The organism is Steroidobacter cummioxidans, assembly GCF_003104955.1.
In genome coordinates this window covers 1-54634 of record NZ_LSRW01000104.1, presented here as the reverse complement: position 1 = coordinate 54634, position 54634 = coordinate 1, and the positions used below count along the sequence as shown (strand labels likewise).

The 54634-nt window shown below is 62.1% G+C and carries 61 protein-coding genes and 1 pseudogene (1 of these 62 cut by a window edge); 31 read left to right on the top strand and 31 right to left on the bottom strand.

What is annotated here, in order from left to right; translation table 11 throughout:
* On the top strand, positions 1-5 hold the final stretch of the coding sequence (locus D0550_RS32860) for a dipeptidyl-peptidase 3 family protein (protein WP_116813410.1). It extends 1669 nt beyond the left edge of the window; the window shows 5 of its 1674 coding nt (coding positions 1670-1674); its start codon lies beyond the left edge, outside the window; the stop codon is at positions 3-5.
* Between the two features lie 7 nt (positions 6-12).
* On the opposite strand, the gene D0550_RS32855 is transcribed toward D0550_RS32860, so the two are convergent.
* The 4 genes from D0550_RS32855 to D0550_RS32840 form a co-directional block, all read right to left on the bottom strand.
* On the bottom strand, positions 13-363 hold the full coding sequence (locus tag D0550_RS32855; protein WP_116813409.1) for a hypothetical protein: 351 nt from the start codon (positions 361-363) through the stop codon (positions 13-15).
* A 68-nt stretch (positions 364-431) separates the two neighbouring features.
* A complete protein-coding gene (locus D0550_RS32850; RefSeq protein ID WP_116813408.1) occupies positions 432-1301 on the bottom strand; it encodes a hypothetical protein in 870 nt (289 codons plus the stop codon).
* Between the two features lie 89 nt (positions 1302-1390).
* Positions 1391-2551 (bottom strand): epoxide hydrolase family protein, encoded by a 1161-nt coding sequence (locus tag D0550_RS32845; RefSeq protein ID WP_116813407.1) that lies wholly within the window; start codon positions 2549-2551, stop codon positions 1391-1393.
* 89 nt (positions 2552-2640) lie between these two features.
* The gene (locus D0550_RS32840; RefSeq protein ID WP_116813406.1) at positions 2641-3600 is read right to left on the bottom strand and encodes a DUF808 domain-containing protein; all 960 of its coding nucleotides are present in this window, start codon (positions 3598-3600) and stop codon (positions 2641-2643) included.
* Between the two features lie 219 nt (positions 3601-3819).
* On the opposite strand from D0550_RS32840, the gene D0550_RS32835 reads away from it, so the two are divergent.
* Together D0550_RS32835 and D0550_RS32830 are read left to right on the top strand one after the other, a co-directional pair.
* On the top strand, positions 3820-5238 hold the full coding sequence (locus D0550_RS32835; protein WP_116813405.1) for a pectate lyase family protein: 1419 nt from the start codon (positions 3820-3822) through the stop codon (positions 5236-5238).
* Positions 5239-5433: 195 nt separating this feature from the next.
* Positions 5434-6231, top strand: a complete 798-nt coding sequence (locus tag D0550_RS32830) for an alpha/beta fold hydrolase (protein ID WP_116813404.1) — start codon at positions 5434-5436, stop codon at positions 6229-6231.
* Here D0550_RS32830 and D0550_RS32825 read toward each other — a convergent pair.
* A pseudogene (locus D0550_RS32825) lies at positions 6203-6526 on the bottom strand (Lrp/AsnC family transcriptional regulator); the annotation flags it as partial. The gene D0550_RS32830 and the pseudogene D0550_RS32825 overlap by 29 nt on opposite strands.
* 125 nt (positions 6527-6651) lie before the next feature.
* On the opposite strand from D0550_RS32825, the gene D0550_RS32820 reads away from it, so the two are divergent.
* The 5 genes from D0550_RS32820 (at position 6652) to D0550_RS32800 (ending at position 10543) form a co-directional block, all read left to right on the top strand.
* Positions 6652-7650 carry a DUF2157 domain-containing protein gene (locus D0550_RS32820; protein WP_116813402.1) on the top strand — a complete coding sequence of 333 codons (999 nt, stop codon included), beginning with the start codon at positions 6652-6654 and terminating at the stop codon, positions 7648-7650.
* Positions 7647-8624 (top strand): DUF4401 domain-containing protein, encoded by a 978-nt coding sequence (locus D0550_RS32815; RefSeq protein WP_116813401.1) that lies wholly within the window; start codon positions 7647-7649, stop codon positions 8622-8624. Before D0550_RS32820 ends, D0550_RS32815 begins: the two co-directional genes overlap by 4 nt.
* Positions 8621-9103 (top strand): GDYXXLXY domain-containing protein, encoded by a 483-nt coding sequence (locus tag D0550_RS32810; RefSeq protein WP_116813400.1) that lies wholly within the window; start codon positions 8621-8623, stop codon positions 9101-9103. Before D0550_RS32815 ends, D0550_RS32810 begins: the two co-directional genes overlap by 4 nt.
* A 52-nt stretch (positions 9104-9155) precedes the next feature.
* Positions 9156-9740, top strand: a complete 585-nt coding sequence (locus D0550_RS32805) for a pyridoxamine 5'-phosphate oxidase family protein (RefSeq protein WP_116813399.1) — start codon at positions 9156-9158, stop codon at positions 9738-9740.
* A gap of 146 nt (positions 9741-9886) precedes the next feature.
* Positions 9887-10543, top strand: a complete 657-nt coding sequence (locus tag D0550_RS32800) for a YfaZ family outer membrane protein (protein WP_116813398.1) — start codon at positions 9887-9889, stop codon at positions 10541-10543.
* Here the strand turns inward: D0550_RS32800 and D0550_RS32795 are convergent.
* Both D0550_RS32795 and D0550_RS32790 read right to left on the bottom strand, forming a co-directional pair.
* Complete coding sequence (locus D0550_RS32795; RefSeq protein ID WP_116813397.1) at positions 10540-11535, bottom strand: diguanylate cyclase; 996 nt, start codon at positions 11533-11535, stop codon at positions 10540-10542. The genes D0550_RS32800 and D0550_RS32795 overlap by 4 nt on opposite strands.
* Before the next feature lie 103 nt (positions 11536-11638).
* Positions 11639-11836, bottom strand: a complete 198-nt coding sequence (locus D0550_RS32790; RefSeq protein ID WP_116813396.1) for a hypothetical protein — start codon at positions 11834-11836, stop codon at positions 11639-11641.
* A 147-nt stretch (positions 11837-11983) separates the two neighbouring features.
* Between D0550_RS32790 and D0550_RS32785 the strand changes: the two genes are divergently transcribed.
* A complete protein-coding gene (locus D0550_RS32785; protein WP_116813395.1) occupies positions 11984-13228 on the top strand; it encodes a DUF763 domain-containing protein in 1245 nt (414 codons plus the stop codon).
* A 2-nt stretch (positions 13229-13230) separates the two neighbouring features.
* Here D0550_RS32785 and D0550_RS32780 read toward each other — a convergent pair whose 3' ends face one another.
* The 3 genes from D0550_RS32780 to D0550_RS32770 all read right to left on the bottom strand — a co-directional run bounded on the left by D0550_RS32780 (position 13231) and on the right by D0550_RS32770 (position 15893).
* Positions 13231-14373 carry a methyltransferase family protein gene (locus tag D0550_RS32780; protein WP_116813394.1) on the bottom strand — a complete coding sequence of 381 codons (1143 nt, stop codon included), beginning with the start codon at positions 14371-14373 and terminating at the stop codon, positions 13231-13233.
* 38 nt (positions 14374-14411) lie between these two features.
* A complete protein-coding gene (locus D0550_RS36630) occupies positions 14412-15503 on the bottom strand; it encodes a glycoside hydrolase family 11 protein (RefSeq protein ID WP_116813393.1) in 1092 nt (363 codons plus the stop codon).
* Between the two features lie 183 nt (positions 15504-15686).
* On the bottom strand, positions 15687-15893 hold the full coding sequence (locus D0550_RS32770; RefSeq protein ID WP_116813392.1) for a DUF6494 family protein: 207 nt from the start codon (positions 15891-15893) through the stop codon (positions 15687-15689).
* A 143-nt stretch (positions 15894-16036) separates the two neighbouring features.
* Here D0550_RS32770 and D0550_RS32765 point away from each other — a divergent pair, with 143 nt between their 5' ends.
* Positions 16037-17422, top strand: coding sequence for an alpha/beta hydrolase family protein (locus D0550_RS32765; RefSeq protein ID WP_116813423.1), 1386 nt, complete (start codon positions 16037-16039; stop codon positions 17420-17422).
* Positions 17423-17693: 271 nt separating this feature from the next.
* Here the strand turns inward: D0550_RS32765 and D0550_RS32755 are convergent, their stop codons facing one another.
* Positions 17694-18332, bottom strand: a complete 639-nt coding sequence (locus D0550_RS32755) for a glutathione S-transferase family protein (RefSeq protein WP_116813422.1) — start codon at positions 18330-18332, stop codon at positions 17694-17696.
* 170 nt (positions 18333-18502) lie between these two features.
* On the opposite strand from D0550_RS32755, the gene D0550_RS32750 reads away from it, so the two are divergent.
* From D0550_RS32750 to gorA, 5 genes are read left to right on the top strand one after another with little or no spacing between them, the layout of a single operon-like run.
* A complete protein-coding gene (locus D0550_RS32750; protein ID WP_116813390.1) occupies positions 18503-18841 on the top strand; it encodes a hypothetical protein in 339 nt (112 codons plus the stop codon).
* A gap of 35 nt (positions 18842-18876) precedes the next feature.
* Complete coding sequence (locus D0550_RS32745) at positions 18877-19146, top strand: GIY-YIG nuclease family protein (protein ID WP_116813389.1); 270 nt, start codon at positions 18877-18879, stop codon at positions 19144-19146.
* A complete protein-coding gene (locus tag D0550_RS32740; RefSeq protein WP_116813388.1) occupies positions 19143-20264 on the top strand; it encodes a DUF1615 domain-containing protein in 1122 nt (373 codons plus the stop codon). Before D0550_RS32745 ends, D0550_RS32740 begins: the two co-directional genes overlap by 4 nt.
* Positions 20265-20267: 3 nt before the next feature.
* The gene (locus D0550_RS32735) at positions 20268-20549 is read left to right on the top strand and encodes a YheU family protein (protein ID WP_153067457.1); all 282 of its coding nucleotides are present in this window, start codon (positions 20268-20270) and stop codon (positions 20547-20549) included.
* Between the two features lie 8 nt (positions 20550-20557).
* Entirely contained in the window at positions 20558-21901 is a 1344-nt protein-coding gene (gorA, locus tag D0550_RS32730) for a glutathione-disulfide reductase (protein ID WP_116813386.1), read from the top strand.
* Positions 21902-21913: 12 nt separating this feature from the next.
* Here gorA and D0550_RS32725 read toward each other — a convergent pair whose 3' ends face one another.
* From D0550_RS32725 to D0550_RS32695, 7 genes are all read right to left on the bottom strand, one after another.
* On the bottom strand, positions 21914-22837 hold the full coding sequence (locus D0550_RS32725; protein ID WP_153067456.1) for a DMT family transporter: 924 nt from the start codon (positions 22835-22837) through the stop codon (positions 21914-21916).
* A 97-nt stretch (positions 22838-22934) separates the two neighbouring features.
* Positions 22935-23174, bottom strand: coding sequence for a putative signal transducing protein (locus D0550_RS32720; protein ID WP_116813384.1), 240 nt, complete (start codon positions 23172-23174; stop codon positions 22935-22937).
* A 1-nt stretch (position 23175) separates the two neighbouring features.
* Positions 23176-24693: a M20/M25/M40 family metallo-hydrolase gene (locus tag D0550_RS32715; RefSeq protein WP_116813383.1), complete on the bottom strand. Its 1518-nt coding sequence runs from the start codon at positions 24691-24693 to the stop codon at positions 23176-23178.
* A gap of 133 nt (positions 24694-24826) precedes the next feature.
* Positions 24827-25237: a DUF3597 domain-containing protein gene (locus D0550_RS32710; RefSeq protein WP_116813382.1), complete on the bottom strand. Its 411-nt coding sequence runs from the start codon at positions 25235-25237 to the stop codon at positions 24827-24829.
* A gap of 73 nt (positions 25238-25310) precedes the next feature.
* Positions 25311-25676 carry a response regulator transcription factor gene (locus tag D0550_RS32705; protein WP_116813381.1) on the bottom strand — a complete coding sequence of 122 codons (366 nt, stop codon included), beginning with the start codon at positions 25674-25676 and terminating at the stop codon, positions 25311-25313.
* A 40-nt stretch (positions 25677-25716) separates the two neighbouring features.
* Positions 25717-26379 (bottom strand): response regulator transcription factor, encoded by a 663-nt coding sequence (locus tag D0550_RS32700; protein WP_116813380.1) that lies wholly within the window; start codon positions 26377-26379, stop codon positions 25717-25719.
* Position 26380: 1 nt separating this feature from the next.
* On the bottom strand, positions 26381-27256 hold the full coding sequence (locus D0550_RS32695; RefSeq protein ID WP_116813379.1) for a sensor histidine kinase: 876 nt from the start codon (positions 27254-27256) through the stop codon (positions 26381-26383).
* 270 nt (positions 27257-27526) lie between these two features.
* Here D0550_RS32695 and D0550_RS32690 point away from each other — a divergent pair, with 270 nt between their 5' ends.
* Genes D0550_RS32690 through D0550_RS32680 form a run of 3 tightly spaced genes read left to right on the top strand, consistent with a single transcriptional unit; the run spans position 27527 to position 31147 of the window.
* Positions 27527-27904 carry a hypothetical protein gene (locus D0550_RS32690; protein ID WP_116813378.1) on the top strand — a complete coding sequence of 126 codons (378 nt, stop codon included), beginning with the start codon at positions 27527-27529 and terminating at the stop codon, positions 27902-27904.
* Positions 27901-28365 (top strand): hypothetical protein, encoded by a 465-nt coding sequence (locus D0550_RS32685; protein ID WP_116813377.1) that lies wholly within the window; start codon positions 27901-27903, stop codon positions 28363-28365. Before D0550_RS32690 ends, D0550_RS32685 begins: the two co-directional genes overlap by 4 nt.
* 7 nt (positions 28366-28372) lie before the next feature.
* Complete coding sequence (locus tag D0550_RS32680; RefSeq protein ID WP_116813376.1) at positions 28373-31147, top strand: MGH1-like glycoside hydrolase domain-containing protein; 2775 nt, start codon at positions 28373-28375, stop codon at positions 31145-31147.
* Positions 31148-31167: 20 nt separating this feature from the next.
* On the opposite strand, the gene D0550_RS32675 is transcribed toward D0550_RS32680, so the two are convergent.
* Positions 31168-32604, bottom strand: coding sequence for a hypothetical protein (locus D0550_RS32675; RefSeq protein WP_116813375.1), 1437 nt, complete (start codon positions 32602-32604; stop codon positions 31168-31170).
* Between the two features lie 130 nt (positions 32605-32734).
* Here D0550_RS32675 and D0550_RS32670 point away from each other — a divergent pair, with 130 nt between their 5' ends.
* Positions 32735-33133, top strand: coding sequence for an RT0821/Lpp0805 family surface protein (locus tag D0550_RS32670; protein WP_116813374.1), 399 nt, complete (start codon positions 32735-32737; stop codon positions 33131-33133).
* Here the strand turns inward: D0550_RS32670 and D0550_RS32665 are convergent, their stop codons facing one another.
* The 7 genes from D0550_RS32665 to D0550_RS32635 form a co-directional block, all read right to left on the bottom strand.
* Complete coding sequence (locus D0550_RS32665) at positions 33134-34126, bottom strand: formylglycine-generating enzyme family protein (protein WP_206606688.1); 993 nt, start codon at positions 34124-34126, stop codon at positions 33134-33136.
* Between the two features lies 1 nt (position 34127).
* Positions 34128-35099 (bottom strand): HAD family hydrolase, encoded by a 972-nt coding sequence (locus D0550_RS32660; RefSeq protein ID WP_206606687.1) that lies wholly within the window; start codon positions 35097-35099, stop codon positions 34128-34130.
* A 42-nt stretch (positions 35100-35141) separates the two neighbouring features.
* Positions 35142-35513, bottom strand: a complete 372-nt coding sequence (locus tag D0550_RS32655; RefSeq protein WP_206606686.1) for a DUF1622 domain-containing protein — start codon at positions 35511-35513, stop codon at positions 35142-35144.
* Between the two features lie 23 nt (positions 35514-35536).
* Positions 35537-37093, bottom strand: coding sequence for an arylsulfatase (locus tag D0550_RS32650; protein ID WP_116813371.1), 1557 nt, complete (start codon positions 37091-37093; stop codon positions 35537-35539).
* Positions 37094-37113: 20 nt separating this feature from the next.
* The gene (locus D0550_RS32645) at positions 37114-37566 is read right to left on the bottom strand and encodes a YidH family protein (RefSeq protein ID WP_206606685.1); all 453 of its coding nucleotides are present in this window, start codon (positions 37564-37566) and stop codon (positions 37114-37116) included.
* 5 nt (positions 37567-37571) lie between these two features.
* Positions 37572-37901: a hypothetical protein gene (locus D0550_RS32640; protein WP_206606684.1), complete on the bottom strand. Its 330-nt coding sequence runs from the start codon at positions 37899-37901 to the stop codon at positions 37572-37574.
* A 210-nt stretch (positions 37902-38111) separates the two neighbouring features.
* On the bottom strand, positions 38112-38870 hold the full coding sequence (locus D0550_RS32635; RefSeq protein WP_153067455.1) for a YfaZ family protein: 759 nt from the start codon (positions 38868-38870) through the stop codon (positions 38112-38114).
* Between D0550_RS32635 and D0550_RS35115 the strand changes: the two genes are divergently transcribed.
* Genes D0550_RS35115 through D0550_RS32625 form a run of 3 tightly spaced genes read left to right on the top strand, consistent with a single transcriptional unit; the run spans position 38869 to position 41317 of the window.
* On the top strand, positions 38869-39024 hold the full coding sequence (locus tag D0550_RS35115; RefSeq protein ID WP_161966200.1) for a hypothetical protein: 156 nt from the start codon (positions 38869-38871) through the stop codon (positions 39022-39024). The genes D0550_RS32635 and D0550_RS35115 overlap by 2 nt on opposite strands.
* The gene (locus D0550_RS32630; RefSeq protein WP_116813368.1) at positions 39021-39926 is read left to right on the top strand and encodes an esterase/lipase family protein; all 906 of its coding nucleotides are present in this window, start codon (positions 39021-39023) and stop codon (positions 39924-39926) included. Before D0550_RS35115 ends, D0550_RS32630 begins: the two co-directional genes overlap by 4 nt.
* Positions 39923-41317 carry a metal-dependent hydrolase family protein gene (locus tag D0550_RS32625; protein WP_206606683.1) on the top strand — a complete coding sequence of 465 codons (1395 nt, stop codon included), beginning with the start codon at positions 39923-39925 and terminating at the stop codon, positions 41315-41317. The genes D0550_RS32630 and D0550_RS32625 overlap by 4 nt, the downstream gene beginning before the upstream one ends.
* Here the strand turns inward: D0550_RS32625 and D0550_RS32620 are convergent.
* Positions 41289-41750 (bottom strand): winged helix-turn-helix transcriptional regulator, encoded by a 462-nt coding sequence (locus D0550_RS32620; protein WP_116813367.1) that lies wholly within the window; start codon positions 41748-41750, stop codon positions 41289-41291. The genes D0550_RS32625 and D0550_RS32620 overlap by 29 nt on opposite strands.
* A gap of 249 nt (positions 41751-41999) precedes the next feature.
* On the opposite strand from D0550_RS32620, the gene D0550_RS32615 reads away from it, so the two are divergent.
* From D0550_RS32615 to phhA, 4 genes are all read left to right on the top strand, one after another.
* On the top strand, positions 42000-43301 hold the full coding sequence (locus D0550_RS32615) for a D-amino acid dehydrogenase (RefSeq protein WP_116813366.1): 1302 nt from the start codon (positions 42000-42002) through the stop codon (positions 43299-43301).
* A complete protein-coding gene (gene alr / locus D0550_RS32610; RefSeq protein ID WP_116813365.1) occupies positions 43298-44407 on the top strand; it encodes an alanine racemase in 1110 nt (369 codons plus the stop codon). The genes D0550_RS32615 and alr overlap by 4 nt, the downstream gene beginning before the upstream one ends.
* 104 nt (positions 44408-44511) lie before the next feature.
* Positions 44512-44826, top strand: coding sequence for a quaternary ammonium compound efflux SMR transporter SugE (sugE, locus tag D0550_RS32605; protein WP_116813364.1), 315 nt, complete (start codon positions 44512-44514; stop codon positions 44824-44826).
* Positions 44827-44870: 44 nt separating this feature from the next.
* The gene (gene phhA, locus D0550_RS32600; protein ID WP_116813418.1) at positions 44871-45734 is read left to right on the top strand and encodes a phenylalanine 4-monooxygenase; all 864 of its coding nucleotides are present in this window, start codon (positions 44871-44873) and stop codon (positions 45732-45734) included.
* On the opposite strand, the gene D0550_RS32595 is transcribed toward phhA, so the two are convergent.
* The 3 genes from D0550_RS32595 to D0550_RS32585 all read right to left on the bottom strand — a co-directional run bounded on the left by D0550_RS32595 (position 45727) and on the right by D0550_RS32585 (position 49111).
* Entirely contained in the window at positions 45727-47349 is a 1623-nt protein-coding gene (locus D0550_RS32595; RefSeq protein WP_116813363.1) for a phytoene desaturase family protein, read from the bottom strand. The two genes, phhA and D0550_RS32595, sit on opposite strands and share 8 nt — an antisense overlap.
* A complete protein-coding gene (locus D0550_RS32590; protein ID WP_116813362.1) occupies positions 47333-48490 on the bottom strand; it encodes an aromatic ring-hydroxylating oxygenase subunit alpha in 1158 nt (385 codons plus the stop codon). The genes D0550_RS32595 and D0550_RS32590 overlap by 17 nt, the downstream gene beginning before the upstream one ends.
* Before the next feature lie 84 nt (positions 48491-48574).
* A complete protein-coding gene (locus D0550_RS32585) occupies positions 48575-49111 on the bottom strand; it encodes a TFIIB-type zinc ribbon-containing protein (protein WP_116813361.1) in 537 nt (178 codons plus the stop codon).
* Between the two features lie 81 nt (positions 49112-49192).
* On the opposite strand from D0550_RS32585, the gene D0550_RS32580 reads away from it, so the two are divergent.
* The 3 genes from D0550_RS32580 to D0550_RS32570 are packed head-to-tail and all read left to right on the top strand — an operon-like array spanning position 49193 to position 52207.
* Positions 49193-50368, top strand: a complete 1176-nt coding sequence (locus D0550_RS32580; RefSeq protein WP_161966199.1) for a serine hydrolase domain-containing protein — start codon at positions 49193-49195, stop codon at positions 50366-50368.
* A 13-nt stretch (positions 50369-50381) separates the two neighbouring features.
* Positions 50382-51545: a type IV pilus twitching motility protein PilT gene (locus tag D0550_RS32575; protein WP_116813359.1), complete on the top strand. Its 1164-nt coding sequence runs from the start codon at positions 50382-50384 to the stop codon at positions 51543-51545.
* A gap of 17 nt (positions 51546-51562) precedes the next feature.
* The gene (locus D0550_RS32570; protein WP_116813358.1) at positions 51563-52207 is read left to right on the top strand and encodes a dihydrofolate reductase family protein; all 645 of its coding nucleotides are present in this window, start codon (positions 51563-51565) and stop codon (positions 52205-52207) included.
* 55 nt (positions 52208-52262) lie between these two features.
* Here D0550_RS32570 and D0550_RS32565 read toward each other — a convergent pair whose 3' ends face one another.
* Positions 52263-53156 carry an MBL fold metallo-hydrolase gene (locus D0550_RS32565; RefSeq protein WP_116813357.1) on the bottom strand — a complete coding sequence of 298 codons (894 nt, stop codon included), beginning with the start codon at positions 53154-53156 and terminating at the stop codon, positions 52263-52265.
* A 170-nt stretch (positions 53157-53326) separates the two neighbouring features.
* On the opposite strand from D0550_RS32565, the gene D0550_RS32560 reads away from it, so the two are divergent.
* Both D0550_RS32560 and D0550_RS32555 read left to right on the top strand, forming a co-directional pair.
* On the top strand, positions 53327-53917 hold the full coding sequence (locus D0550_RS32560; protein ID WP_116813356.1) for an RNA polymerase sigma factor: 591 nt from the start codon (positions 53327-53329) through the stop codon (positions 53915-53917).
* Positions 53877-54542: a FecR family protein gene (locus tag D0550_RS32555; RefSeq protein ID WP_116813355.1), complete on the top strand. Its 666-nt coding sequence runs from the start codon at positions 53877-53879 to the stop codon at positions 54540-54542. The genes D0550_RS32560 and D0550_RS32555 overlap by 41 nt, the downstream gene beginning before the upstream one ends.
* Positions 54543-54634 lie beyond the last annotated feature (92 nt).

Sequence of the window (54634 nt, the reverse complement as noted above, 5' to 3'; positions counted from 1 at the left end):
AGTAATACGGGATCACTCGAATAGCCAGGGATCGCGCCAGCTGAGCGCCGCGACCGTCGTCGCGGCGCTCACGCTGCGCTGTTCGAGTTCATTTGAATTGAGCAGTTGCAGCTGCACGTCGCGGCGGGTCAGTTCGGCAAGCTCGTTTGCCCATTGCGAGCTTTTGGCGAGCCACACGGGCAGGGCGTCGTCGCCGTCCGAAGTTGGCTCGAGCGCAATGAATACCACGATGAGCGAGTCGCGATCCTCGACAGCCCACAGGCGGCGAATCGATTCATTCGCGGCGTACCACTCGGTGAAACAGTCCGACATGCCGGCGCTCTGCCGTGGGTCGGTCGGGAATCGATTGACGATGGGTTCCATGGCACCTCCGGCTCAGGCATGCGCGGGGTAGTGTGCAACTAAATGAGCCGCAGAACACACCTGAAGTGTCAGAGTCTGCCAGCCAGCCACAACGCCATGTTGCGAACGTAATGATGGACCGAGGCCATCGCCGGTGAATTCGGCAGGTCATAGACCGGTGTTTCGCTGACGAAGTCGGGGCTGCCGCGGTGGGGATCCCAGTTGTAGTCGGCGAAGTGATGAAAGGTGGATTCTGCGATTGCGGGGCCGTCGGTTCCGCTGCGTTCGAAGGCTACAGCGATGTTGAATTGTTGGCCGCTCGACAGGCTGTGGCCTGTCGCGATCACTCTGGCATGCGCAGCGGAAGCGGGGGCGATCACTGCGCCTTCATGGGGGTGCGCGGGCAGAAACCTGATCGTGCCAGTGTCGGATTCCATGTCGTGCATGACAGGATGCACTGGCGGCACAGCAGTGATTCGCTGAGCCGCACCGTTCGCGCCCGAGTGAAAGTTGGGCCACTGGATTTGTGGTGTATCTGTGTCGTCCGGCGGTGGAATGCTCGGACCTGCATTGTGCGAATGGAACACGTGAGCCGCACCGATGTCGCCGAGGTCGCAGATCGAGCAACCCAGATCCATGTGATCGCGAGTGATCATGAGCCCGCCGCCCCGAGCGCGGAAGCGCAGAATTCCGGCGCGGTCCACATCGTCGAGGCCATTGCCCTCATCGACAGCAAACAGCCATAGCTCGTCATAGTCGGAGCGGTCGAGCGCAGACAGCACCGAATCCGGCGCGCCGAGCGGGTCTCGATCGCGCGCAGTGACATTGAACATGGGAGCACCATCGGGCGTGCTCAATGAAGCGAGATAGTCACGCAGCATCGAGAAGCGGCCGATGTGCCAGTCGTTCTCGGTGGGCTCGATGGTCGTTTGCAGCAGGATATTGATCGGCTGGTTCATAGCGCGTGCTCCTACTCCCGCGGGGACTGATTCCACACGGCACCGTAATCGTAGCAGGCGCAACTGAGAGCCGGCATCCTCCCACTGCGTCAGCGCAGCGGCCTGAAGAACTTGCGAATGTCCTCGGCGAGCAGTTGCGGCTGCTCCCAAGCGGCGAAGTGACCGCCGCGAGGCAGGTTTGACCAGTGCACGACATTGAACGCGCGCTCGGCCCAACTGCGCGGAGGCATGGGGAGTTCCTTGGGCAGGTGGACGATGCCGCAGGGCGGCGTGATTTTCTGCCCGGCCGCCAGATGAAAAGGATGTTCACGCGATTCGCTGTAGAAACGCAGGGCGGAATGGACGGTGCCGGTGAGCCAGTAGAGCATGATGTCGGTGATCATCTCGTCCTTGGTGAGCGCTTCGTCGGGCTCGGCCCGACAGTCGCTCCAACTGCGAAATTTCTCGACATGCCATGCCGCCAGGCCCGCGGGTGAGTCGGTAAGCGCGTAGCTCAGCGTCAGAGGTTTGGTGCCCTGGATCGCGATGTAAGCACCTTCGGCGTCGGCCCACTTCGCCACCCGCGCCAGATAATCCTCCTCGGCAGCACTCAGCGGTGGATCGCTGGGGCTCAACGCGGGGCGGGAGCGCGTCGAGAGATAATTGAGATGCAGGCCGAGGATTCGGTCCGGATGTCGCAGTGCCGTGGCGGCGCTGATCCACGATCCCCAATCGCCGCCTTGCACGCCAAAGCGCGAATAGTTCAAGCCGCTCATCAGCTTTGCCCACAGATCGGCAACGACGAAAACGTTTGTTCCTCGCTGCGCCGGGCGACTCGAAAAACCATAGCCGGGAATCGAAGGCGCGATCACAGTAAAGGCATCGGCAGGATCGCCGCCATGGGCGGCTGGATCGGTCAGCAGCGGAATGATCTTGAGCATCTCCACGACGCTGCCTGGCCAGCCGTGCGTCAGCACCAGCGGGAGGGGCGCTGGCCCTTGGCCAACTTGATGGATGAAGTGAATGCGATGCTCGTCGATCTGCGCGGTGAACTGAGGAAACGAATTCAAGTGTGCTTCGTGACGCCGCCAGTCATATTCATTGAGCCAGTAGTCGACGAAGCCCTGCATATACGCCAGCGGCGGGCCGTAACGCCAGGGCTCGGCATCGATCTCATCTGGCCAGAGTGAGCGGCGCAGTCGCTGCTGCAGATCGTCCAGTGCCAGCGATGATGCCTCGAAGCGAAAGCGGTCGATCTTCAGACTCGTCATGGATCCTCCTGTCGCGCGCCGAGTCTACAAGCGGTGCGACGGGGACAAATCCAATTAAAAGGGCCGCCGATCTATGAGCCGAAGTTATATCAGCCGGCAGTGACTGAGTGTTTGCGCCTGGGCAGGAAGTGCAGGATGGCAACGATCACACCGCCTACCACGAGCCCGACGACAGCCGCGCCCGCTGCGAACGTCAACCACGCGGCGACTGCGCCGAGCACCGGTGCACGATGAGCTTTCTCAGCGAGTGCTTCGATAGCAAGGGGCACTGTGTCCAGGTGAAAGTGTTCGAGTCCGTGCACGAGAATTCCGCCGCCTACCCACAGCATCGCGGCGACACCGATGACGCTGAGTGCTTCCATGAGATGAGGCATCGACTTCACCAGTCCTCGTCCGACGCTACGTCGCAGCGCCGAGCCGCGTCTGGCGAGGTGCACGCCGATATCATCCATCTTCACGATCAAGCCAACGACGCCATAGACGCCAATCGTGAGCGCGAGGCTCACGAGCGCGAGCGCACCGGCTTGGATTGCAAACGGACGATCCGCCACGGTGGCCAGAGCAATCGCCATGATCTCGCCTGAGAGAATCAGATCGGTGCGAATGGCGCCCGCCACCTTCTGCGCTTCGATCTCGGCGGAGCTCTGCGCGAGCTGCTCGACCTTGGGCGGCTGATCCGCATCGTGCGGGCTTTTCACGATCGATTCGATGATTTTCTCGGTGGCTTCGAAACACAGATAGGCGCCGCCGAGCATCAGAATCGGCGTCACTGCCCAGGGCGCGAACACGCTCAACAGCAATGCGCCCGGCAGCAGGAACAGAAACTTGTTTCGCAGCGAGCCGAGCGAAATCTTCCAGACGATGGGCAGCTCGCGTTCGGGCGTAAAACCCATTGCATAGCCAGGGGTCACGGCCGCGTCGTCGACGACCACACCCACCGCCTTGGAGCCGGCTTTGCCAGCGGCTGCGGTTACATCGTCCAGGGACGCCGCCGCGAGTTTGGCGATCGCCGCAACGTCATCGAGGAGTGCCGCAAATCCTGAAGCCATTGCGCAAGATTGGCGTGCCCGCGTCGACAAAGCAAGGAAATGACGGGTAGCCACGGGGGTGAAAACTCGCACAGACACTTTTACATGCAGGCGAAGCAACGACGGGCCGCCAGGGCATCTGTGCCCTGGTTCAGGGCTTCTCCGATGGGATCCCATAAGGCGGACTTGTAACGTTTCTTCATCGCCCCGGCCGCTCTGCCAGACAACGAGGAACCCTTGATGACTGAACGTTCGCCGAAGTCTATTTCGAATCGTCCCGCGGCGCGCGCTGTGCGTGTCTGCTTGATCGCGGCCGCTGCTGTCACGTCCGCTGCGGCATCCTTCGCCGCTGCTGCTGTTCCTGTAATTCCGGGAGCGAAGACTTCCGGCATCAACACGTCCGCCGGCCGCGGCGGCACTGTGTATCGCGTGACCAATCTCAACTACGACGGCGCCGGCTCGCTCAAAGCATGCGTCGATGCGAGTGGTCCGCGTGTGTGCGTGTTCGAAGTCTCCGGCACGATTCCACTCAGTGACGATCTCACAGTGCGCAATCCAAACATCACGATCGCAGGACAGACTGCACCGTCGCCCGGCATCATGCTGCGAGGGGCGGGCCTGCTGGTGAAGGCATCCGACGTGCTCGTCCAGCACATTAGCGTGCGGCCCGGCGACGATCCCGCCGGCGAGCCGGCCAGCAATCGCGACGCCTTGAAGATCGAAGGCCCGGACGGCGGCGCTGCCATCACCAATATCGTGATCGATCACTGCTCGTTCACCTGGTCGCTCGACGAAATGGCGAGCGCCTGGCAGAACTGGAACAACATCAGCCTGACCAACAATATCTTCGCCGAGGCGCTGCACGAGTCCATTCATCCGGAGGGCAAGCATGGCTTCGGCGTGCTGATCGGGCCGGTGGACGGCAACGCGACCCTGGCCGGCAATCTCATGGCGAGCATGGAGTCGCGTATGCCGATGACGGCCGCGACCAAGGTCGCTCTGGTCAACAACGTGATCTACAACTGGAGCAACACCGCTACGGACCTGCAAAGTCGCGGCGCGGTGACCCAGAACTCCGTGGTCGGCAACGTGTACGTTCGCGGTCCGGATACCGCCAGCAGCAACCCGCCGATCGGTTTGCGTGCGGATGCAAGCGCTTTGCGCCCTGGCGCCAAAGTGTTCCTCGTCGACAATCAGGCCGGGACGGCGACGACCGATTACGACTGGTCGGCGGCGGGCTCGATCTATGGCTCGTTGACGCCTGCGGACTTCAGATCCAGCTCGCCGGTGTCGTGGCCGGCCGGCATGACGACGCTGCCGACTTCGGACAACGTGGTGAAGAATCACGTGCTGAAGAATGTCGGTGCTCGCCCGGCCGATCGCGACAGCGTGGATGCTCGTATCGTCGAGGGAGTGCGCAACGGCACCAATCGCATCATCAATTGCGTGGCGCCCAATGGCACTGCGCGCTGCGAGCGCAATGGCGGCGGCTGGCCGGCGATGGCTCAGAACTCGCGTCCGCTGAGCTTGCCCGCGGACCCGAACGCGGTGACCGAGAGCGGTTACACGAATCTCGAGCTGTGGTTGCACGGCATGGCTGCGGACGTGGAGGGGCGCCCACGCAAGTCGCCCTCATCGCCGGTGCTGGCCAACAATTAAATTCACCTGGGTTGTGAGTTCGCCGTCTGCGTCCCTCGTGCAACGAGGGACCCAGGCGGCTTTTTTATTCCATGCCAAGGTAGGCTGAAAACACGCAACGGCGTGCTAAAAAAACCAACCGAAGCGGCCAAAATAGCAATCCCATGCCCGCCGACTTCGCCTATAAAGCTCGCCGTTCCTGTTCAAGGCGAAGCAATGACCAACGCAACGACCGACACATTCGTCGACATACCGGCGGGGCGGATTTTTATTCGTCAGTGGCACGTTGCACGGGCCCAAGGCTCACCCCTCGTGCTGCTGCACGATTCGTTGGGCAGCGTCGAAATGTGGCGCGATTTTCCCGCACTGCTGGCCGAGGCGTTGCATCGACACGTCATTGCCTATGATCGACTCGGCTTCGGCCAATCTACGCAGCGCACGGACCGGCCCTCGATCGAGTTCATCGATGCCGAGGCGGAACGATATTTCCCTGCCGTGCGCAGCGCCCTGGGACTGGAGCGTTTTGCGCTGTTCGGTCACAGCGTAGGCGGATCGATGGCGCTGCGAATCGCAGCGTCGTTGGGCGAGGCTTGCGACGCGGTCATCACTGAGTCCGCGCAGGCCTTCGTCGAGCCACGCACCCTGGAGGGAATTCGTGCTGCACAGACGGCGTTCGAGGATCCCGTGCAGTTGCAGAAGCTCGCGAAGTGGCACGGCGATCGAGCACAGTGGGTGCTCGATGCCTGGATCAAAGTCTGGCTGTCACCCGAGTTTGCGAACTGGAGTCTCGACCCGCATCTCGGCCGCATCCGTTGCCCGGTGCTCGCGATTCATGGCGATCATGACGAGTATGGCTCGGAGGCGTTCCCGCGTCGCATTGCCGGCGGTGTGAGCGGACCGTCGCAGATGATCCTGCTCGAAGGGTGCGGCCACGTGCCGCATCGTGAGCGGCGCGAGGAAGTGCTGCAGCTGACGACCTCGTTTCTCAAAGAGGCAGCTGCGACGACTGCTTGATCTTCTGCATCGGGATCTCGGACTTGATGCTCTTCACCGCTTTGATGCGGCCCAGATGCTCGGTCTGAAAGCGCCGATAGGCATCCAGATCCGCGGTCGCCACTCGTAGCAGGAAGTCACAGTCGCCCGCCATCAAGTGGCACTCGGTGATCTGCGATAGATCCTTGATCGCCGCAATGAAGGCGTTGACGGTGTCTTCGTCCTGCCCGGTGAGCCAGACCCGCGCGAACACAGTGAAGCCCGCGCCGACCTTGCTCGGGTTGAGCAAAGCGACATAGCGCTCGATCACGCCGCTGGGGAAGCTGCCGTAAAAGCCAAGTGTCCCGGGAGCGGCGGGCGCAGTTCAAGCGAAGTTTTCGCCGCCCCCGGAGTGCGGTAGGCTCCGGGCCGAAGCCGGACTGATGCCGGGCAGGGAAGAATATGAATCGAAGCGAGCTCGATGCTTTCGTGGCTCATCATCGTCTGTCGGCCGAGGCGACCGAAGTCGCACTGGAGCTCACGTCGGCGCGGCCGTCGGGTGTCGAGCTTCGAGGGTTCCTTGTCAGAGTGCTGCAACTGGCGGGCGTGCTGTCGCTAGCGGCGGGGCTGGTGTTCTTCATCGCCGCGAACTGGCAAGACATGGGCGTGACCGGCAGATTCGCGCTGATCCAGGGCGTCATTATCGTCAGTGTCGCGCTGGCGTTGTGGAAGCCACCGCCGCACGCACTTGGCCACTACACATTGTTGATGGCCTTTATCGCAACCGGCGCATTGCTCGCGCTGTTCGGCCAGACGTATCAGACCGGCGCCGATGTTTACGAGCTGTTCCTCACTTGGGCGTTGCTCGGCGTGGGGTTCGTCGTGGCAGGGCAGTGGTCGGTGCTCAGCGCGGCATGGCTGATCGTTTTCAACATCGCGTTACTGCTTTTCTTCGGCGGGCGACCTGGAGGCGGATGGCTCTGGGCCGTCTTCTTTTCTTGGCGCGGTGGCGCATCTTTGCAGCTGCTCGTGCCGGCGCTGCTCAATCTGGCGTTGTGGGGGTTGGCAGAGTTTGGCAGGCGAGCGCGATGGAATGCCTGCGCTGCGCGCTGGGTCGCGGGGCTGGCGCTCGTGTGTGCATTCGGCTTCATGACCTGGGCCGGTATCGTTGCATTGGCACCGAACAGGATGGATGCTTCTGGCGGCCTTGCGCTGTTCGTCGTGCTGGCGGTGGAAGCAGGGTTGGTGGTCCATGCGATGCGGTTACGGAACGATGTGTTTCCGTTGGCGCTGACGGCCGCAAGTCTGATCGCGATAATCACATACGCCTTGGGCGCCCACAGCGGTTTCGATCAACTTGGCCTGGCGCTGGTGCTCGCGCTGTGGTTGACGGTGAGCTCGACAGTCAGTAGTCGCGTTCTGATGTCACTCGTCAGGCAGTGGCGCGAGGAGGTCGCATGATTTCCGCCACGGAATTGAAGGACGAACTGGTGCGGCGTCGGCTCATGCAGTCTTCCGATGACGTTCCTGCGGGGACTCACGATCGGCCGTGGTTCATCAGCATCGTGCTCGGCGCGTCGGGTTGGCTGGCCGGCGTATTTGTGCTGATCTTCGTCGCCCTGCTGTTCAAACCGGATAGCACTGGCGCGATTACGCTCGCGGGCCTGGTGCTGCTGGCGGCAGCGTTTGGTTTGTATGCTGTGGATCGCGACAGCCAATTCTTCGATCAGTTCGCGCTGGCGTTGTCGATTGCGGGGCAATTCGCCCTGGTGTGGGCTGCCTATGACGCGACTCATTCCGAAGCTGCCACGGCTGCGTTGACCTGCGCGCTGCAGATCCTGTTGTTGTTGGTAATGCCGAATTTCTTCGCAAGGATGCTCGCAGCATTCTTCGCCTGCTGTGCGTGGGCGTTGGCGATTCGGTTTGGATGGTGGGGATCGAGCAGCTACAGCGCTACTGAGCAGGCACTGGGGCCAGCGCTGATCGGATGGTTCGTCGTCTGGTTACCCATCATCGGCATCGTTCACGCACTCATCAATAATGAGAGCGGTTGGATGCGAGGTGCCGCGCAACGGCTCGCACGAGCGGCGCTGATTGGTTTGCTCGTCAGCCTGTCGCTGGCAACCTGGATCTCCGAACCCTTGGGCAGCCTGACGTTCTGGGAAGACCAGCATCGGACCAACTGGATGGCACTGTGGCCGCTACTCGGCGCGATCGGTGCGCTCTTGGCGGTGGTGTACGCGTTTCGGTTGCGGAGTCGTGCATTGATCGGCATCGCCAGCATCGGTGCGTTGTTGCACGTCGGCCAGTTCTACTATCTGCTCGGCCTGAGCCTGCTAATTAAGTCCTGCATCATGCTCGGCGTCGGCGTGCTCGCGCTGCTCGCGGCGACGTGGTTGCAGCGCCATGAATCACAGCAGAGGGCCGCGACATGATGAGCTCAAAGCTGACTCGCGCGATCATCGCGCTTGGCGCAATCCTCGTGCTGGTCGCCGTGAATCACTCGATTCGCGCCAAGGAGCGGATCATCAGCACCGGCGAGTCCATCTATATCGAGCTCGCGCCTGTCGATCCTCGCTCGCTCATGCAGGGCGACTACATGGCGTTGCGCTTCCATCTCGCCGACGCAATCGAGTCGCGTCGTGTGCAGGACTCCGATACGTACCCACGCGCACCAATTGTTCTCGACGAACGCCACGTCGCCACGCTGGCAGAGCGGGGCGTTGCTACCGATCATTTCATCCGCTATCGCTTGCGCAACGATGGCGTATGGCTGGGGACGAACGCCTGGTTCTTCGAAGAAGGCAGCGCCGACCGCTTTACCAGCGCGCGCTTTGGTGAATTCCGCTTGGACCGTACGAGCGGGGAAGCGGTGCTGGTTGGACTGCGCGATGGGAAATTGAAGGCGCTCTAGGAACGCCGCGGCTGGCGTATGCTTCGCTTGCTCCCAACGAGCGAGGCATCCCATGACGATGTTTCACCGCGGCAATCGTGAGTTGCAGCAGCATTTCGGGTCGATCGCGTTGGCAGATCGGCTGGTCGAGCGGCTGCGCCGCTCGGAATTCACGGCAGAAGACCGGGACTTCATTCATTCGGTCGAGTTTTTCTTTCTCGCCACTGCGAGTGCCGACGGTCACCCGGACTGTTCCTTCAAAGGCGGCCCACCAGGTTTTGTACGCATCGTGCGGCCCGATCTGCTGGTCTGGCCCGACTACGACGGCAACGGCATGTTCAAGAGCCTTGGCAATATCGAACTCAATCCGTTCATAGGTTTGTTGTTCATCAGCATGGGCGGGACTCCCAAGCGTCTGCGTGTGAACGGCCACGCAGAGGTGATGTTAGACGATCCGCTGATGCAGGAGTTCGTCGGCGCACAGGCGTTGGTGCGCGTGACTCCCATCGATATCTTTCCCAACTGTCCTCGTTACATCCCCGATCTGGCAGCAGGCACACCATCGCCCTATGTTCCTCGCGATGGTGAGCGGCCGCTGGAGCCGAGCTGGAAATCGAATCCGGCATGGCAGCAGGTAGTGCCGCCGCGAAAAGCGTGAAGCAAAACTGTCCCTTGATCTACTGAGTGCAAGGCAGGTCGATTGACGATGCAACGATGCGTGCTCGGGCAGCGCGCCGCGACCTTGTACTTACAAAATACTGATCGCACTTGCACCATGCCGCGCGTCCGGAACCTTTCCTGTGCATGTTCATTGGCTATGCACAGCTTCCGGAGGAGATGGAGAAGAACATGCGCATCTATCTGGCCATCATCGTTCTCATGGCGGCAGCGGGTACCGCCATGGCGCAGCGGAGCGACCAACCAGGCGATATCCCCAAGGGAAAAGCCAAAGTGGCCGAGGTGCAGGTGAGCAGTGACACGCTGCAACTCAGATATATTGCCAACGGCAAGATTGTCGGTGCGAGTAACAGTCGCTTTTCCGGCACGTTCTTTTTGAGCGAGGATCGCGACATCGTGCTGAGCTCGGGGCTGGTGTTTCCGGTGGATTACGACCTCGGCAGGCTCAGCCTGCTGATTGGACCGCAGGTGTACGCGGCGTTTCTCAGTGACCCGAACGAGGAGGTGATGGCGCTGAGCCTCGGTGCCGATCTGCGCTTTGTGCTCAACAAGAAACTCGACTTCGCGGTGTCCGGCCAGGCGTACTATGCACCCAACATTCTCACGTTTGGCTCGGCGGACGAGCTCGTCGATCTGAGCGCGCGCGCCGAGATTGCGCTGGCAAAGAATTTTCAGGCATTCGGCGGTTATCGCTGGTTCCACGTCGACCTCACGTCAACGCAGGGGAACAGCAGGAAAACGCTGCAAAACCAAGTGTTCTTCGGGCTCGCCTACCGCTTCTAACCAACTTCGAGCAAGGTGCGTGGCTCCGCAGCGGGCGCTACTGTGACCTGATTGCGCCCGAGCCGCTTGCTCTCATACAAGCCGCGATCGGCTTCATCGAGCACGTCCAACGTCGTCTGAGGCTCCGTGTTGAGGCGGTTCGATAGACTGCCGACGCCGATACTGACGGTGATATTCAGCTTGCCCGCGGTAGTGGGAAACGGTGAGCTCTCGATGGCGGCGCGCAGTCGCTCTGCGACGACGCCTGCATCTTCTCGGCTGGTGTGAGGAAGAATCGCCGCAAACTCTTCGCCACCAATCCGCGCCAGCACGTCGTACTCGCGCGGCAGATGTTCTCGCAGCGTCACTGCGAGATGGCGCAGGACCTCGTCACCGACCTGGTGGCCGTATTCGTCGTTCACTTGCTTGAAGTGGTCCGCATCGATCAGTAACACCGACACTGACTCCGCAAAGCGCCGCGCGCGCTTGAATTCGGCGTTGAGCCGGCGATCGAACGTGCGGCGATTGGGCAGATCGGTCAGCGGATCGGAAGCGGCCTGACGCGCTTTGCTTTCCAGCGTGCGGCGTAAACGTTGCTCGAGGGTGACGATGCGCTCTGCCACTCGCAAGCGTGCGCGCAGTTCCGCAGGTTGGGCGTTCTTGTGTAGGTAATCGTCGGCGCCAGCGTCGAGCGCCTCGATCACGCCGTCCTCCACATCGTGGCCAGTCATCACGATGACGTAGACATAGCCCGGCCACTTGCCGTGCCGTAACTTCCGACACAGCGACAAGCCGCCCATGCCCGGCATCTGCACGTCCGTGATAACGATCGGGCAGAACGACCTGCGCATCTCTTCGAGCGCCGCTTCGGCACTCGCGCACGGCCGTGTCTGGAAACCGTACTCTTGGGTGTAAAGGTTCACCAGCTCCTGAATCGTCTCATCGTCGTCGACGATCAGTATCGTCGGACGCGACGCTGCGTTGAGCAGCGGGATCGAGTCGGTCGGCTTCATTCGTGCGGGCGTCGTCTGCTTCAGGATCGAAGCACGATTATCGCCAGCAACGCAGGTCAACGGGATCTGTCTGTATACGCTGACAGGCAGAACCTACAGTGCGTTACGCTGAGCCGGATCTCCTCAGATCTCGCAAGAAGGCGCAATCTACCGCGGCTTGCGGCGAGCGGCCTTCGTCATAGAAGGTGCGCCACGAATCCCAGTCGATGTCCGCGTCTCGCACATCCCGCAGCACTTCGCCAAAGTCGAATTGAATGATGGCCACCACACTGGCGCGCCACTGAAACCATGAATATTGCATCGACACTCACAGTCATCGGCAGGGGACAGCCCCGCGATCAATGTAGCCCATTGCAGGGATGACGTCAGTCGCATGCAGGTTACGTGATGGTCATGATCGATGGCGCGAATCGACAGACGGTATCGCAGCCGGTAACGTTCTCGATTCATGGGCAAACGAACTGGCAGCGCTGATCTTCCCCTACACGGCGGGCATGTTCCGCAGTGGTTGTCCGCGCGCATGGCCAAGTTGGGGCGGATCATCGCCGAGACGATCGTGATCGAGTACGGCCGGGACGAGCTGCTGCGCCGGCTGGCGCATCCGTTCTGGTTTCAGTCCTTCGGCGCCGTGATGGGCATGGACTGGCATTCCTCCGGCATCACGACCAGTGTGATTGGCGCACTCAAGCGTGGACTCATGCCGGTGCAGGAGGAACTCGGTATTTATGTGTGCGGCGGTAAAGGCGCCAAGTCGCGACAGACACCGTTGGAGCTGACAGCACTCGGCGATCGCACCGGGCTCGATGCGAGCCCGCTCACCAATGCCAGTCGGCTGGTTGCGAAGGTCGATAGCGCAGCGGTGCAGGATGGTTACGATCTCTATCTGCATGCCTTCATCGTGACCACGGAAGGGCGCTGGTGCGTCGTGCAGCAGGGAATGAACGAGCAGCGGCGCGAAGCTCGGCGTTATCACTGGCTGTCGGAGAATCTGCAGAGCTTTCTCGACTCGCCGCACGCGGCGATCGAGGGGCGCAACCAGGGCTCGATCGTCAATCTCGCGGATGCGCGTGCCGAGCGGAATCGACGCGCCGGTCTCGAACTCGTGCATGCAGGCCCGGATCGGCCTGTGGCGTTGTTGAAACGCTGGCGGGATGCGGGGAATACGGCGCTCAGTTTATTTCCTGAGTCGGAGCCGGCGCCGGAAACGCTAGCGCCGCACTTGAGCTTGCCCTCTCATCATGAGGTGCGTGCATCTGACGTCGTGTTGCGACGCTTGCATGCAGCGCTCGCGGCGGCGGCGGATCGCGGCCCCAAGGATTTCGCCGATCTGCTGCTCACGCCGGGCGTGGGCGCGCGCACGGTTGCAGCTCTGGCGCTCGTGGCTGAGGTCCTGCACGGTGCGCCAGCGCGTTTCAGCGATCCAGCGCGCTTCTCGCTGGCTCATGGCGGCAAGGATGGGCATCCATTTCCGGTGCCATTGCAGGTCTACGATCAAACGATTCGTGTCCTCAAGGATGCGGTCGGCCGGGCCAAGCTCGGCAACGACGACAGACTCGCCGCGATTCGTCGGCTCGACGCTCAAGCGCGCGTGCTCGAGGGGCGGGTCAGTGGTCCAAACTTCGATGCGTTTATCGCCGATGAGCGTGCACACGCCGCCGAGTACGGTGGGCGGACGGTGTTCGACGACAGGTAGCGCTACCAGAGGCCTGGCACGAAGCGCCAGCGAACTTTCTGCGCGTACTGCGCATAGCCATTGTCGATCAGCAATAAGTGGCGCTCTTCGGTGAGGGCGCGCAGTGCATAGATTGCGGTCCAACCGAACAATGCGATGAGCGAGTAAGCGAAGGCACGCCAGTGGCCTGCGGCTAGCGTTGCTCCCAGGATGGGCAGGGCTCCCAGCCACCACGCGAGGTTCTTCGCCGCATAACCAGGATGCCGGACGAATGCGTAAGGACCGTGCGTCACGATGCCGCGATTCGTGAGATTGCTGGCTTTGAAGCCCAACGCGATAGAAGCCCAGGAGAACAGGGCGAGTGCGACGAGCACCGCGCTGTTGATGGCGAGATGCAGGAAGTCGTTGCTGAACTGCGGGAAGTCGCTGCTCTGCCATTCCAGGAAGCGTAACGTGAGATCGTTGAACGGCGGATAGCAGGCTAGACAGATGAACCAGCCGAAGAACGTCGGATCTACGGAGCGGATGCGATTGCCGAGCGCGGGCAGCTCGATGATGTAGCCGATCGTGAAGAGCAGGGTGTCGACGAACAGGATCAGCTGGAAAGCGGCCCAGAACAGCGCGGTGTCGAACAGCTCACGCGCCGACAGACTGTCGCCGCTGCCAGCGATGAGCTGGAGCAACGATCCCGTCAGGTTCGCGATGTGGATCAAGCACCAGTTGATCATCAGCGGCGCAAAGAAAAATTTCAGCAGCAACGCCAATCCCGCCTGTCGCGCCAACGATGAGAGCCGCAGGTTGCTGCGATCACGACGCAAGGCGAACCATAAACCTTGCGCAAACGTGAACGCCTTCGAGCGCATCCATGGATACGCTGCATAGTAGGGAACCAGAATCACCGCATAGATCGCGATCAGCGCGACGAACACGGCGTGCACGGTGATGACCACGTCGATGCCGAACATGCCGAGCTGCCACTGACCCTGCAGCATCGAGCGATGAAAGTTGCTGAGCGCGGTGATGATCCAGTACGACAGGCCGATGAAGGCCAGGGTCGAGAGGTAATTCGAGACGAAGCGACGGCTGCACAGCCGCGCGAGCGTGCCGTGAAAAAGGGTGGACGGGGATCCACCCTTTGCAGGGACGACGCGAACCTCGGCGTTCATGGATCGCGAGTCATGATGTCATTGTTATTGAGCACAGCTTACGGCGTGTTGCCGTAACCGATGGCGCCATTGCAATGCATCCACTCGCTATACCCGCCGCCGCCGCAACTGCCGTTGGCATACAGCCCGGTGTTATAGCTTTGGGCTTCCGATTGACGCGTCTGCCCATTCACCTGGATGTAGTCGACCTGCACGTCGCGGTTGCCGCTGTCGTTGGTGTACGCAACGGTGATGCCGCCGCTCAAGCTGGTGGTCGCGGTGAAGTTTTGCATGCTGGTCGAGAGCGTCCAGGTCGCGACATTGCTGTTATTGACGCGCAAGCTGATGGATTCACCGCCAACCGTGCCGCGTGCGCGAACGAGAATGGTTTTGTTGCCGCCGCCACCGCTGCTGCTGCTGCTGCTACTGCTACTGCTACTGCTACTGCTACTGCTGCTCGATGAGGATGAGCTGCTGCTGCCGCCATCGCTCACCGTGATGTCGGAGCTGCCGCTGCTTTGATAGCCCTCTGTCGCCATGACCATGTAGTTGAACGTGCCCATATTCAGGCCATAGCTGCGCCACGCGTCGAAATGATTGCCGGTGGTGATGTTGCCGCCGACTCGTTTCTGTTGTCGAACGCTCCAGTATTGATAAAACGTTCGAGTCCCTTCGATGGACGGCTGATTGACCCGCTGCGTGCGATAGACATCGTACGTGCCGCCATCGCTGGTGACGGTGCCGAGATAACCTTCGCCCCCCGGCGGGCGCCACGTGCCCCAGCTATCGACGATGTACCATTCCACCAGCGGATTGGTGGTCCATCCATACAGCGCGAGATAGGAATTGCCGGATGGATTGAAGCTGCCCGAATAGCTCACGGTGCGGCGTCCACCGGTCTGCCAGCCTTTGCCGCCGACCCAGTTGCCGACATTGCTCCATTGCGATGAGTAACGTCCGCCGGACTGCAAGGTGAAGGACACCGAGCCGCCGCCATCGGTCCAGAACGAGTAGTAATAACCGCCGTGAGTGCCGGTTTGACTCGAAGTCAGAGTCTGGGCGTTCGCGGCTGAGGTGCACAGTGCAGTTGCGCAGGCGAGTGCGGAGAACAGCGTGCCGGCAACGGTAAATCTTCTATAGATTCCATTCATTGAAAATTCCCCCTTCGTTGTGGCGTCAATATGAAAACAGGCGTTCGATGGCTAGTTTGTTATAAACCTCCTGAAAAAATGGTACCGCTATCTTTCGGCGGGTCACTTATCCGCCTGCCGCGCCAATGTGTCAAGCGATGGGGCGAATGTTTTGTGGGATATACATGTGCCCGAACGAGGGCGTCACTCCAGCTCGATCGTCCCGTCGAACGCGACTCGCAGCTGTACGCCGTCGATCTCCAGCGTCATGCGGGCGGGCAGGGACTCATTGCCTGAGAGCCGACCTGCCTGGAGTGCCGCTGCGACCGAGTGCTCGATTTCGCGCTGCGAGCTGACGCCGACCATCTTCAAGAACTTGCGGATGCTGATGTTGAAGGTGTCCTCGTTCATGGCTGTCTCCGAAGTCGCGGTGACGGAAAATCCCTGCGGTAACGCGCCAGTCGCAACAGTTGTTGCTTGCGCGCCCGCCGCAACCTTACGTGCGGCAGCCGCGTCGAACGTCGCTGTCGCAACGGGTCGAGGAAGTGGTTCTCATGCATTGGAAGGTCCCTACGTCGCTGATCCTGCTGGCGCTGGCCAGTACCGTCGAGGCTGCTGCTGCAAAGCCCAGCCCTTGCGAAGTCGGCATCTACGCCATGGCGGACGGGACCAAGCTGGACATCAGGGCCAGAGACGAGGGCCAGCTGCGCTGGAGTTTTCTGGATGGACGTACGGGCGTGCTGACTTCGCAGGGCCAGGGCCGCTGGACCAGCACGCTGGGCTGGACGGATCGCTCCGACGGACATTACGTCACGTTCTCCGCTTGCCAGCGGGGTGAGGTCAAGTTCGACGACATCGCCGGTCGCCGCGAGCAGTTGACTCAAATCGACACGCGTTTTCAGGGCAGCGGTGTGGAGCTCGCCGGACGCTTGACGCTACCGCCAGGGCAGGCGCGGGTGCCCATCGTCGTGTTGATTCATGGCGCCGAGCACTCCTCGGCGCTCGAGGATTACTCGCTGCAGCGGCAATTCGCGAGTGTTGGTATCGGCGTGTTCGCCTATGACAAGCGAGGCACCGGCGCTTCCGGCGGACGTTATTCGCAGAATTATTTGCTGTTGGCCACGGACGCAGTTCACGCCGCGCGAGAGGCGAAGCGTCTTGCCGGCGCGCGCGCCGGACGAATCGGCTATCAGGGTGGAAGCCAAGGCGGCTGGGTGGCGCCGCTGGCCGCACGCATCGAGCCGGTGGACTTCGTCATCGTCAGCTTCGGTCTTGCGGTCTCGCCACTCGATGAAGATCGTGAGGCCATCGAGTTCGACATGGAGCGGGCCGGCTTCGGGTCCGAGATCAAGGCCAAGGCCATGGAGATCGCCGCTGCCACGGCACGCATCATCGAGAGCAACTTCACTGAAGGCTACGAGCAGCTCGCGGCCGTGAAGCGCAAGTACGGTGACGAGCCCTGGTTCAAGTCGGTCCGCGGCAACTTCACCTGGTACCTGCTGGCCGAGTCAGAGGAGTCGATCCGCAAGGAAGGCCCGCCGCTGCTCGAAGGCGTGCCGGCGCGCTACGACCCGATGCCGGTGTTGGCGAATCTCGACGTGCCGCAGCTGTGGATACTCGGCGGTCAGGATCGCGATGCGCCGCCGATGGAGACGCTGCGTCGCTTGGGCGCGTTGAGCAAATCAGGTCGACCGATTACGGCCGCGGTTTTTCCCGGCGCGGATCACGGGATGTATGAGTTCGAGACGCAGGCGGATGGCGAACGCGTGTCGACGCGCCAGCCCGAAGGCTATTTCCAGATGATGCAGGACTTCATCGAAGGCAAGCCGCGGGCACGGGGCTATGGAAGTGCGGAGCTGCGAGTCGGTGGCCCGTGGCTTACAGACCGCCGATCCCCCGAACCGCCAGCCACGACGCGCCCACCCACACGGCGCCCTTGACGAACAGGGCCAGGAACGTGGCTCTCGCGGCGTTTTTCATCCAGGCAGGCGAGTTCTCGAACGTGGCGACAGCAGCGGCAATGGGGGTATGCATGCTCATGAGTTCCTCTGCGGGTGAAGGCGATTGGAAGCTGTGAACGAGCATACGAGCGCAGTACCAAGCAAACATCGTCCGCATAGCCCAAAGGCCCGTGCGGCGAGGTCTCGATCTCCCCTACGGCATCGCCTTAGCTGGATCGACTACAGGCTAAGGGCCTGTGTTCACAGGCCCTTAATTTCGCCAGTCCGTCAGGCCCTCGCGAGCGTTGACCTCGATGAATGCGGGGCGGGAGCGCATGCGGTGGATGTAGGGCGCGAGGTTGGTCCAGGCGGTCGCCGGGCGCGGCATGTTTCGCGACCAGCGCATGACCATGGTGGCCAGGAAGTCGGCCGTGCTCAATTCGCTGCCCAGCAGGTAGGTGCGGCCGTCGGCCAGATGCGCATCGAGCCGGTCCCATGCACTTTCGATTCGACGCCGCGCCAGCGCTCTGACGGCCTGCGCGCCCGCCGGGTCGCCATCGCTGTCGGCATAGAACCAATCGCGCTTGGCGGGCAGGATCGTGTTCGCCAGAAAGATCATCATCTCGAGCCAGTCGGCGCGCGCGGCGGATCCCGGCGCCGGTGCGAATTTCTGCTCTGGATGGCGCTCGGCCAGCATCATCAGCAGAGCCGCCGACTCACCATGCGGCTTGCCGTCGATTGCCAGAGTCGGAATGCGACCGGTGGGATTCACACGCAAGTACTCCGGCGATTTCTGCGCGCCGTCATCGATGCTGACCAGCTTCGTCTCGAACGGCACGCCGAGCTCGATCAACATCCAGTGCACCGCCAGACTGGCGGCGCCGGGCGAATAGTAGAGCGTGTAGGTCACGGCGGCCTCCAGCATGACGTTGTTGTCGATGCGAAAGTGTAGCGTAACGAGTCCCCGAACTACGGACAGGAACCGCCATCGCTGCGCCCGAGACGGTCATCGATGTGCAGCGAGGAACCGGCGTGCGAATTGCGTGTTACAAGCTCGAACCAACCACTGAGGGATGAACAATGGCGCAAGCGCGGGACAGCTCCATTCTGGCGAGCTCGCTGTGGATGATCGTGATCAGTCTGGTGTTGTTCTTCCTGCCGGCCATCAACGGGCTGGTCGGCGGTTGGGTGGGGGGGTACAAGGCGGGGTCGGCAGGGCGCGGGCTGAGCGCGGCAGTGTTGCCGGCGATCGTGGTGGGCCTGTGCCTGTGGGGACTGTTGGCGTCGTTCGGCCGTCCCGTGCTGGGCTTTTTCGGTGGACTCGCGGTGGGCTTGTGGGCGCTGATTTCGAGCGTGAGTTTGCTCATCGGCGCGGCCATCGGCGGCGTGATGGCGCCGGATCGCTCGGCGCTGCGCTAGAGATTATTCAGCGACACATGCGGTAACCTTTCCGCATGACTCAAAGCTGGTGGGTATATCTGCTCGTCTGCCGCGATGGCCGTACCTATGCGGGCATCGCGACCGACGTTGCTGCCCGCTTCGCAGCTCACAGCCAGGGCAAGGGCGCGAAGTTCACCCGTTCCAATCCGCCGGTGCGCGTGCTCGCCACGCAGGCTTTTGCCAGCAAGTCCGAGGCCCTCAAAGCGGAAGCGGCGTTGAAGAAGTTGGACCGCCCGGCCAGGCTGGCCTGGGCCCAGTTGCAGGCCGCTCAATCAGCTTCATGACCCTCAACCCGCAGCAGCTGCGTCGGCTCGGCACCGTGGCCGTGTTCTTTTGCATCAGTCTGATCGCCAGCTGCACGAGTCCGCCGGTGCGTGAGCCGGCGATCGATCCGGATAAGGCGCGGGCGGAGATTGCCAGGCGCATTGCTCCGACGGTCAAGAATCGCGAGAGCTGGGCGATCGACATCTTCGCTGCGTTCGAGGCGTTATCGGTCCGGCCGACGTCGGAGAACATTTGCGCGGTGATCGCGGTGACCGAGCAGGAGTCGACGTTTCAGGCGAGTCCGCCCGTGCCCGGCCTGCCTGCCATTGCCCGTCGCGAAATCGATGCGCGTGCCGCGCGCTACAAGATTCCCAAGTTTCTGGTGGACGCTGCGTTGAGCGTCGAATCGCCGAATGGCAAGAGCTATCGCGAGCGCATTGAGAAGGTCGGCACCGAGGCAGAATTGAGCGACATCTTCGCCGACTTCATCGGCATGGTGCCGCTCGGCGAACGTCTGTTTGGCAGCTTCAATCCAGTTCGCACCGGTGGCCCGATGCAAGTGAGCATCACGTACGCTGAACAGCACGCCAGACAGAAGCGCTATCCCTATCCCATGTCGGGCAGCGTGCGCGACGAAGTGTTCAGTCGACGCGGCGGCATGTATTTCGGCATCGCGCATCTGCTCGACTATCCGGTGAGCTATCCGGGCATGGTGTTCCGCTTCGCCGACTTCAATGCGGGCCACTACGCCAGTCGTAACGCGGCATTTCAGGATGCCGTGAGCAAGTTGTCCAAGACGAAACTCGCGCTGGATGGCGATCTGTTGATCGGCGGCTCGAACGAGCCGAGCCAGACCGAGCGGGCCGTGCGCAGCCTGGCTGGCGAGATCGATATGGACAATCGCGCAATTCGCCGGGATCTGGAGCTCGGCGGTGAGCAGTCGTTCGAGGACAGTGAGCTGTTCAAGCGCGTGTTCGCGTTGGCGGACCAGCGATTGAAGGGATCCGTGCCGCGCGCGCTAGTGCCGAGCATCCGGCTGGAGAGTCCCAAGATCACACGCAAGCTCACCACTGGGTGGTTCGCCGGCCGCGTCGACGATCGCTACCAGAAATGTCTGGCGCGGGGCCGCGCGAGCTGAGCTGTGCTATCGTCACGCATGCCGTTCGATCCCTCGACCATGTACCCGGACGATGAAGACCTGACACCCGTGGCGGTGCCGCACACCGAGTTGTCGGCCGACGCGCTTCGCGGCGTCATTGAATCGTTCGTGCTGCGCGAGGGGACGGAGTACGGCGAGCGCGATTTCACGCTCGAGGAAAAGCTGGCGCATGTCATGCACCAGCTGGAGCGTGGCGAGGCGCAGATCATGTTCGATCCCCAATCGAACTCCGTCGACATCGTGGTGACACGAAAGCTCAAATAGATTCTTCCATGGCCAGCCAAAGCGATTTCAATCTTTTCGTCATCGGTGCCGGTTCCGGCGGTGTGCGCGCGGCGCGAGTGGCGGCGGCTCATGGCGCCAAAGTTGCGATAGCCGAGGAATATCGCCTCGGCGGTACGTGTGTGATTCGCGGCTGCGTGCCGAAGAAGCTGCTGGTGTACGGCGCGCATTTCGCCGAAGACCTGGAAGATGCCCGCCGCTTTGGCTGGCATGTGAAAGATGCGAAGTTCGACTGGCCGACGCTGCGCGATAACGTATTGTCCGAAGTCACGCGACTGAGCGGCCTGTACACGCAGACGCTGGAAAATCACAAAGTGAAGATCCTGCTGGAGCGCGCCGTCGTCACGGGTCCAAACAGCGTGCGCGTCGGCGAGCGCGAATACACTGCCGATGTGATTCTCATCGCGACCGGTGCACGCCCGCATGTGCCCACGTCGCCGGGATGCGAGCACGGCATTACTTCCAATGAGGCATTCCATCTGGAGCAGTTGCCCAAGCGTATGCTGATCGCGGGCGGCGGCTACATTGCGAACGAATTCGCCGGCGTGTTCAACGAGTTCGGCGTGAAGGTCACGCTGGTCAATCGATCGGATGCGATCCTGCGAGGCTATGACGCGCAGATCCGCGATCGCCTGCTGCAGATCTCGATGATCAAAGGCATCCAGTTCCTGTTCAATTCGCCCATCGAAAAGATCGTCAAGGAAGACAGCGGGGCGCTGACGGTGCACATGCCTGGCGGTCCGGTCGAATGCGATGCCGTGATGTTTGCTACCGGCCGCGTGCCGAACACGCGTGGGCTGGGGTTGGAGACGGCCGGCGTCGAGATCGACGAAGCAGGCGCGGTTCGAGTGGATGACGAAAGCCGCTCGACCTGCCCATCCATCTACGCAGTCGGCGATGTGACCAATCGCGTGCAGCTCACACCAGTGGCGATCCGCGAGGGACAAGCGTTCGCGGACACGGTGTTCGGCAAGAAGCCGACGAAAGTGGATTACAACTGCATTCCTGCCGCTGTGTTCAGTCATCCGCCGCTGGCGGGTGTCGGGCTGACGGAAGGCGAGGCGCGCAATCAGCTCGGCGCCGTCAAGGTTTACACCGCGGACTTCCGACCCATGAAGAACGTGCTCGCGGGTCGCAACGAGCGCGCGCTATACAAAGTCATCGTCGACGCAGCCACCGAGAAAATCGTCGGCGCTCATATGATCGGGCCGGATGCGCCGGAGATTCTGCAGGTGCTGGCGATCGCCGTGAAAGCAGGGCTTGGCAAGTCGCAGCTCGACGAAGTGGTCGCGGTGCATCCGACCATGGCCGAGGAGCTGGTGCTGCTGAAATAGCCCGCCCCCCTCTCAGGGCTGGGGCGTCGGTTCCGGCGTGGGCGGGCTGGGACGCTTCTTCAGCGCATATTCGCGCCACAGGATGATCAAGCCGCCGGCGACGACCAGCGGCGCGCCGATCCACACCGACGCCGAAGGAATCTCGTCGAAGAACAGGTAGCCCAGCAGCACCGACATGATCATGTTGCTGTAATCGAGCGGGGCGATGGTGGAGGCCGGCGCGTAGCGATAGGAATACGTCATCACCAGCTGGCCGGTGACGCCGAACAGGCCGGCCAGGATGATCTGCAGCCATTGCATCGCCGTCGGCACCACCCAGCCACCGAGCGCGGTGAGGGCGGCGCAGGCCATGAAGGTCAGCGAAAAATAAAAGGTGATGGTGAGCGCGTGCTCGCCGCCGCTCATCATGCGCAGGAAGATCATCGCCACGGCCGAGAACATGGCGGCGGACAGGGCGACCAGGACGCCCAGCGATGCGCCATCCGCAAATGTGAGATGCGGGCCGAGCATGATCAACACACCGATGAAGCCCAGCGCCAGTGCCGTCCAGCGGAAGCGATGAATCTGTTCGCCGAGGAACACCATCGCGAGCAGGGTGATGAACATGGGCGAGGTGAACGAGATCGCGGTCACGTCGGCCAGAGGAATCATCGTGACGGCGGTGAACAAGCAGAACATGCTCACGGTGCCCGACAACGAGCGCAGCGCATGCGACCGTATGTTATTGGTCTTGAGCAGATGCAGTTGATTGGTATGCCAGGCGATCAACGCCAGCAACAGCACCGAAACCACACCGCGAACGAAGATCGTCTGTCCGACAGGAACTGCCTGGCCGAGCAGCTTGACGCACAAGGTCATCCCGGCGAACAGGACGACGGAACCGAGTTTCAGCGCGATGCCCAGGATCGGGCGGTGTAGAGAAGCTGCAGCGTGCAAGGAGGGCGTTGCTTGTTGAGCGACGGCCGCCGCAGGGGGCGGCCTCGAGGCCCATCAGCTTACCCTATGGCGGCAGGCCCATACAGGGCTTCGGCCGCTAGCCTTCCTGCTGTTCGTCGATCTTCAGCTCGCCACGTTCGTAAGCATCGATGATGCGTCTGGCGGCGCTCTCGTCGGCTTCGTCGACCAGGATCGCAAGGTGGCCCAGGGCGGGCAGTTCGCCCAGGCCACCTTGCAGCAGTGCGCCCTGCAGAAATGTCTCGATGCCTCGCTCCCGCAACAGTCCCTCGACGAGATGCGCCTCGATGTAATCGCTGCAGCGGAAGACTCGAATCACATCAGCTCACTTGGGCAATTTGATAGAACATATCGACGTAACCCATGACCGCGTCGACGATGCCCGCGACCTTGGGATTGGTCGACTCCACCACATAGTATTCATCCGGAGCATGCGCGCCGGAGCCGTGACCGAGGCCGAAGTGACCTGCGGGCAGCGACACGGGCGGAGCGGTGAACACAGCACCCGGCCACGAACCGGCGAGTCGCGGATTGAGAGTCGCCTTGACGCCCGCGCGTTTGTAAGTCGCCAGCTCGGCGCGAATGATGCGGCTGTCCTCGGCGGTTTCGGTCGGATCGTAGCCGCCGGTGACTTTCAGCTCGACGTCGTTGAATCCTTTCTTGTCCAGATACGCGCGCAGCTTCGCGACGGCTTCCGTACGCGTTTGATTGGGCACGAGGCGCAGGTCGAGCTTGGCGACCGCGCGGCCCGGCAGAATGGTTTTGCCACCGGGGCCGGTGTATCCGGACACCAGACCTTCGATGTTCACCGTCGGTTGCGAGGCCAGCCGTTCGAGCGCCTGGGCGTAGGGCAGATCGTCGATCCAGCGGGTCACGCCCAGCAGCTTTTTCTGGGTCGCTTCATCGCCGTTACGGGCGATCTCCGCAATCAATTCTTTCTCGCGCGCCGTGAGCGGACGGACATTTTCGAACCAGCCATCGATCGCCGCGGTGTTGCCATCCGGGGTCACGAGCGTGTTCAAGGCCTGCACCAGACGCCAGGCCGGCGAGTCGACCATGGCTTTCATGCTGGAGTGGATGTCGCCTTTCGGGCCGCGCCCCCAGTGCTCGCCGCTGGCAATCAATTCCAGCTCGACCACGCCTTTGGAGCCCAGATTCACGGCGACGTTGCCATTCATGTCCTGCCAGCTGGCCGGAATGAAAATGCCCTCGGCTCGCTTGAGCGCCGCCAGCACCTTGGGACTTTGCACGACCTGATGGAAATGCGGCGAGCCGATCTCTTCCTCGCCCTCGGCGACCAGCACCAGATTGACCGGCAACTTCACCTTGGCGGCGCGGAAGGCATGGAGCGCGGCGAGTACGGTCGCTTCGGGGCCTTTCTGATTCACGGCGCCTCGACCGACGATGGCGCGGCCGAAGCCGGGCTTGTCGACGATGCGGCCTTCCAGCGGCGGCGAGGACCATTCGGCGGCATCGAACTGCTTCACGTCGTACATGAAATACAGAGCGAGCGTTCGTTTCGCGCCGTTGTCCATGGTGGCGAACACACCCGGATAGCCGTCGGTCGGTACGATGGTGGGCGCGTCGAAGCCCGCCTCGCGGGCAAGATTTGCCATGTATTCGGCGCCTTCCTTCATGTTGAGGTCTTCGGCGGCGATGGCCGGATGCGCGATCCAGTCCTGGATGCGCTTGATGGCGGCTTCGCGTCCATCTTCGGCGGCCTTGCGGATCGCAGGATAGCGGGTCGGGAAGGAAGCCCACGCGGGTGTGCCCAGCGCGAGGGCACCGGCACCCGCGAGCGCGGCAGTCAGGAAATCGCGACGATCGAACTCAGCCATTGATCCTTCCTCGTGGGTAGCGGGACCTGGCTGAGATTCTGCCCTGAATACTGCTGACGGCCAATGCTCACGTCAGCAGTGGGTCCCGATCCGGGCGCGCGACGATCGGGAAAGAAACAGATACAGCGCCGCGTCAGTGCTTCAGTTCGTCGGGCACTTTGCCGCCATGCTCGGCCAATTGCGTCATGACTTGCTTGTGCAGCCAGATATTCATGGCCGCCGAATCGCTCATGTCGCCCTTGTAACCCAACTCTCGCGCCAGCTCCTTGCGGTGCTCGAGGCTGGAGTCCAGACCGACCAGCTTCATGAGATCGACGATCGACGTGCGCCAGTTCAGCGGTTGTTTCTGGCTGGCGGCCAGTTGCTGGAGTACGGCCTCGACATCGACGGCCGGCGCGGCAGGCGCTGGTGTTGGCGCGGGCGCTGGCTTGGGTGCCGGCGCCGCGCTCGCTGTCGGTTTCGGCGCGGGAGCAGGCGAAGGTGCCGGCGTTGCCTTGGCGCTCGCTCCGAAAATGGCGTCTTTGATGCGTGAGAAAATGCTCATGACTGTGCTCCGAGGCGATGACCATACAACGAAGCAGTCGAGGCGGAGCGAGGTTCCCTGCAATCCCGATCTTTCATGTCGGTAGCAGCAGCGCCGCGTCGATGGCTTGAATCAGCGCCTGGCCGGTGAACGGCTTGGTGAGATACGAAGCACCGGCGCGCGCCACGTGCCGGGTATGTAAATCATCGTGAGCGGTAATGAAGATGACGGGCCGGTGGATGTCGGCCGCGTCCAATCGCTCGAGCAGTTCCACGCCGGTCATGCCCGGCAGGTGGATATCGAAAACGAAACAATCGGCGCCGGGCGCCGCATCGCTCTCCAGCAATTTTTCGGCCGAGTCGAAGCTGCGCGAGTGAAAGCCCGCGATGCTCAGCAGTCGCGCGACGGCACGGTTCAAACCAATGTCGTCCTCGACGATGATGACGGTGGCGCCGCTCACTTGCGCTCGCAGTCCTGCAATGACTCGCGCACGCCACGTGCTATTGGCTGAAAGCCTGCGTGTCTCGCGTTCCGCTCAGCACGTCCAGCAGCTTCGCGGTCTTCACCAGGCCGGCAACCGACGAGACTCGCATCTTGCGCATGACGTTGGAGCGATGCGACTTGATGGAGCGCTCGCAGATGCCGAGCTTGAGTGCCATCTGTTTGTTCAACTTGCCGTGCACGACGCCTATGTAAATGTCCCGTTCGCAGGGCGTGAGCTCGGAGTATCTGGACTGGAGCTGCTCGAGCTCGCGGCGCGCCGTGCGATTCCTGGCGTCGCGTGCAATGGCGTCCTGCAGCGATTGCAACAGTCGCTCCATGTCGAGCGGCTTGGTCAGCGAATCCATGGCGCCGGCCTTCATTGCCTGCACCGTGGCCGGCACGTCGTTGAACGCCGTGACGAAAATCACCGGCGGTGCATCCTTCTGATGCGCCAGCGACGCCAGCAGTTCCAGTCCGCTCGGCCCGGGCATCAGCATGTCGAGCACGATGCAGCTCGGACAATCGGGGTGTTCGACCAGCAGATAGTCGCCGACGCTGCGACATGCGACAGGAGACATTCCCGCGGTACTCAGCAGGCGGGCCAGGCTGGCGCGGAAACTATCATCGTCATCGACGATATAGACACGATGCTCGCCGATGAGTGGCTCGTAGGGCTCCATATCAGCCTCCAGGACTCGTCAACTCGGGGATACCAACTCGCGCGGCGCGTTGGCGTTTGGGTAAGGGCAGACGAAAGGTAAAGGTCGAGCCGCCGCCGCGCGCGCGCTCGGCCCAGATCGTGCCGCCATGGGCCTGCACGATGGAGCGGGCGATGGACATTCCCAGGCCCATACCGCCTTCCTTGGTGGTGAAGAACGATTCGAACAGTCTGCTGGCCACTGCAGGCTCGATGCCGTGGCCGTTGTCGCGCACAGTGATCTCCACTGCGGAGCCGGCGCGCAGTCGCGTTTTCAGGACCAGCCAACGCACCGGCGGTGGCGTCTTGCTCATTGCATCCATGGCATTGACCAACAGATTCAACACCACCTGTTGCAAATGCACTGGATCGGCCGACACGGGCGGCAGGTCGGGCTCGAGCTCGGTGCGCAACTGGATTTGCCGGTGCCGCGCATCGGCGCGCACCAGCGCTGCCGCACTGCTCACCAAAGCGTTGATGTCCATAGGCTCCAATTTCAGCTCGCGCTTGCGCAGCAGCGCGCGCAGCCGAATGACCACCTCGTTGGCTCGCAGATCGTCGCGCTTGATGTCGGCGAGAATCGGGCCGAGCGTCTCCGGGTCTGCGGCATGCGGCGATTGCTTCAGTAGCAGCTCGGCGGTTTCGATATTGTTGAGAATGGCGCTGAGCGGTTGCGCGATCTCGTGTGCGATGGACGCCGTCAGTTCGCCGGCGAGCGCCAGGCGGGCGGTATGGGTGACCTCCGCGCTGTGGTGCGGATGATTGCGTCGATCATAAGTAAGGATGATCACGACCAGCGCCAGCTGCACAATGAGGACGAGTCCGATCAAATAGGCGTAATTTAGGAAGTCACCCGTCATGTGCGGTGTGTTGTTCCGAAAGACCGTGCTGGGTCGAAGTAAAATTGCACGCTCCGGGCGGATCGGAACAGTTGGACCTAGGTCCAACCGTGACGGGCCTGCCAACCGGCCGGACCGAGCAACGGACCCCGGCGGTCATCGCTGGCGGGACACGCCCGAGCTTGACGACGGCCTGACGCTCGCATTGGCGTTGCCGCGTGCCCGATGCACCGATTTTCCCCCGCACGCCGTCTCTCTAGCCTGTGACAAAGCATCATCACAGAGCTGGCCATGCGACATCAGAAACTCATCACAGTTGTCGCGATGACGGCGGCACTCGGACTGATCTCCCTCGTGCACGCGCCGTCCGCGCAGGCGGCTGAGGAAGATATACCCGACCATCCGGTCCTGAGGGATGCGTGGTACATCAGCGGCGGTGCGCTGTACGCTCGATCGAACGTCGTGGCGAGTCTCAACAAGACCGTGATCGGTACGCTCATCGATTTCGAGGACGACCTGGGACTGGACAGGTACGACTGGATGGGACTGTGGACGCTGCGCTGGCAATTTTTCACCAAAGCGCTGGCAGGTGGAAAGTCGAAAATATTTCAAACCTGGACCGTAGCGCGAATAAGACGCTGCAGCAGAACATCACCTGGGGCAATTTGAACGTTCCGGTCAGTGCAACTGCCCACAGCAGATTCAATGTCGAGGACTTTCGGGTCGGCATCGGCTACTCGTTCTTCAAGACCCAGGACAAGGAAGTTGGGATCGGGCTCGGCGCCCATGTCGCCCGTCTGCAGGCGGGCCTCACGACCGCGAATTTCGGCTCCGAGGAGACCAGCGAATCGGCGCCGCTGCCCTTCCTCACCACGTACGTGCGCCTGGCGTTGACCGACCGATGGCTGTTGAACATCAGAGTGGATCGGCTCTCACTGAGCTCCGGCGACATCGACGGTAGCGTGTTCAGCAGCGGTCTGGACGTGATCTACCAGCCCTGGCGCCACTTCAGTGTCGGCCTCGGTTACCGCGATATCGATTGGCAGATCTCGTCCAAGAGCAATCGCTGGAACGGCAGAGCGCAGGTGCAGGAGAGCGGCCCGATGGTGTTCATCGCGACGTCGTTCTAGTGGCGACATGAGCGACGATCGAGAATCTCAACGCTTGCTGGCCGCCCGCGCGGGTACAGCACAGTGGCGCCGGTGGGGGCCGTATTTGAGCGAGCGTCAATGGGGAACAGTGCGAGAGGACTACAGTGACAGCGGCGATGCGTGGAATCACCTGACGCACGATCAAGCGCGCTCCTATGCTTATCAGTGGGGCGAGGATGGCCTGGCCGGCTTGAGCGACGAGCGGCAACAGCTTTGTGTGGCCCTGGCGTTGTGGAATGGCGCCGATCCCATCCTCAAGGAACGCCTGTTCGGCCTGACCAACAACGAGGGCAATCACGGCGAGGACGTGAAGGAATATTACTTCTATCTGGACTCCACGCCGACTCACTCCTATTTGAAGTATTTGTACAAGTACCCGCAGCGCGCCTATCCGTATGACGATCTGGTGCACACCAATCGCGCGCGGCGCCGCGACGAGCTCGAATACGAGCTGATGGACACTGGGGTGTTCGCCGACGACCGGTATTTCGATGTGTTCGTCGAATACGCCAAGGCATCGCCCGAAGACATCTTGATGCAGATCACCGTATGCAATCGGGGCCCGACGACGGCGACCTTGCACCTGCTGCCGACGTTCTGGTTTCGCAATACCTGGACGACGGACGTCGATTCGGGCGAGGGCGCCCGGCCGATGCTGCGGCAGATCTCGACCGGTGCTTCTGCCAGTGTCATCCGCGCATCGCACCCGGATCTGGGCGAGCGCTTCATCTGCAGCGAACAGGCGGCCGAGCTGCTGTTCACCGACAACGAAACCAATACGCAGCGTCTGGAGAACAAGCCGAATCGCACGCCCTACGTGAAGGACGGCATCGATGAGTACATCGTGCGCGGCCGTAACGAAGCAGTGAATCCCGAGCGTGTCGGCACCAAGGCGGCGGCGCACTATACGATCGAAGTGCCGGCCGGCCGGTCGCAGGTCGTGCGACTGCGGCTGTGCGAGCGAGCACCGGCACAATTGGTTTCGGCGCGCGACAAATCGAGTGAGATGTTCGGTAGCAGCTTCGAAGCCACGTTGGCCGCGCGGAAGAGCGAGGCGGACGAGTTCTATGCGAACGTCATTCCAGCGTCGCTCGATGCCGATGCGACCAGCATGATGCGCCAGGCACTGGCGGGCATGTTGTGGTCGAAGCAGTTCTATTACTACGACATCGCTGCCTGGCTGAACAAACATCGCCGCGAAGGCCGTCAGGCGCCGCGCAACGCGCACTGGCGGCACATGCACAACGCCGACATCATTTCGATGCCGGACAAATGGGAATATCCCTGGTACGCGGCCTGGGACCTGGCGTTCCACATCCTGGCGCTGACCCTGGTGGATGAGGACTTCGGCAAGCAGCAGCTGGATCTGATGTTACAAGCCACGTATCTGCATCCGAACGGGCAACTGCCCGCGTACGAGTGGAACTTCGGCGATGTGAATCCGCCCGTGCATGCGTGGTCGACCATCTTTACGTATCGGCTCGAAGAGGCATCGCGTGGCAGCGGCGACATCGATTGGCTGGAGCGCTCCTTTCATGCATTGCTGCTCAACTTCACCTGGTGGGTCAACCGCAAGGATCGCGACGGCAAGAACGTGTTCGAAGGCGGCTTTCTCGGGCTGGACAACATCGGTGTGTTCGACCGCAGCGCGCCGCTGCCCACTGGCGGCTATCTGGAACAGGCCGACGGCACGGCGTGGATGGCGTTGTTCTGTCAGAACATGCTCGAGATAGCGATCGAACTGACTTTGGCCCGCCCCACGTACCTGCGCATGTGCACCAAGTTCATCGAGCATTTCCTGTGGATCTCCTCCTCGATGGTGGTGGAGGATGGCGGCGGGGGCATGTGGGACGAGGAGGACGGCTTCTTCTACGATGTGCTGCAATTGCCCGGCGGCGCGGGACAGCGACTGAAAGTGCGCTCGATGGTCGGGCTGCTGCCGTTCTGCGCCGTTACCGTATTCGATGGCCGGCTAGTGGAGAAGTATCCAGACATCCGTACGTCGTTGCGCGAGTTCATGCAATCGCATCCCGAGCTGACGCGCACCATCCACGACCCGACCCGGCGAGGGCATCAGGGCCGACTGATGGCCTCGATTCTTGATGAGTCGCGGCTGCGGCGCGTACTGGCGCGCATGCTCGATGAGAACGAGTTCTTCAGTCCGTACGGCATCCGCTCTCTCTCTCGATATCACCGGGACCATCCGTTCGTGTTCCGCGCAGGCGGTCAGGAATACGGCGTCGGGTACCTGCCCGCGGAATCCGACAGCGGCATGTTCGGCGGCAATTCCAACTGGCGCGGCCCGATCTGGATGCCGGTGAACGGCTTGATCATTCGCGCGCTATTGCAGTACTACACTTATTACGGGGATGACTTCACCGTGGAGTGTCCAACCGGGTCCGGGCAGTACATGACTCTGTACGAGGTGGCAGCGGAGCTGTCACGCCGACTCAGTGCGATATTTCTACGCGATGCCGACGGCCGGCGCCCGGTGTATGGCGGCACCGAGAAGTTTCAAACCGACCCGCACTGGCGCGACTACATTCTGTTCTACGAATACTTCCACGGCGATATCGGGGCGGGTCTCGGTGCGAGTCATCAAACCGGATGGACCGGCATCATCGCGCGCATCATGCAGCTCTTTGCCACTGTGAGCGCCGATCAATTGCTCGCAAGCGGTGCGCGCTCCATGGCGAAGGGCGAGCAGGAGCGCAAGCGCAAGGCGACTCCACCGGGCAAGCGTGCGCCGGGAGGCTCGTGAGCCGACATTCGCACGAGAGGTCAGTCTCTGTCGGTGCTCCGGCGACGACGAATTAGAATCGCCGCGAGCAGCAGGAACGAGCCCAACGTTACGATCAGCGCCAACGCACGCCAGAATAAAAAATCGATGACGTCGTGTGCGTCCTGTTTCGCAGCACTCGTCAATCGCTGCAGTCCCACACTGGAGTCGCCGGCTTGAGCGAGCAACGATTGCAGCGCTTGCGCGGCTGATGCTACGTCGCGTGCCGTGTTTGCGTACTCGGTGATGTCGAAAGGCCGAGCAGCGGCAGTGGAGTCGGTTGGCTGACCCCGAGGCGGTTTGATACGAGCGACGAGCGCATCGATAGCATCGATGGTGCGCGTGACCGACTCGGAAGTATTTGCTCCGGCATCGAGCGTCTGCCGCACGTCCTGCAACAGTTGCTGCATGTGATCTTGTTCCGAGCGCAGCACCGCTGTCAGCTCGCTGATGAGGGCGTGGCGCTCGGTGGCAACGATCGCCGGCGCATCTCCGGTCAGTTCGCCGATGGCTTGGGCTGCCATGCCAACGCGCTCCACGCTGGCGAGCGTTTGTTTTGCTTCGGGCATGACCGCCAGCTGATAGCTCAGCCGTTCGACCTGCATGTCGAGGAGTTTAGGCGCTCGTTGCAAATAGTAGATCGCGCGCTCGGCGAGCAGACGGGTTTGCTCGAGCTCGCGCACCGCCGGGTCGAGATTGCTCAGCGGATCCAGACCGATCAGCGAGAACAGACTGCCGCCGGTTCGCGTCGGATTGCTGGCAGTTGCGGCAATTGCTGCGAAGCTGGTGAAGCGAATCTGCGTGACTGCACGAGCGTGCGGGTGCTCCGCGCGCCAGTCGACGATGAGGGCCTGCAGCTGATCCTTCTCGTCTGGATTCAATACGCCGTCGATCAGCTCCCACGATTGCGGTTCCAGACTGCGCTGGACCGCCAGCAGCGGCAGCGCGCGCTCACCGAGGGCAGAGATCCCTTGTTGCTCCAGCACCATGCGACTCAAGGTCGCCAGTACGATCATGTCCAGCGCGTTGATGGTCGGGTTGGTGCCGCTCGCGATGATATAGGCCGCGCTGGTCTGCGTAATGCTCCAGTCCTGGATAGCCAGACGCTCCTCAGGCGTGCGCGCGTTGCTCTTGAGCGCTGTAATCGGGTCGGCAATGCGGCCGGCGTATTCATCGGCGTAACGCATCACCTTGAGCTGCAATTTCTGAACTTGCTGCGCGCGCCGCTCCGATTCATTGCGAGAGCCCCAGCCGGGCAGCAAGGAGCAGCCAGCGAGGCATGCCAGGGCGCTGGCGAGGACGATGCGTACGAGCAGTCGAGCCAGTGCGCTCACCAACGTGTTCTCGATAAAAACGCGCCGCCGTGGCGCCTCGGGCGAAGCGTCGAGCGGCGGCGTCGAGGCCAACGTTGCGCCATCAGCACGGGGAGTCAGCGCCACGGCCTCCAGGGGGACGAGACCTCGTTATGGGACCGCGTTTCGTTGCGCGCCAGCAATAGGTGCGAAGGGCGCAGGGCCAGCCCGATACGCGCACTGACGAAGAAATGGGGATGTCACAGAGTCCGCCGGTATGAGAATTCAGCTGGCTGTCGCTTGCGCCATCGGCCTTGCGATCTCACTGCCCGGTGGGGTCGCAGCGTTGCCCACGGACATTGTCGGAAACAGTCCGTTGTTGAGGATGAGCGATGCCGACAAGAAGCTGTTCCGCGACGCCGTGTTGAACGTGCTCGAGAGCAGCGACGTTCGCGCCGTGCGTGAGTGGAAGAACGATGCGACTGGGTTTAGCGGCCGTGTGGAAGGGCGGGCAGCGATGCAGTCAGTCGACGGCTTGAGTTGCCGCAGGCTGCAGCTGCGCGCGCAGGGCCAGGGAACGCAAAGTCAGTTCACATTTCCGTTCTGCAAGGACCAGGCCGGCGAGTGGTTCATCGCATCGGGCAAGAAGTTCAATGATGAGGCGCAACCGCCCTGATCAGGCGATCGCGCCGGTGCTCGGCTCCAGACCGCTGTGCGCAGTGTTGAGCGCCAGTTTTCTCACCACACATCGAAAGCCGATGTGACAGGTGGACGATTCGATGGGCTGCGCGTGACGCGCGGCCGGGCGATAGCGTCGGCAGTAATTCGGCGCGCACAGGAACGAGCCGCCTTTGAGTACTTTGCGAGGAATCATGATGTGCGGCTCGCACGGATCGTAACTGCCGCGCTCGACTCCGCCGCGCGGGTTTTGCGGAATACAACAAGGCTTCGCGGCATCCGGTGGATGGTTCGCGGCAAACCAGTCATCGGTCCATTCCCAAACGTTGCCGATCATGTCGTAGATGCCATAGGGATTGGGCGGAAAGGTCTTTACTGGAGAAGTGCGTGGATAGCCGTCGATGGCGAGATTCTGATAAGGAAAGTCGCCTTGCCAGGTGTTGGCAAGGTGCCGATTGCGGGGGGTGAATTCATCGCCCCACGCGAACTCCGCGCCTGCCAGGCCGCCGCGGGCGGCGAACTCCCATTCGGCTTCGGTCGGCAACTCCTTGCCGCGCCAGCGCGCATAGGCGAGAGCATCCTGGTGGGTGACGTGCACCACGGGATGATCGCCCAGATGACGATTGGAGGCGGCGCGGCCGTAAGGTTGACGCCAGTTCGCGCCGAATTTGAATCGCCACCACGATTGCCAGTTGCGCAGATCCACCCGATGTTTTGGCGGCGTGAACACCAGCGAGCCCGGTTTCAACATGTGCGGTAGCGCGCCAGGATAGAGCTTCGGATCCGGCGGCAGCTCTGCCTGTGTGACGTAGCCAGTGGTTTCGACGAACTCGCGGAACTGCCGATTGGTCACCGGGGTGACGTCGATCCAGAAGCTATCGACCGTGACGTGATGGGCGGGGGCTTCCTCCGGGTAGTGATGGTCCGATCCCATCAGATACGTGGCGCCCCGAACGAACACCATGCCTCTCAATGTAGTGACTGCGGCCATGCTAACGCGCACCCTGGTATTCAGCAAAGATGGGCTGCCAGTCGCGCTTCATGTCGACGACGAGCCACCGCTGGCGTTGCGCCTCGTCGAGCGCTTTATCGAGCTTGCCGATGGTCGAGTTCCGGTCGTAGGCGTACTCGCGCTCGGCGTCGGTGTGATGAATCAATGCGACGAAGCTCGGCCCCGCACCGCCGGCAGTCCACTGCAGCATCTGCAGATCGCCGTCGGAGTTGCCGAACGCCAGCACCGGACGACGGCCGATGAATCGATTGATGCCCGACGGTTTGCCGGGCCCATCGTTGACGAATTCGATCTGTGGCTCCTTGAGCAGTGCCGGCTTGCCGTTGGTGCCTACGGCGACGAATTTGGTGGCCGCCGAAGAGCCGATGGCCTGTTCGGGCGGAATGTCATAAACCTGTTCGGCGAACACCCGCATGAACTCAACACCGCCGCCAGAGACGATGAACGTCTTGAAGCCCTGGCTGCGCAGATAATCGAGCAGTTCGAGCATCGGTTGGTAGGCCAGCGAGGTGTACGGGCGCTGGAAGCGCGGGTGTTTCGCTGTCGCGAGCCAGGAGCCCACGATGGTGCTGAAGTCCTCGGTGCTCATGCCGCTGTGCGAGCCGGCTATGACTTGCAGCAGTGCATGCGTCCCGGAGCTGAGCAGAGCTTTGCTATCGCCGTTCAGAACGTCTTTGAAGGGCGCGGTGGTGCGCCATTCTGGATGCAGCGGCGCCAGGGTTTTGATCCGATCAAGCGCAAACGCGAACTGAACGTACATTGGTTGCTCGATCCATAGGGTGCCATCGTTGTCGAAGACGGCGATGCGCTCCCGAGACGCGAGGTAGTCCGCGCTGCCCTCGCGCGTGACCCGGTCGACGAAGTCGATGATGGATTTCTTGCCGGCCCCATCCGTCCAGGAAGGCAACGGATCGGCCACGGCGGCCGCAGCGACCAGTAACGCGACAATCAATAGTGCACGGGCAGGGTGGTGGCGCGGGCGCACGAGCCTACCTCATGGTCGAGTCGACGCCGCCTCGGCGCGAGGCGCATCGCGCTCGCGAACTTCGACGATATCGCGCTCGAGGAAGTAATTCAGAAACGTGCGGATCGCGGCGATCGCGGCCAGCCGGCCGACCGCATCCCAGGAATCCACGATGGTCGATTCGATGATGTCGGCCGCCAGCTGGAAAGTGAGCCCGGCCACCAGCCAGCGTGCATACGTGATAAATATCAGTCGACGCTGGTGGCCGGCCGATTCCGTACGCATGACGCGCAGCATGGAGATCAATGCGCCAACGGTGCCGATCAGGATCATCAGCACCGCGATCGCATTGATGACGCCCACCACGACGTGCGTCGCCTCGATCATCCAGCTGGTATTCACGTTGGCGCACGCTCGAGTCCCGCCTAATCTCCGCTCGGTACTTCCCTCATCTTCGACAACGCCTCGTCGACGGTAAAACTTCCGGGGTGCTGCGCGGGCGGAAAGTCTCTAAACGTCTCGGCGAACTTGGCCGCCGCCGCCTGCGCGGCATAAAGGAAGTACGCGTTGTGTAGCACCCAGTCGTAGTATGTGTTGGAAGTGATATCGGCCCGCTCGTAGGGGTCGATACGCAGATTGAAGAACTTCGGCAACCGCAGCCGGGTGAACGGCTCGGCCCACACTTGCAAGGTGCCGTGGCAGCGCTGTTCCATGAACACGACCTTCCAGTTGTCGTAGCGCAGCCCGAGCACGTCGCCGTCGTCGCTGAAATAGAAAAAGAAATTGCGCGGGCTCTTGGCTGCCTCGCCGGTGAGGAACGGCAGCAGGTTCATGCCGTCGATGTGATTGTGAAATTCGCGACCGATCGCCTTATAGCCGCCGCGCTTGAGCTTCTCGACGATGTCGGGGTCGCCCGCCATGGCGAGAAACGTCGGCAGCCAGTCGTGATGCTGGACGATTTCATTCGATACCGTGCCGGCCTTGATCTTGCCCGGCCAGCGCACCAGCATCGGCACGCGGAACGCGCCTTCCCAGTTGGTGTTCTTTTCGCTGCGAAACGGCGTCATCGCGCCGTCGGGCCAGCTGTTCATATGCGGCCCGTTGTCGGTGGAATACATCACGAAGGTGTTATCGGCGATGCCGAGCTCATCGAGCAGATCGAGCAGCTGACCGACGTGGCGGTCGTGATCGATCATGGTGTCGTGATAGGGCGATTGCCAGCGGCCCGCCTGTCCGACACTTTCCGGCTTGGTATGGGTGAACAGGTGCATGTGCGTCGTGTTCACCCAGGTGAAGAACGGAGTGCCCGCGGCGTGCTGCCGCTTGATGAAGTCCTTGGCGGCGGCGATGAATTCGTCGTCGCAGGTCTCCATGCGCTTCTTGGTCAACGGACCGGTGTCCTCGATCTTTTGTTTGCCGACGCGTCCCCAGCGCGGCTGCTCGGTGGCATCGTCCTTGTCGGTGGCCCATGAGCGCAGCACACCACGCGGACCGAATTGTTTACGAAAGTTGGGAAAGTCTTTTTCCGACGGATAATTGGCCATCTCCGGCTCTTCCTCGGCATTGAGGTGATACAGGTTGCCGAAGAACTCATCGAAGCCGTGCACGGTCGGCAGGTGGCGGTTCAAGTCGCCCAGATGGTTCTTGCCGAACTGACCGGTGGCGTAGCCCTGATTTTTCAGCAGCGCCGCGATTGTGACGATGCTGTCGGGCATGCCCACCGGCGAGGCGGGAATGCCGACTTTCGACAGGCCGGTGCGATAGACACTTTGGCCGGTGATGAACGAGGAGCGGCCCGCGGTGCATGACTGCTCGCCATACGAGTCGGTGAACATCATGCCTTCGCGGGCGACGCGATCGATGTTCGGTGTGCGATAGCCCATCAATCCGTGCGAATAGCAGCTCAAGTTGGCGATGCCGATGTCGTCACCCCAGATGACCAGAATGTTCGGTTTGTTCGACTTACGGGGCTGTTGGGCCATGGGGGCATCCTCGATGCGATTCAGTCAAACGGCGGGGTGTGGAACATCATGCTGAAGACCGCCACCAGGCCGAGGACCAGCAGCGCGATTGCAGTGAGCAGCGTGAGCGATACCGGAAAGTGGCTTTCCGCGTGCAGCAGGCCTTCTTCCTTCATCTGCCGGCGCTCGTGGCGCAGGCCGTACATGAACTGCAGATGGAAGGCGATGCCCAGGGTCAGCATGCCGATGCCGATCCACACCAGACCCATGCCGAAGGAGCGCACCGAGTGCACCGAGGTCACCACGTTGCTCTCGGCGAGCTTTTGAAAGAACTGGAAGATGGTGAAGCCGAAGCTGATGAGCGACAGCGAGGTGCGGATGACGGACATGAGCGTCCGGTCGGCGCTCATGCGCGTGCGCTGAAACGACATGCCGGTGCGGCGCGAGGACAGCTCGACAGAGATCTCATCCGATGACGATTGCGATGTGATCATGGCCTTCATCGGTGCACGACTCTGTCGTCGGCTCCGTGCCGGGACTGCCACCAGCGCGCGATTCTCGCGACCGGCCCACGGATGAGAAAGTAGGGCACGACGGCGAGCACGACCGAGACCACGAGCGCCTCTGCCGGGTAGAACTTCCGGTACTCGACGAACTGGTAAATGGCATCCATGACCAGACCGAGCAGAAAAATTCTCGCGGTCGCCGCCAATCCCTCATGCATGCGCCTGGCGCGTTCGTCGGGCTCGGTCCACAGTGCAAGAAAATAGGGCGACCGCCCGGTGCGTGCGTCGATGATTCCGGCGCGGATCGCTGCGATCGCGGCCATGGTCGGTTGCAGGAGGAAACGGAATGCGAATGGGCCGCTCGGTCGCGCGAGCAGGTCGTGCCAGAATCGTGTCAACGTATCCTGCAGGAATTCGAGCATCGTGGGGCCGCGCAGGGGAACTGTTCGGAGCAAGCATATGAATACTCGTTCAGCAGGCAGACCATACGCAGATGGTGGTCAGGGGCATGCCCGGCAATCCGGGCAGTGGGCTCACGGTCCGAAGTTGTAGCGCAGGCCGAGCAGCGGGCCGCTGACCAGCATGTTGAACTCGAAGCGATTGTTGTCCGAGCCCTGGCTGTAGTCCGTATCCAGCGCGCGATAGCCGAACACCAGCCCGAAATTCTCGGAGAGGCTCCAGTCGGCCACTGCCAGCGCGCTCCAGGTGAAGTCGGAGCCCACGCCGAAGCCACCGATGTCGCCGCGTGCTATCAGGGTCCAGGCTTGCCCGAGCGGCCAGGCGGCGCGTGCACCGACGATGGGATCGAACAAACCCTTGCTCTGGGCCACCGCATTGCTGCTGCCATCCGGCGCCCTGATGGACAGGTCCGCCGACAACGATTGATAACGGGCGCCGACATACAGCTCGTAGGGTTGGCTCAGCCGCCACGACCAGGCGAGCTCGACCATGTCCTGAGTGACGTCGAGGTCGTAGAACGAGCCGGTGGCATCGGTCACGTCCGCGCTCAGTCCGGTGAACACTGCATTGAGGGTGAGTGCGTAGCGCTCCCGTTCACTGCGCACAGCCATCATGCCCGCGACGTCCAGGTGATCGAACAACTCGCTGGCGCTCACACTGACGTCGGTGCGCTGGCCCCTTACTACGGTGTCGCCCTCCATGTTTGCGCCCTGCACGTAAAGCGTGCCGCTGGTTCGCCACTCGTCCGCATGCGCCCTCGCGGTGAGCGCGGTCAGGAAAAAAGCGCTGACGCCAATGCGAAGGTGTACTTGTCTCAAAGGCGTGCCAGTCATGACGGACCCCATGTCCATCGTGCGTGGCATCGACGGCCGGCAAATCGGTATCGCGGGCACGACTCATTTCCCTTCGACGCCGCGCCTCAGGGTGTCGGCGTGCCCGCGTTACGACTGGGCGCTGCGAGAGATTTGCACTGATGTAGCGGCATGAGCGTAGGTGTGCGCGCGTTCTGGTTGGTGCTCGCTGCGACACTGGCAGGATGCTCATTCACATCAGCGATGAACGACAGCGGCGGCAAGCGTGTCGCCAGCAGCGGCCTGGAGGATGTTCGCTTCTCATCCGCTCACATCCGGCAAGGAGTGTGGTCGCCCGCCGAGTTCGCACGTGCCGCGCGCGGCGGCATCTTCTTCGTCGATCCCCCCGTTGCCCGACGCACGGTCGTGCTGTTCATCCACGGTATCAACGGCTCGCCTCGCGATTTCAGATTTCTGATCGAACATCTGGATCGCAGTCGTTTTCAACCGTGCGTGTTCTTCTATGCGTCCGGTTCCAGCCTGAGTCAGACGGGGCGCGATTTGTCGCAGGACATCGGCGAATTGCATCGCCGCCACCAGATCACTTCACTGGTCATCGTTGCGCACAGCATTGGCGGGTTGATCGCGCGCGATCTGCTGCTGAATCCATCCGCGCATGCGGGGGTAGATATTCCAGTGTTGTTTACGTTGTCCAGTCCCTGGGGCGGTAGTCCGAGTGCGGGCTTCGGAGCTCGCTGGTCGCCCGTGGTCGTCGATTCGTGGCGTGATATCGCCGCCGGCAGTGCGTATCTGCATTCACTGTTCGTCGATGCTGCGGGCTCGCCCAGAGACCTGCCCGGGTCGACCCGTCACTACCTGTTGTTCTCGTATCGCAAGAGCTGGTCGTCCTTCGGCTTGTCGGGCGATGCGGTGACCAGCGTCGCCAGTCAATTGTTCCGTACGGCGCAGGAACAGGCGTATCGGGTCTACGGCTTCGACGTTTCCCATTCGCAGATTCTGGTCAACGGCAGCGTCGCGGAGCTGCTCGATGAAACGCTGCACTCCTTACCTGCCGCAAGCATAGAGGTCGGATCATGATGAAGCTCGTCGCACATTGCATGTGCAGCCTGTTGACGGCAGTTGCTGGCTTGGGTGCGCTGGCCTATCTGGGGGAAAGCAAAGCCGCGTCGGACACGCCGTCGGCCGTCCTGCTGCAAAACGTTCGCGTATTCGATGGCAAGTCGCCGCGAGTGTCGAGTCCGACCAATGTTTTGATCGTCGGGCCGCTCATCAAGACGATCTCGAGCACGGCTATCGAGGCGGATAGCAGCGCGATGCGCATCGACGGTGGCGGGCGCGTGCTCATGCCGGGGCTCATCGATGCGCATTGGCACAGCATGTTTCTGGCGACGACGCCGTTGGCCGGGCTCACCAGCGATGTGGGTTATCTCAACCTGCTGGCGGCGGCTGAAGCGAACGCAACGTTGCTGCGAGGCTTTACGACGGTCCGCGACATGGGCGGACCGGCCTTTTCATTGAAGCGGGCGATCGACGAAGGCGTGGTTTCCGGGCCGCGCATCTATCCATCGGGCGCAATGATCACTGTGACCAGCGGGCACGGCGATTTTCGGCAGTTGTATGAGCTCCCGCGCACCATCGGTGGGCCACCGGTGCGCATGGAGCAGATCGGCGCCAGTGCCATTGCCGACTCGCCGGATGAAGTGAGAGTCCGCGTTCGAGAGCAACTGATGCAAGGCGCATCGCAGATCAAGCTCACGGCGGGCGGTGGCGTGGCCTCACCGCACAGTCCACTCGATGTGTCGACATTCACTCTGCCCGAGTTGCGAGCGGCCGTCGAAGCGGCGGAGAACTGGGGCACATACGTCGCCGTTCATGCTTACACACCGCGCGCGATTCGAAGTGCACTCGACGCAGGGGTGAAGTGCATCGAACATGGCCATCTCGCCGATGACGCCACCGCGAAGCTGATGGCGGAGAAACAAGTGTGGTGGAGCTTGCAACCGTTCCTCGAAGAGGAGGGCGCCAGTCAATTTCCGGAAGGCTCGCAGGAGGCGGCCAAGAAGAGGGAAGTGGCCGCGGGCACCGATCGCGCCTATGCGCTCGCCAAGAAATATAAGATCAAGACCGCCTGGGGCACCGACATCCTGTTTTCACGCGAGCTCGCCAAAGGGCAGGGTGCGATGCTGGCCAGCATGGTGCGCTGGTACACGCCGGCGGAGGCGCTGATCATGGCGACCAGCACCAACGCGCAGCTGCTGACGCTGTCGGGCAAGCGCAATCCTTATCCCGGCAAGCTGGGCGTCGTGGAAGAAGGCGCGTTCGCGGATCTGTTACTGGTCGACGGCGATCCGCTGCAGAACCTGCAACTGATCGCCGACCCGGCTCGCAGCCTGGTGGTCATCATCAAGAACGGCGTCATCGCCAAGAACTCGCTGGCGGTCACGCCTGCAAATAAAACGTTTCCTTGATCTCTTCCATCACCACATAGCTGCGGGACTGGGCGGAAGAGGGCATGCGTTGCAGGATGTCGCCGAGCAGCGTGCGATAGTTGTGCATGTCCGGGATGCGCGCCTTGATCAGGTAGTCGAAGTCGCCGGACACGAGATGGCATTCCATGACATCCGGAATGCTGTGCAGCTCGTTCTTGATCTTCTCGAACACCTCATCCGATTTCACCGCCAGCTTGATCTCCAGGAACACCAGCAGGTTCCTGCCGACCTCCTTGGGCGACAGGCGCGCGTGATAGCCGGTGATCACGCCAGTCCGCTCCAGGCGGCGGACGCGATCGGCGCACGGCGTGGCGGACAGGCCAACCTGCTCGGCGAGATCGGTGATGGAAATGCGTCCGTCACGCTGCAGGATGTCGAGAATCTTGCGGTCGATACGGTCGAACTGCTGCATTTCGGGGTCGAGGAGGGTGTCGGTGTGTGCCGGACGCGGCCGGCGGGCCCATTGATATTACGTTCAGGTTTTGCCCGATGCCAGCGTTCTGGGCTGGCATTGAGCGCCGAGGCCAGTGATTTTCACTGCGTTGCCCGGTTTATGTCAGCCCGCCGCAGCGGAAACCGCTGACAAACGCGCCACTTCAAAGAAAGTCACTGTCGGGCTCTCCATAGAATTGCTGACGCTTCAGATGCACTTGGAGTGTTCATGCGCGTAGTGGTTCTGGGTGGCGGCGTCATCGGTGTGTGTAGTGCGTGGTATCTCGCGCGCCGGGGTGCCGACGTCACGGTGATCGATCGGCAGACTGCGGTGGCCGCGGAGACCAGCTTCGCGAACGCCGGCCAGGTCTCGCCAGGCTATTCCACGCCCTGGGCGGCGCCGGGCATTCCGCTCAAGGCGCTGAAGTGGATGTTCCAGAAGCACGCGCCGCTTGCCATCAGCCTCGACGGCAGCCTGCATCAGCTGAAGTGGATGGCCCAGATGCTCGTCAACTGCTCGCCCGAGCGTTACGACATCAACAAGGAGCGCATGCTCCGTCTGGCCGAATACAGCCGCGATTGTCTGCGAGCCTTGCGTGCTGAAACTGGCATCCAGTACGAACAGCGCACCGGCGGCACGCTGCAGCTGTTCCGTACCCGCAAACAGTTCGAGTCGGCGCGTCAGGACATTCGCGTGCTCGAGCGATGCAACGTTCCCTACGAGTTGCTCGAAGAGCATCAGCTGTCATCGGCCGAGCCCGCGCTCGCGCAGGTGAAGGGCAAGCTCACCGGCGGCTTGCGCTTGCCCAATGACGAGACGGGCGATTGCAACCTGTTTACCAAGCGCCTGGCGGAAGCGGCGCAGAAGTTGGGTGTCACGTTCCGCTTCGGTCAGCACATCACTGCGATCGAGACCGGCGGTGGACGCATCACCGGCGTGCGTCTCGGCGAGGAGCGCATTACCGCCGACGCCTACGTTTTGGCGTGCGGCAGCTACTCGCGCGCGTTGGCGTTGCCTCTGGGTATCGATCTGCCGGTGTATCCGGTAAAGGGCTACTCGCTGACGCTGCCCATCGTGAATGAGTCTTCAGCGCCGGTGTCGACGGTGCTCGATGAGACTTACAAAGTCGCGGTGACGCGTTTCGACGATCGTATTCGTGTCGGTGGCATGGCGGAGCTGTCTGGCTTCGATCATGAGCTGCTGCCGCAGCGTCGTCAGACGCTCGAGCTGGTCGTCAACGATTTGTATGGTGGTGCAGGCGATTTGCAGCAGGGCCAGTTCTGGACCGGCCTGCGGCCGATGACGCCGGATAGCACGCCCATCGTGGGCGCGAGCGAGTACCGCAATCTGTTCATCAATACCGGTCACGGCACGCTCGGCTGGACCATGGCGTGCGGTTCAGGGCGTCTCATCGCCGATCAGGTGACCGGTTATCGCCCTGAGATCCGCACCGATGGTCTCGATGTATCGCGCTATCAGAAAGCGAGCGCGCATCGGCCGCGGCTGGTCGCTGGTGAGGAGACGGCGTGACGCGTCCGACCAGTGTTCGAATCGATCTGGCGGCGCTTCGACACAACTATCTCCATGCTCGCGACGTGCACGGAGCGCGTGCGCTGGCCGTGCTCAAGGCCAACGCGTATGGCCACGGCGCGCTGGCTTCGGCGCATTCGCTTGCATCGATCGCCGATGGCTTTGGCGTTGCCTTCCTCGATGAGGCGTGTGCGCTGCGCGAGGGCGGGGTTCGCAATCCCATCCTCGTACTGGAAGGCTGTTTCAATGCCTCCGAGCTGAAGATCGCCAACGAGCTGGATCTGTGGGTGGTCGTGCATCAGGAGGAGCAGATCCGCCTGATCGAAGCGAGCAGGACCGGTGCCCGCTTCAATGTCTGGCTGAAGATCGACACCGGCATGAGCCGTGCGGGATTCCGGCGATCGGATGCTGCGCAGGCGTATCAACGCTTGCAGAACACGGGCAAGGTGAGCTCGATCACTTTGATGACGCACTTCGCGCGCGCCGATGAGTCGGGCGAGCCGATGACGGCGCAGCAGATCGAAGCCTTCGATGCGGCGACTGCGACGCTCAAAGGTGAGCGGAGTCTGTGCAACTCTGCTGGCTTGCTCGCCTGGCCTGCTGCCCGCCGAGATTGGGCACGCCCTGGACTGATGCTGTACGGTGTCGATCCCCGAGGCGGTTCCGAGTCCGAGTTGCAGCCGGTGATGACCTTCGAAAGCCGCGTGTTCAACGTTCGCACGCTCGAACCGGGCGAATCGCTGGGCTATGGCGCGACGTTCGTCGCTTCACAGCGCACGCGCGTCGGACTGGTCTGCGCAGGCTACGCCGATGGGTATCCGCAAACTGCTCCGACAGGGACGCCGATTGCGGTGGATGGGCAGGCGACCGCGTTGATCGGTCGGGTCTCGATGGACATGTTGACGGTCGACCTCACCGCGTTGCCCAACGCAGGCGTCGGCAGCGCCGTCGAGTTGTGGGGGCCGCGCGTGCCAGTGGCGGCCGTCGCCAGGAGCGCCAACCGCAGCCCGTACGAATTGCTGTGCGCGGTAAAACGTGCGCCACTCGTGCACGAAAACGCCGGACAGGGCACTGGCGAAGCGGTGCGGCTGACAGGAACTCGCTAGAGAATTCTGTTCTAATAGCTATGCCGGCAGGGACGACCCTGCCGCTGCTTCATCGATCCGGGGACGACCCCTCTAATAGCGCGCAAGCGCACCCCGGAGGCATCATGGCTTGGACTCTTCTTTTCATCGCGGGCCTGTTCGAGATCGGTTGGGCCATTGGCCTGAAATATACCGACGGCTTTACGCGTCTGTGGCCGAGCGTCGGCACCATCGTTTCGATGGCCATCAGTGTCGCATTGCTGAGCTGGGCGATGCGCTCGCTGCCGGTCGGCACGGCCTATGCGGTGTGGACCGGTATCGGCGCCGTCGGCACCGTGCTGCTGGGCATCGTGCTGTTCGGCGAGGCGGTGACCGTGGCGCGGATGCTCTGCGTCTTGCTCATTGTGACCGGAATCCTAGGCCTGAAACTGGCCTCGTGAGCTACCATACCGGCCTGATTCAGCAAGCAGCAGCAGTCACGAGCATGGCCGACGTCACACTTCAGCGCCCGCAAGGGGCGGCTGAAGACTGGAGCATCCCCCAGCAGTGGGAGCGTTACAGTCCGGCGGAGCATGCCATGTGGGATCACCTGTTCGAGCGGCAGGCCGGCATGCTGCCCGAGCGCGTCGTTCCCGAGTTCATGGACGGACTGCAGATGCTGCGTATGACGCGGCCCGGCATCCCGCACTTCGACGAGCTGTCCGAGCGCTTGATGAAGGCCACCGGCTGGCAGGTGATCGCGGTGCCAGGGCTGGTGCCGGAGCGCGTGTTCTTCGAGCACCTCGCCAATCGCCGCTTCGTCGCCGGACGTTTCATTCGCAGCCCCGAACAGCGCGACTATCTGCAGGAGCCGGACATCTTCCACGACGTGTTCGGGCACGTGCCGTTGCTGGCCAATCCGGTGTTCGCGGACTACATGCAAGCGTATGGCCAGGGCGGGCTGCGCGCGCATGGCTTTGGCTCGCTGACTTCGCTGGCGCGGCTGTATTGGTACACCGTCGAGTTCGGACTGATCCGTCAAGGCGACGCGCTCAAGCTGTATGGCGCGGGCATTGTTTCCTCGTACGGCGAATCGGTGTTCGCGCTCGACGATTCGTCGCCGAACCGCTTGGGCTTCGATCTCGAGCGCGTGATGCGCACTCACTATCGCATCGACGACTTTCAGCAAACGTACTTCGTGATCGACAGCTTCGAGGACCTGCTGCGCCAGACGGTCGAGACGGACTTCGCGCCGCTGTACGCTCGGCTCAGGAGCGAGCCGGAGCTGTCAATCGATGCCGTGCTGCCGAGCGACCGTGTCTACACTCACGGCACGCAGGCGTATGCCCGCGCACGGGCGATCAAGTAATTCGTCGCACGACCTTGCGACGGAAGTCGCCGATGATTTCATGAGCTGCGTTGTGTCCAGGCGCGCCGGTGACGCCGCCGCCGGGATGCGTGCCGGAACCACACATATATAAACCGGGCAGCGGGCCGCGATAGTTGCCGTGACCCAGCATCGGGCGGGCGGAGAACATCTGATCGAGGCTCAGTGCGCCATGGAAGATGTCGCCGCCAATCAGACCGAATGTGCGCTCCAGATCGAGCGGGCTGTTGATTTGACGGCCGAGCACGGACGCTTTGAAGTTCGGCGCATATGCGTTGACGGTCTCGATCATCAGATCCGCCACCGTTTCCCGGTGCGTGTCCCATGACTCGCCGTTCGGCAAGGTCGGCGCAACGTGCTGGCAGAACATGCTCGCGACGTGTTGGCCGGGCGGGGCCAGGCTGTCGTCCAGCGTCGAGGGAATGAGTATTTCGACGATGGGTTGTTGCGACCAGCCCTGCGTGCGTGCATCGAAATAGGCGCGCTCCATGTAGCCGAGCGTCGGCGCGATGATGATGCCCGCGGTGTGATGAGGACTGCGCTCTTTGCCGGGCAGGCAGGTGAAGTCGGGTAGTTCCGAGAGTGCGACGTTCATTCGGAACGTGCCGGAGCCGCAGCGCCACTGACTGATGCGCTGTCGGAACGCCGTGGGTAGCGCGCCTGCGTCGATCAGGCTCGTGTATAGCAGCTTGGGGTTCAAGTTCGATACGACGGCGGCGGCGCGGAATGTTTCGCCGGATTCGGTCACCGCGCCGACGGCCTTGCCATTCTCGACGATGATTTCGCGCACGCCGGCGTTGAGGCGAATGTCGACGCCGCGGCTGGCAGCGGACTTCGCCATTGCTTGGGTGATCGCGCCCATGCCGCCGATGGCGTGACCCCATGCGCCTTTCTTGCCGTTCACCTCGCCGAACACGTGATGTAACAGCACATACGCCGAGCCGGGCGTGTAGGGGCTCGCGTAATTGCCCACGACGCCATCGAAACCGTAGACGGCTTTGATCGGCGCGCTCTCGAACCAGCCGTCGAGATAATCGCCCGCCGATGTGACGAACAGACTGAGCAGCTCCTGTCGCATGCTCATGTCGAGCTTGCTGAAACGTTTGCCGAGGCCGGCGGCGTGGACCAATTCGGGCAGGGCCACGCGCCAGCCGCCATCGACCACATTGGGCGGGGTTTGCAGCACCAGATCGCGCAACAGGTCGGCGATGATGTCCAGCCGCTCGCCGTACGCATCGAGGCGCTCGGCATCTTTCTGCGAGAACTTCGCGACTTCGCGCTTGGTTCGATCGCCGCCGGTGGCCAGATAGCGGCCGTCCTCGGTCGGCAGGAAGTTGGAGACTTCGCGCTCGACGACGCGCAAGCCGTTGGCATGCAAGTTCAGATCGCGAATGACTTTCGGATTGAGCAACGAGACCGTGTAGGAGGCGACGGAATTGCGGAAGCCCGGATGAAACTCTTCGGTCACGGCGGCACCGCCGACCACATGACGGCGCTCGAGTACGGTGACTTTCAAGCCGGTCGCGGCGAGATACGCTGCGCAGACCAGGCCGTTGTGGCCACCGCCGACGATCAGGACATCAGACTTTGCGGGCACTGCGACTCTCCGGAATCATCTCGTGCATGCGACGCGTGAAGCTGCGCAAGCAGACCTCGCTTTCGCTCAGCGGCCCGACCGTGTAACTGCTCGAATTCATACCCGCCTGCACGCGAGCGATCAGCGTCGTGTCTTCCTTGTTCACCTGTCTGTTGATGCGCCAGTTCAGATAGCGTGCGGCACGCATCTCGCGACGGTTGTCGGGATGCACGTAGGCAATCTCGCGGATCATGGTTTCAGTCGGGGAGACGGGAATGAACTGCATGAAGTCGATCTGATCGGGATAGATATCGAAAGCGACATTGGGCCATAGCTTGAAATAGGTCCAGAGTCGTTGCCGCTCGGGCGGCAGATGCTCGACCGCCGGCAGCAGCTGTTGATAGCGGCGCTCCGACCAGTTGCTGCTCGGCTTGTCTTGCAGACCGCCCCACATCTTGTCGACCCAGTCCCTGGCTTCGATGCCATAGCCGTTGCCGAACAGTCTGGACAATCCTGGATGCGCGACGTCGATGTGCATGCCGTCGGAATAGTTGTCCGCAACGTTCTTCCAGTTCACGGGCCGCGGGCGCAACGTGACGCGACCTTGAGGCACCAGCTCTTCGAGTCGATACGCCGCCAGCTCGTGCGCGTACGGCGCCAGCATCTCGCGCACGCTGGGCAGCCCCGGCTCCAGACGTACGAAAATGAAGCCCATGAAAATTTCCTGTTCGAGCGGCACCAGGCCGTGCAGCTCCGGCTGCAGACCTCGAAACGTTTCTCGATGGGGCACGCCGATCAGCCGGCCGTCCAGCGAGTAGGTCCAGGCGTGATACGGACAAGTGATGCGTCCGCCGCAGTGGCCTTTCGGCCCATCGAGCAGGCGCGAGGCGCGATGACGGCAAACGTTATGAAAGCTGCGGATCTCACCGTCGCGGCCGCGCACTGAGACGATGGATTCGCCGAGCAGGTCGAAACAGTGATAATCGCCGGGATTCGGCAGATCGCTGCCATGACAGACCAGCTGCCAGCTGGTGCGAAAAATGGTGCGCTTCTCCAGCTCGAAGAAGTCGGCATCCCGATAGATCCAGGCCGGCAACCCCACCGCCGGCTCTGCGGAGGGGGCCACGGCTTGCGATGATGCGGGTCGGGCAGCGGCGCTCATAACGCTATCCTCGGACCGGAAGATGCCGTCAGCATTGCCTCAACCGACGGCGCTTGTCCAGGGCGGCGTTACTTGGGATACAGATCAGTTGCGATACAGATAAGTAAGAATCGTGCTCTTGGCCGGATGTCCCTTCAACCAGGAACGAATCGTTTCGACCTTGCCCGCATCCTCGCTGCCCAGATCCCGGCGCAGGATTTCCTGACGGGTACGCTCGCTGCTTTCATTGCGGATCTTACGCTGCCAGGTGTCGCTCAACACCGCGGGCAGCTTGTCGCTGAGCTGCAGCTGTTCGAGCAATTGCCACTCGCCGCCATCCAGCCAGGCCTCGTCGCAGATGGAGCACACATCCAGCCGGTTGGCGACGGTTCCGGTCAGGCGGTACTTGGTCATGATGCGCTCGCATTTCGGACAGCGCAGGGCAGAGGTCGTGTCCGCCGGCAATTCGGCGACCGTCGCCGGCGCGCTGGTGTCCGAAGACGGCTTGTGATGCTCGGCCCAGTGACGGTAATACAGCAACCCAACCAACGAGCCTTTACATTGCTCGCAACCCATCGCGGGCAACAGCTCCTCGATCATCGTGGGTCGCAGCTCAAACGTCTTGCATACCGGACACTTCATTCAGCTTCTCCGCGCGAGGGACGGCAAATGATACGGCCAGACGGCGCTACAATCGACACTCCGTCCTTACCAGCCAGCGCCATGGACACTCGACCCACCTGGATTGCAGCGATCGTGCTGTTGTTCGCAGCGTCGCTCGCGCAGGGCTCCTCTCAACGCAACTTTACAGAGGTGCGTCAGTGGGTCGAGCAGGAGTTCGCCAAGGATGGGCGCGGCGGATTGACGGTCGGGATCGTCGCACAGGGCGAGCTGGTGTGGACTCACAGCATTGGTTGGATCGACGAGGCAGCGAAGCGTCCGGCGACTCGCGACTCCATCTATCCGATCGCCTCGGTCACCAAGATGGTGACGGGCCTGATGCTGTTGCAGCTCGTTGAGCGAGGCAGTGTCCATCTCGCCGATCCGGCGGAGAAGTACGTTCCGGAAGTGCGCCAGATGCACAACCCTTATCCGTGGGCGCCGCCGATTACATTGATGCAGCTGGCGACGATGACTGCGGGCACGCAGGCTGGCATCTCGATTCCCGAGGACCGACGGGCAGCGTTCGATGCTGCGAGCACTTGGGAAGAGGCCATCGCTGTGGTCATTCCATCGTTCAAATTTCAGCACGAGCCGGGCACGGTGCGGCATTACTCGAATGCGGGCTATGCCATTCTCGGTCTGGCGCTGAGTCGCGCGGCGAAGCGGCCGTATGCCGAGTACGTGCGTACACAAATATTGGAGCCGCTCGAGATGCGGCGCTCTGGCTTCTCGATTGCCGAGGACATGCAGGTGCATGTGGCGCGTGGCTACGCTCTCAACAAGACTGACTCGCGCGGTCAGATGCCGTGGGTCAATCCCAAGAAGGATCTGTTATTGCCCGCTGCGGGTTTGCTGACCGATGTGGCCGATCTTGCGAAGTTGATGCGATTTCAAATGATGCGCGGGCCGCAGCAAGTGCTCAGCAATAATATGTTGCAGGCCTCGTATCAAATGCTCGTGCCATCGAACGCCAATCTGCAATATGGTGACGGCGTGGGTTTCGCCGCAGTTCGCGAGCCTGACGGAAAACTCGCCGCTGTGGGCCACGGCGGCGTGTGGCCGGAAGGGTTCGTCACGTCGTACGAATTCGACGGCACGGCCCAGACCGGGGTCATTCTGCTGGCGAATACCTACGCTGGCCGGGCGAACTATAAAGACATGGTTCGCCGCATTCTGGCGCTGCTCAATCCGACCAGTCCCGGCGGCAGCGGCCTGGCGGAGTTGGAGCAGCATTGATGGAGACACGCCAATGATGTTGGCAGAGTGGGTTTTGAAAGCGCGCACGCTGGGCGCGAGCGACTTGCATTTGCAGGCGGGGACGCCGGTGGTGGTGCGCGTTCGTGGGGAGTTGTCGCCGATCAGTGAATTGCTGCCGGCAGCGCGCGTAGCGGAAATGGGTAGGGAATTGCTCGGCAATGAGCAGTGGGAGCAGTTTCGGGAGCGGGGGTCGGCGGATTTGTCGATCAACGTCGCGGGCACGCGCTGTCGGGTCAATTTGTTTCAAACCGTTCGTGGCGCAGCGCTGGCGGTGCGATTGCTCACGTCCTCGACGAACACGCTGAAGAGCAGCAATCTGCACCCGGATCTGAGCAAGCTCACCGCAGCGCAGACCGGGCTCGTGATCGTTTCGGGACCGACCGGATGCGGCAAGTCGACGACGCTGGCGGCGATGATCGAAGAGATCAATGCGTCGCGCGCCAGGAACATCATCACCATCGAAAGTCCCATCGAATACCTGTATACGAACAATCGCTCGTTCATCCGCCAGCGCGAAGTGCCGACGCATTCGCCGAGCTATGAACAGGCCATCATCGATGCGCTACGAGAGAATCCAGATGTGCTGGTCATTGGCGAGATGCGCACGGCCGAAGCGATGCGGCTCACGTTGAATGCGGCCGAGACCGGGCATCTGGTGCTCGCGACGATGCATTCATCGACGTGCGCCGAGGCGTTGAATCGAATGTGCATGTCGTTCGCGGCCGAAATTCAGGGCAGCATTCGCGCGCAGGTTGCAGACTGTCTGGTCGCGGTGGTGTGCCAGCGGCTGGAATATCTGCAGGATTACCAGTTGCGGGTCCCGCTTTGTGAAGTGTTGATGGCGAGCTCGAATGCCAAGGGCACGATTCGCGGTGGCGCGTTCAGCCAGCTGGCCACCGTGATCCAGTCGGGCGGCGAGGATGGCATGTGGAGTTTCGATCGCTATCGTCGCTGGATGGACCAGAAGCGGGACTGGGTCATGCCGTCGCGGCAGGTCGCGAATCCGCCGATGGATACGCAACCCTACACCACGCCGACTCCGCCACCCGTCGCGCCCCCGACGCGCAAGCCGCCGGAAGCTCCGGTCGATATTTCCATCGACGAGAATGTCGATCTCGCCGAGCTGGCGCGCAAGATCGAGAAAAAGATTCGTTGAGTTGAGGAGTGAGACAGATGGGCAAGGTTCGCGTCAATGGGTTCTGCGTGTCGTTGGATGGCTTCGGCGCCGGGCCCGATCAGTCTTTGGACCATCCTTTGGGCGTTGGCGCCAAGTCGCTGCACGAGTGGGTCTATGGGACGCGCACGTTCCAGCAAATGATTGGCAACCAAGGCGGCAGCACCGGCATCGACGATGAGTATCTGGCCCGAGGCATGGCGGACCTGGGTGCCTGGATCCTGGGACGGAACATGTTCGGTCCGATTCGCGGCCGCTGGCCCGACGAGAATTGGCAAGGGTGGTGGGGGCCGAATCCGCCTTATCACACGCCGGTGTTCGTGCTGACGAACCATGCGCGCGCACCGCTGAGCATGGAAGGGGGCACGACATTCCATTTCGTGACGGATGGCATGCATGCGGCGCTCGAACGGGCGTTGGCTGCGGCCAATGGCAAGGACGTTCGAATCGGCGGTGGGGCGTCGACGATCCGGCAGTATCTACAGGCGCGGTTGATCGATGAGATGCATCTGGCCGTAGTGCCCACGCTGCTGGGACGGGGCGAGCCGCTGCTGACGGGATTGGATCTGGTGAAGCTTGGCTACAGTGTCACTCGATCCGTGACTTCCGAAGCCGTGTTACACGTCAGCATCACCAAGAACTAGCAACAGACACAGCTGCGTGCAGCGTTCGATCCGCTGCACGCAGCTACCACGTTAGTTACAGCGTTTCCGGAACCCAGACAAAGCCGTCGCCCTGACGCTCGAACTTGCCTACGCCGGGGTAGGGGAAGTGCACGCCGTAGATGCGCTGACCGCTCTCAGCGCTCTTCGCGATCACGTCGAGACGATTCTTTTGTCCGATCGCGGCATCGGTGTCGAAGGAGACCGTCCATTCTGGCTGCTGCACGGAAATAACGTAGTGGTGCGCAGAGTCACCGATGTACAGCAGCGAATTCGCGCCCGAGCCGATCGCATAACCGGAGTGGCCGGGCGTGTGACCGTGCAGATCGACCGCTTTGACGACGCCCGGTACCAGGTCGGCGCCGGGTGCGAACGCGTCGATCTTCGGTGTGAGCGCGGTTACCAGCGCGGCATTGGCGGGCATGCCTTGCAAGAACACCCAGTCGGCGGCGCCCATGTGAACCGTCGCGTTCGGAAATGCCAGCGCGCCTTCGGCGTTCAGCAGGCCGCCGATGTGATCGCCATGCGGATGCGAGATGAAGATGTCGGTGACGCTGGCGGGGTCGACGTCGGCATCGGCCAGGGACTGCTGCAGCTGACCGCCGGCCGGGCCGAAGTTGGTACCTGCGCCCGTATCGAACAACAAGACGCGATCCGTGCTCTTCACCAGCAGCGGCTGCAGGGACACGCCCAGCTTGTCGGTGGGCAGGCCGGCAGCCGTCAACACAGCGCCGACCTCCTCGGTCGTCTTGCCGACGCCGAAAATCTTGTTGTCGTTCGGAAACTCAAATGCGCCGTCACGCAGAGCGATGGCGGACAGCTCGCCGATGCTGAAGCTGCCAGCGGGAGCAGCGGTCTGTTCGGCAGCGGCGCTGCGCTGAGCCGGTTCCTGGGGCGCTTCTGATTTCGGCGCACAGGCGGCGAGTGTCAAACACAAAAGCGGCGGCAAAGCGAATTGTTTTTTTTTTCAATGTGAGTAGGGCTTTGGTGAGTGGGGCGCGCATCCTAGCATCGTCACAAATCGTTCACACAGTGCTTCCTATAATCGCAGGCCCTGCCGCTTCACGGGCGCTGCAAGTCCTGCATCGAAATGCTGAAAAGATGAATGGTGAGCGTGACCGGGTGGCCGCCCGGGTAGCCCGGGAAATCCTGCCGCACGAGGGGCTGGTCCGTAACTGGCTGCGGCGCCAGTGGGGCAGCGTCATCGACATCGATGACGTGATCCAGGAAGCGTACTGCCGGATCGCCAGCCTGCCGTCGCTGGATCATATCGACAACGTCCGTTCCTACTTCTTTCGCACCGTGCAGGCGGTCGCGACCGACAATTTACGGCGCGCCAAGGTGGAAAGTATTCGTCGCGTGACGGAAATCGACTGGTTGAACGTCATAGACGAGGAGCCGTCGGCAGACCGCGCGCTGGAGGCGAGTCAGGAGCTGGAACGGGTCACGAGCCTGCTGTCGCGGCTCACCTGGACCTGCCGCCGGGTCATCGAGCTGCGGCGGATCGAGGGCCTGTCGCAGAAGGACACGGCGCGGCTGTTGGGGATCAGCGAAAGCGTCGTCGAGAATCACATCGTGCGTGGCCTGAAAAGCGTGCTGAATGCCGTGCAGGAGCCGGAGCCGCGCACCACTGAAGCGAAGGTAACGCCACTTGGCAAACGCCAGTCCAGTAATAGCAAATGGCGTAGATGAGCAGGCGGCCCGCTGGGCAACGCGCTTAGCCTACGGCGATGTGACGGAGCAAGACCGCGCAGCGCTCGAAGCCTGGTTGGCAGCCGATCGTCGGCATCGCGGCGCTTACCTGCGAGCGCAAGCGGGTCTGCATGTCATGGAAGCCGCGGTGACGCGCGGTCCGCCGGTGCAAGCATCCGACGATGTTGCACCTGAGCCTGCAATGGTCAGACGAGCCGTGCCGCGATGGGCGGCAATCGCTGCTTGCCTCGCCGTGGTCAGCGTTGTGACGTTGAGTCTTTGGCCGCGCGAGCAGTCGAGCCTCGTCGCGCATCAAATCATGAAATTGCGCGACGGCTCGGTCGTCACATTGGCCGATGGCGCAAAGATCGATTTTGCGTTATCGGACCGCGACCGCAAGATCACGCTGCTCAGTGGCGCAGCGACCTTCAAAGTGGCCAAGGATTCCAGCCGGCCGTTCGTAGTGCGCTCCGGTGACGTCTATGCGCAGGCGACCGGCACCGAATATTCCGTCCGTCGACTCGGCGATACGGGCGGCGCGGTGCATGTCAAGGAAGGCAGTGTGCTGGTCTGGGCGCGTGACGATCGCGAGCAGGCAGTATGTTGCATGCAGGTGGCGAGCTGACGCTCGATCCGGGGCCGGGCAATGTGGTGCCGTCGCTGCCCTCGCCAGCGATCGCGCAGATCTCACTCGACAACGTCACCATCGCGTCGGCC

What these genes read in the sequence shown, in the direction of transcription:
- D0550_RS32855 (WP_116813409.1), bottom strand. Translation starts at nt 363, where the DNA reads ATGGAACCCATCGTCAATCGATTCCCGACCGACCCACGGCAGAGCGCC.
- D0550_RS32850 (WP_116813408.1), bottom strand. Translation starts at nt 1,301, where the DNA reads ATGAACCAGCCGATCAATATCCTGCTGCAAACGACCATCGAGCCCACC.
- D0550_RS32845 (WP_116813407.1), bottom strand. Translation starts at nt 2,551, where the DNA reads ATGACGAGTCTGAAGATCGACCGCTTTCGCTTCGAGGCATCATCGCTG.
- D0550_RS32840 (WP_116813406.1), bottom strand. Translation starts at nt 3,600, where the DNA reads ATGGCTTCAGGATTTGCGGCACTCCTCGATGACGTTGCGGCGATCGCC.
- D0550_RS32835 (WP_116813405.1), top strand. Translation starts at nt 3,820, where the DNA reads ATGACTGAACGTTCGCCGAAGTCTATTTCGAATCGTCCCGCGGCGCGC.
- D0550_RS32830 (WP_116813404.1), top strand. Translation starts at nt 5,434, where the DNA reads ATGACCAACGCAACGACCGACACATTCGTCGACATACCGGCGGGGCGG.
- D0550_RS32820 (WP_116813402.1), top strand. Translation starts at nt 6,652, where the DNA reads ATGAATCGAAGCGAGCTCGATGCTTTCGTGGCTCATCATCGTCTGTCG.
- D0550_RS32815 (WP_116813401.1), top strand. Translation starts at nt 7,647, where the DNA reads ATGATTTCCGCCACGGAATTGAAGGACGAACTGGTGCGGCGTCGGCTC.
- D0550_RS32810 (WP_116813400.1), top strand. Translation starts at nt 8,621, where the DNA reads ATGATGAGCTCAAAGCTGACTCGCGCGATCATCGCGCTTGGCGCAATC.
- D0550_RS32805 (WP_116813399.1), top strand. Translation starts at nt 9,156, where the DNA reads ATGACGATGTTTCACCGCGGCAATCGTGAGTTGCAGCAGCATTTCGGG.
- D0550_RS32800 (WP_116813398.1), top strand. Translation starts at nt 9,887, where the DNA reads ATGTTCATTGGCTATGCACAGCTTCCGGAGGAGATGGAGAAGAACATG.
- D0550_RS32795 (WP_116813397.1), bottom strand. Translation starts at nt 11,535, where the DNA reads ATGAAGCCGACCGACTCGATCCCGCTGCTCAACGCAGCGTCGCGTCCG.
- D0550_RS32790 (WP_116813396.1), bottom strand. Translation starts at nt 11,836, where the DNA reads ATGCAATATTCATGGTTTCAGTGGCGCGCCAGTGTGGTGGCCATCATT.
- D0550_RS32785 (WP_116813395.1), top strand. Translation starts at nt 11,984, where the DNA reads ATGGGCAAACGAACTGGCAGCGCTGATCTTCCCCTACACGGCGGGCAT.
- D0550_RS32780 (WP_116813394.1), bottom strand. Translation starts at nt 14,373, where the DNA reads ATGAACGCCGAGGTTCGCGTCGTCCCTGCAAAGGGTGGATCCCCGTCC.
- D0550_RS36630 (WP_116813393.1), bottom strand. Translation starts at nt 15,503, where the DNA reads ATGAATGGAATCTATAGAAGATTTACCGTTGCCGGCACGCTGTTCTCC.
- D0550_RS32770 (WP_116813392.1), bottom strand. Translation starts at nt 15,893, where the DNA reads ATGAACGAGGACACCTTCAACATCAGCATCCGCAAGTTCTTGAAGATG.
- D0550_RS32765 (WP_116813423.1), top strand. Translation starts at nt 16,037, where the DNA reads ATGCATTGGAAGGTCCCTACGTCGCTGATCCTGCTGGCGCTGGCCAGT.
- D0550_RS32750 (WP_116813390.1), top strand. Translation starts at nt 18,503, where the DNA reads ATGGCGCAAGCGCGGGACAGCTCCATTCTGGCGAGCTCGCTGTGGATG.
- D0550_RS32745 (WP_116813389.1), top strand. Translation starts at nt 18,877, where the DNA reads ATGACTCAAAGCTGGTGGGTATATCTGCTCGTCTGCCGCGATGGCCGT.
- D0550_RS32740 (WP_116813388.1), top strand. Translation starts at nt 19,143, where the DNA reads ATGACCCTCAACCCGCAGCAGCTGCGTCGGCTCGGCACCGTGGCCGTG.
- gorA (WP_116813386.1), top strand. Translation starts at nt 20,558, where the DNA reads ATGGCCAGCCAAAGCGATTTCAATCTTTTCGTCATCGGTGCCGGTTCC.
- D0550_RS32715 (WP_116813383.1), bottom strand. Translation starts at nt 24,693, where the DNA reads ATGGCTGAGTTCGATCGTCGCGATTTCCTGACTGCCGCGCTCGCGGGT.
- D0550_RS32710 (WP_116813382.1), bottom strand. Translation starts at nt 25,237, where the DNA reads ATGAGCATTTTCTCACGCATCAAAGACGCCATTTTCGGAGCGAGCGCC.
- D0550_RS32700 (WP_116813380.1), bottom strand. Translation starts at nt 26,379, where the DNA reads ATGGAGCCCTACGAGCCACTCATCGGCGAGCATCGTGTCTATATCGTC.
- D0550_RS32695 (WP_116813379.1), bottom strand. Translation starts at nt 27,256, where the DNA reads ATGACGGGTGACTTCCTAAATTACGCCTATTTGATCGGACTCGTCCTC.
- D0550_RS32690 (WP_116813378.1), top strand. Translation starts at nt 27,527, where the DNA reads ATGCGACATCAGAAACTCATCACAGTTGTCGCGATGACGGCGGCACTC.
- D0550_RS32680 (WP_116813376.1), top strand. Translation starts at nt 28,373, where the DNA reads ATGAGCGACGATCGAGAATCTCAACGCTTGCTGGCCGCCCGCGCGGGT.
- D0550_RS32670 (WP_116813374.1), top strand. Translation starts at nt 32,735, where the DNA reads ATGAGAATTCAGCTGGCTGTCGCTTGCGCCATCGGCCTTGCGATCTCA.
- D0550_RS32665 (WP_206606688.1), bottom strand. Translation starts at nt 34,126, where the DNA reads ATGGCCGCAGTCACTACATTGAGAGGCATGGTGTTCGTTCGGGGCGCC.
- D0550_RS32650 (WP_116813371.1), bottom strand. Translation starts at nt 37,093, where the DNA reads ATGGCCCAACAGCCCCGTAAGTCGAACAAACCGAACATTCTGGTCATC.
- D0550_RS32645 (WP_206606685.1), bottom strand. Translation starts at nt 37,566, where the DNA reads ATGATCACATCGCAATCGTCATCGGATGAGATCTCTGTCGAGCTGTCC.
- D0550_RS32640 (WP_206606684.1), bottom strand. Translation starts at nt 37,901, where the DNA reads ATGGCCGCGATCGCAGCGATCCGCGCCGGAATCATCGACGCACGCACC.
- D0550_RS35115 (WP_161966200.1), top strand. Translation starts at nt 38,869, where the DNA reads ATGACGGACCCCATGTCCATCGTGCGTGGCATCGACGGCCGGCAAATC.
- D0550_RS32635 (WP_153067455.1), bottom strand. Translation starts at nt 38,870, where the DNA reads ATGACTGGCACGCCTTTGAGACAAGTACACCTTCGCATTGGCGTCAGC.
- D0550_RS32630 (WP_116813368.1), top strand. Translation starts at nt 39,021, where the DNA reads ATGAGCGTAGGTGTGCGCGCGTTCTGGTTGGTGCTCGCTGCGACACTG.
- D0550_RS32625 (WP_206606683.1), top strand. Translation starts at nt 39,923, where the DNA reads ATGATGAAGCTCGTCGCACATTGCATGTGCAGCCTGTTGACGGCAGTT.
- D0550_RS32620 (WP_116813367.1), bottom strand. Translation starts at nt 41,750, where the DNA reads ATGCAGCAGTTCGACCGTATCGACCGCAAGATTCTCGACATCCTGCAG.
- D0550_RS32615 (WP_116813366.1), top strand. Translation starts at nt 42,000, where the DNA reads ATGCGCGTAGTGGTTCTGGGTGGCGGCGTCATCGGTGTGTGTAGTGCG.
- sugE (WP_116813364.1), top strand. Translation starts at nt 44,512, where the DNA reads ATGGCTTGGACTCTTCTTTTCATCGCGGGCCTGTTCGAGATCGGTTGG.
- phhA (WP_116813418.1), top strand. Translation starts at nt 44,871, where the DNA reads ATGGCCGACGTCACACTTCAGCGCCCGCAAGGGGCGGCTGAAGACTGG.
- D0550_RS32590 (WP_116813362.1), bottom strand. Translation starts at nt 48,490, where the DNA reads ATGAGCGCCGCTGCCCGACCCGCATCATCGCAAGCCGTGGCCCCCTCC.
- D0550_RS32585 (WP_116813361.1), bottom strand. Translation starts at nt 49,111, where the DNA reads ATGAAGTGTCCGGTATGCAAGACGTTTGAGCTGCGACCCACGATGATC.
- D0550_RS32580 (WP_161966199.1), top strand. Translation starts at nt 49,193, where the DNA reads ATGGACACTCGACCCACCTGGATTGCAGCGATCGTGCTGTTGTTCGCA.
- D0550_RS32575 (WP_116813359.1), top strand. Translation starts at nt 50,382, where the DNA reads ATGATGTTGGCAGAGTGGGTTTTGAAAGCGCGCACGCTGGGCGCGAGC.
- D0550_RS32570 (WP_116813358.1), top strand. Translation starts at nt 51,563, where the DNA reads ATGGGCAAGGTTCGCGTCAATGGGTTCTGCGTGTCGTTGGATGGCTTC.
- D0550_RS32560 (WP_116813356.1), top strand. Translation starts at nt 53,327, where the DNA reads ATGAATGGTGAGCGTGACCGGGTGGCCGCCCGGGTAGCCCGGGAAATC.